39 protein-coding genes and 1 pseudogene are annotated in these 46,777 nt (G+C 46.8%); 13 read left to right on the top strand and 27 right to left on the bottom strand.

The genetic code is table 11. The features are described 5' to 3' along the window. A pseudogene (locus V6C93_RS38105) lies at positions 1–301 on the bottom strand (reverse transcriptase domain-containing protein); the annotation flags it as partial. A gap of 429 nt (positions 302–730) precedes the next feature. On the opposite strand from V6C93_RS38105, the gene V6C93_RS06055 reads away from it, so the two are divergent. Continuing rightward, positions 731–3,016 carry an FdhF/YdeP family oxidoreductase gene (locus tag V6C93_RS06055; RefSeq protein ID WP_333475755.1) on the top strand — a complete coding sequence of 762 codons (2,286 nt, stop codon included), beginning with the start codon at positions 731–733 and terminating at the stop codon, positions 3,014–3,016. A 198-nt stretch (positions 3,017–3,214) separates the two neighbouring features. On the opposite strand, the gene nblB is transcribed toward V6C93_RS06055, so the two are convergent. Together nblB and V6C93_RS06045 are read right to left on the bottom strand one after the other, a co-directional pair. Continuing rightward, positions 3,215–3,880, bottom strand: a complete 666-nt coding sequence (gene nblB / locus V6C93_RS06050; RefSeq protein WP_333475754.1) for a phycobilisome degradation protein NblB — start codon at positions 3,878–3,880, stop codon at positions 3,215–3,217. 140 nt (positions 3,881–4,020) lie between these two features. Continuing rightward, positions 4,021–4,488 carry a CBS domain-containing protein gene (locus V6C93_RS06045; protein WP_333475753.1) on the bottom strand — a complete coding sequence of 156 codons (468 nt, stop codon included), beginning with the start codon at positions 4,486–4,488 and terminating at the stop codon, positions 4,021–4,023. A gap of 110 nt (positions 4,489–4,598) precedes the next feature. Here V6C93_RS06045 and V6C93_RS06040 point away from each other — a divergent pair, with 110 nt between their 5' ends. Beyond that, positions 4,599–4,973, top strand: coding sequence for a VOC family protein (locus V6C93_RS06040; RefSeq protein WP_349262625.1), 375 nt, complete (start codon positions 4,599–4,601; stop codon positions 4,971–4,973). 15 nt (positions 4,974–4,988) lie between these two features. On the opposite strand, the gene V6C93_RS06035 is transcribed toward V6C93_RS06040, so the two are convergent. Together V6C93_RS06035 and V6C93_RS06030 are read right to left on the bottom strand one after the other, a co-directional pair. Next, complete coding sequence (locus V6C93_RS06035; protein ID WP_333475751.1) at positions 4,989–5,297, bottom strand: hypothetical protein; 309 nt, start codon at positions 5,295–5,297, stop codon at positions 4,989–4,991. A gap of 83 nt (positions 5,298–5,380) precedes the next feature. After that, positions 5,381–6,118 carry a phosphoribosyltransferase gene (locus tag V6C93_RS06030; RefSeq protein WP_333475750.1) on the bottom strand — a complete coding sequence of 246 codons (738 nt, stop codon included), beginning with the start codon at positions 6,116–6,118 and terminating at the stop codon, positions 5,381–5,383. A 314-nt stretch (positions 6,119–6,432) separates the two neighbouring features. Here V6C93_RS06030 and V6C93_RS06025 point away from each other — a divergent pair, with 314 nt between their 5' ends. Continuing rightward, entirely contained in the window at positions 6,433–7,128 is a 696-nt protein-coding gene (locus V6C93_RS06025; RefSeq protein WP_333475749.1) for a uracil-DNA glycosylase, read from the top strand. Positions 7,129–7,315: 187 nt separating this feature from the next. Here V6C93_RS06025 and V6C93_RS06020 read toward each other — a convergent pair whose 3' ends face one another. The 3 genes from V6C93_RS06020 to V6C93_RS06010 all read right to left on the bottom strand — a co-directional run bounded on the left by V6C93_RS06020 (position 7,316) and on the right by V6C93_RS06010 (position 9,865). Beyond that, complete coding sequence (locus V6C93_RS06020) at positions 7,316–8,323, bottom strand: DnaJ C-terminal domain-containing protein (RefSeq protein ID WP_333475748.1); 1,008 nt, start codon at positions 8,321–8,323, stop codon at positions 7,316–7,318. Between the two features lie 473 nt (positions 8,324–8,796). Beyond that, the gene (locus V6C93_RS06015) at positions 8,797–9,639 is read right to left on the bottom strand and encodes a cobalt-precorrin-6A reductase (RefSeq protein WP_333475747.1); all 843 of its coding nucleotides are present in this window, start codon (positions 9,637–9,639) and stop codon (positions 8,797–8,799) included. A 34-nt stretch (positions 9,640–9,673) separates the two neighbouring features. Then, entirely contained in the window at positions 9,674–9,865 is a 192-nt protein-coding gene (locus V6C93_RS06010) for a hypothetical protein (RefSeq protein ID WP_333475746.1), read from the bottom strand. Between the two features lie 512 nt (positions 9,866–10,377). Here V6C93_RS06010 and V6C93_RS06005 point away from each other — a divergent pair. Together V6C93_RS06005 and V6C93_RS06000 are read left to right on the top strand one after the other, a co-directional pair. Further along, complete coding sequence (locus tag V6C93_RS06005) at positions 10,378–12,927, top strand: mannose-1-phosphate guanyltransferase (RefSeq protein WP_333475745.1); 2,550 nt, start codon at positions 10,378–10,380, stop codon at positions 12,925–12,927. 298 nt (positions 12,928–13,225) lie between these two features. Beyond that, a complete protein-coding gene (locus V6C93_RS06000) occupies positions 13,226–13,786 on the top strand; it encodes a single-stranded DNA-binding protein (RefSeq protein ID WP_333475744.1) in 561 nt (186 codons plus the stop codon). Between the two features lie 134 nt (positions 13,787–13,920). Here V6C93_RS06000 and V6C93_RS05995 read toward each other — a convergent pair whose 3' ends face one another. The 3 genes from V6C93_RS05995 to V6C93_RS05985 all read right to left on the bottom strand — a co-directional run bounded on the left by V6C93_RS05995 (position 13,921) and on the right by V6C93_RS05985 (position 17,458). Beyond that, positions 13,921–14,238, bottom strand: coding sequence for a hypothetical protein (locus V6C93_RS05995; protein WP_333475743.1), 318 nt, complete (start codon positions 14,236–14,238; stop codon positions 13,921–13,923). A 415-nt stretch (positions 14,239–14,653) separates the two neighbouring features. Next, positions 14,654–16,129: a serine/threonine-protein kinase gene (locus V6C93_RS05990; RefSeq protein ID WP_333475741.1), complete on the bottom strand. Its 1,476-nt coding sequence runs from the start codon at positions 16,127–16,129 to the stop codon at positions 14,654–14,656. Between the two features lie 309 nt (positions 16,130–16,438). After that, positions 16,439–17,458, bottom strand: coding sequence for an endonuclease/exonuclease/phosphatase family protein (locus V6C93_RS05985; RefSeq protein WP_333475740.1), 1,020 nt, complete (start codon positions 17,456–17,458; stop codon positions 16,439–16,441). A 27-nt stretch (positions 17,459–17,485) separates the two neighbouring features. Here V6C93_RS05985 and V6C93_RS05980 point away from each other — a divergent pair, with 27 nt between their 5' ends. Further along, positions 17,486–17,662 (top strand): hypothetical protein, encoded by a 177-nt coding sequence (locus tag V6C93_RS05980; RefSeq protein WP_333475739.1) that lies wholly within the window; start codon positions 17,486–17,488, stop codon positions 17,660–17,662. A 32-nt stretch (positions 17,663–17,694) separates the two neighbouring features. Here V6C93_RS05980 and V6C93_RS05975 read toward each other — a convergent pair whose 3' ends face one another. Both V6C93_RS05975 and V6C93_RS05970 read right to left on the bottom strand, forming a co-directional pair. Then, the gene (locus V6C93_RS05975; RefSeq protein WP_333475738.1) at positions 17,695–18,738 is read right to left on the bottom strand and encodes an N-acetylmuramoyl-L-alanine amidase; all 1,044 of its coding nucleotides are present in this window, start codon (positions 18,736–18,738) and stop codon (positions 17,695–17,697) included. 376 nt (positions 18,739–19,114) lie between these two features. Beyond that, on the bottom strand, positions 19,115–20,533 hold the full coding sequence (locus V6C93_RS05970) for an Ig-like domain-containing protein (protein ID WP_349262624.1): 1,419 nt from the start codon (positions 20,531–20,533) through the stop codon (positions 19,115–19,117). 209 nt (positions 20,534–20,742) lie between these two features. Between V6C93_RS05970 and V6C93_RS05965 the strand changes: the two genes are divergently transcribed. Together V6C93_RS05965 and V6C93_RS05960 are read left to right on the top strand one after the other, a co-directional pair. Next, positions 20,743–22,428: a WD40 repeat domain-containing protein gene (locus tag V6C93_RS05965; protein WP_333475736.1), complete on the top strand. Its 1,686-nt coding sequence runs from the start codon at positions 20,743–20,745 to the stop codon at positions 22,426–22,428. Between the two features lie 37 nt (positions 22,429–22,465). Continuing rightward, positions 22,466–22,912 (top strand): nitrogen fixation protein, encoded by a 447-nt coding sequence (locus tag V6C93_RS05960; RefSeq protein ID WP_349262623.1) that lies wholly within the window; start codon positions 22,466–22,468, stop codon positions 22,910–22,912. 70 nt (positions 22,913–22,982) lie between these two features. Here the strand turns inward: V6C93_RS05960 and V6C93_RS05955 are convergent, their stop codons facing one another. Together V6C93_RS05955 and mutL are read right to left on the bottom strand one after the other, a co-directional pair. Next, positions 22,983–23,807, bottom strand: a complete 825-nt coding sequence (locus V6C93_RS05955) for an ion transporter (protein ID WP_333475734.1) — start codon at positions 23,805–23,807, stop codon at positions 22,983–22,985. Then, positions 23,797–25,641, bottom strand: coding sequence for a DNA mismatch repair endonuclease MutL (gene mutL / locus V6C93_RS05950; RefSeq protein WP_333475733.1), 1,845 nt, complete (start codon positions 25,639–25,641; stop codon positions 23,797–23,799). Before mutL ends, V6C93_RS05955 begins: the two co-directional genes overlap by 11 nt. A gap of 592 nt (positions 25,642–26,233) precedes the next feature. On the opposite strand from mutL, the gene V6C93_RS05945 reads away from it, so the two are divergent. The 3 genes from V6C93_RS05945 to V6C93_RS05935 are packed head-to-tail and all read left to right on the top strand — an operon-like array spanning position 26,234 to position 27,410. Beyond that, positions 26,234–26,887 (top strand): Uma2 family endonuclease, encoded by a 654-nt coding sequence (locus V6C93_RS05945; protein ID WP_333475732.1) that lies wholly within the window; start codon positions 26,234–26,236, stop codon positions 26,885–26,887. An 11-nt stretch (positions 26,888–26,898) separates the two neighbouring features. Then, positions 26,899–27,036 carry a hypothetical protein gene (locus V6C93_RS05940; protein WP_333475731.1) on the top strand — a complete coding sequence of 46 codons (138 nt, stop codon included), beginning with the start codon at positions 26,899–26,901 and terminating at the stop codon, positions 27,034–27,036. Next, a complete protein-coding gene (locus V6C93_RS05935) occupies positions 27,033–27,410 on the top strand; it encodes a hypothetical protein (RefSeq protein WP_333475730.1) in 378 nt (125 codons plus the stop codon). Before V6C93_RS05940 ends, V6C93_RS05935 begins: the two co-directional genes overlap by 4 nt. 26 nt (positions 27,411–27,436) lie before the next feature. On the opposite strand, the gene V6C93_RS05930 is transcribed toward V6C93_RS05935, so the two are convergent. The 9 genes from V6C93_RS05930 to V6C93_RS05890 all read right to left on the bottom strand — a co-directional run bounded on the left by V6C93_RS05930 (position 27,437) and on the right by V6C93_RS05890 (position 37,660). After that, positions 27,437–28,504, bottom strand: a complete 1,068-nt coding sequence (locus tag V6C93_RS05930; RefSeq protein WP_333475729.1) for an NAD-dependent epimerase/dehydratase family protein — start codon at positions 28,502–28,504, stop codon at positions 27,437–27,439. A gap of 545 nt (positions 28,505–29,049) precedes the next feature. Further along, a complete protein-coding gene (locus V6C93_RS05925) occupies positions 29,050–30,582 on the bottom strand; it encodes a sensor histidine kinase (protein WP_333475728.1) in 1,533 nt (510 codons plus the stop codon). Continuing rightward, positions 30,579–31,088: a Rab family GTPase gene (locus V6C93_RS05920; RefSeq protein ID WP_333475727.1), complete on the bottom strand. Its 510-nt coding sequence runs from the start codon at positions 31,086–31,088 to the stop codon at positions 30,579–30,581. The genes V6C93_RS05925 and V6C93_RS05920 overlap by 4 nt, the downstream gene beginning before the upstream one ends. A 161-nt stretch (positions 31,089–31,249) precedes the next feature. Continuing rightward, a complete protein-coding gene (locus V6C93_RS05915; RefSeq protein WP_333475726.1) occupies positions 31,250–31,993 on the bottom strand; it encodes a Rab family GTPase in 744 nt (247 codons plus the stop codon). Between the two features lie 57 nt (positions 31,994–32,050). After that, entirely contained in the window at positions 32,051–34,660 is a 2,610-nt protein-coding gene (locus V6C93_RS05910; protein WP_333475725.1) for an OmpA family protein, read from the bottom strand. Between the two features lie 137 nt (positions 34,661–34,797). Further along, the gene (locus V6C93_RS05905; RefSeq protein ID WP_333475724.1) at positions 34,798–35,409 is read right to left on the bottom strand and encodes a hypothetical protein; all 612 of its coding nucleotides are present in this window, start codon (positions 35,407–35,409) and stop codon (positions 34,798–34,800) included. Positions 35,410–35,631: 222 nt separating this feature from the next. Continuing rightward, positions 35,632–36,762, bottom strand: coding sequence for an aldo/keto reductase (locus tag V6C93_RS05900; protein WP_333475723.1), 1,131 nt, complete (start codon positions 36,760–36,762; stop codon positions 35,632–35,634). Positions 36,763–36,986: 224 nt separating this feature from the next. Beyond that, on the bottom strand, positions 36,987–37,493 hold the full coding sequence (locus V6C93_RS05895; RefSeq protein ID WP_333475722.1) for a bifunctional nuclease family protein: 507 nt from the start codon (positions 37,491–37,493) through the stop codon (positions 36,987–36,989). Between the two features lie 11 nt (positions 37,494–37,504). Beyond that, complete coding sequence (locus V6C93_RS05890) at positions 37,505–37,660, bottom strand: hypothetical protein (RefSeq protein WP_333475721.1); 156 nt, start codon at positions 37,658–37,660, stop codon at positions 37,505–37,507. A 273-nt stretch (positions 37,661–37,933) separates the two neighbouring features. On the opposite strand from V6C93_RS05890, the gene V6C93_RS05885 reads away from it, so the two are divergent. After that, on the top strand, positions 37,934–38,623 hold the full coding sequence (locus V6C93_RS05885) for a riboflavin synthase (protein ID WP_333475720.1): 690 nt from the start codon (positions 37,934–37,936) through the stop codon (positions 38,621–38,623). Between the two features lie 164 nt (positions 38,624–38,787). On the opposite strand, the gene V6C93_RS05880 is transcribed toward V6C93_RS05885, so the two are convergent. From V6C93_RS05880 to V6C93_RS05870, 3 genes are all read right to left on the bottom strand, one after another. After that, on the bottom strand, positions 38,788–42,597 hold the full coding sequence (locus tag V6C93_RS05880; protein WP_333475719.1) for a PAS domain S-box protein: 3,810 nt from the start codon (positions 42,595–42,597) through the stop codon (positions 38,788–38,790). A gap of 554 nt (positions 42,598–43,151) precedes the next feature. Further along, positions 43,152–44,891: a M23 family metallopeptidase gene (locus V6C93_RS05875; protein ID WP_333475718.1), complete on the bottom strand. Its 1,740-nt coding sequence runs from the start codon at positions 44,889–44,891 to the stop codon at positions 43,152–43,154. A 110-nt stretch (positions 44,892–45,001) separates the two neighbouring features. Continuing rightward, entirely contained in the window at positions 45,002–45,832 is an 831-nt protein-coding gene (locus tag V6C93_RS05870) for a biotin--[acetyl-CoA-carboxylase] ligase (RefSeq protein WP_333475717.1), read from the bottom strand. Between the two features lie 131 nt (positions 45,833–45,963). Here V6C93_RS05870 and pgeF point away from each other — a divergent pair, with 131 nt between their 5' ends. Then, complete coding sequence (gene pgeF, locus V6C93_RS05865) at positions 45,964–46,770, top strand: peptidoglycan editing factor PgeF (protein ID WP_333475716.1); 807 nt, start codon at positions 45,964–45,966, stop codon at positions 46,768–46,770. The last annotated feature ends 7 nt before the right edge of the window (positions 46,771–46,777 follow it).

Here is a 46,777-nt window from a genome sequence, read left to right as displayed (position 1 = left end):
GCTTGTAATCCTCGTTGAGCGAAGAAATTACGGACCTTGTTGAGTACAGTCTCGGCATCATCTTCGGGTTTGAGTATAATTACCATGTCCTCCGCATAACGAACAGACTGGTCAATCTCCTATATCCCGTTGAGAGCAATGTTGGCTAGCAGGGGACTCACTACCCCACCTTGAGGAGTTCCTTGTTCGGGAAACTCCGGACTTACTCCAGCTTTAAGGCATCTCAAGATACCTAGCCTTATGCTCTGAGGAGCAATAAGCTCGTTCATTAGGCAGAGTGGTTAATCCTGTCAAAGCATTTGGGATTCGACCGTCCCTAAACCCAAACTGTGTTTTTATTCGTTCCCTCAACAGATTGTTTTGTCCTTTTAGGAGGAGCCAATTCAACACACTGGATTCCCTAGACTCTTGCCACTAACGATTTAAAATTGTGGCGGGAATGAACTTCTGAGTTTTGATTCGCGCCCTAACCCACCAGATAAGTGTTTTTCACCAAATATACATTTGGCCTCAAGGAGTCGGGAGAGCCATTATCACATGGCAGCGGAAACTGAAGAATAAGGGGAATGCCATTATGGCAAGTTAAATGTGGAACAGCTTAGCAGATTTTACCAATCAATCAGGTAGCTGACCGAAGTGCAGAAATACATTCATAATGCACATCAAACCCAAAGACAGATGCAGCTCAGTTACTCTCCTAGTATTGTTTCGGAACTATTGTGGCTCAACTATGGACGTAAACGCACAGCAGAACCTCCAACCCACACCGCCCTTTGACGAGAAGAACGCTGAAACTCCAGATATTGGTGGTGGTTTGCCCGTCATTCAATATTGGGCAGAGCATACGCTGTCGCCAGAAGGACCAAAACTTTGGCAAACGTTGCTCCATAAAAGCGCTTGCCCGTCTTGTTCTTGGGGAACTGGAGGACAGAAAGGCGGTTTCACAAACGAAGACGGGGAAAAACTCCAGCGCTGTATGAAGAGCGTAGAGGCGATTTCTGCCGAAATCAAGCCGGCCGTTCCCGCCTCTGTTTTTGAGCAGCAGAGCGTCGAGCAACTGCAACAGCTCACCTCAATGGAAGCCGATCGCTTAGGACGCTTAAGTTTCCCCATGATTGTGCGCAAAGGCTCGTCTCATTATGAGCGCATTTCCTGGGACGAGATCTATCAAATTGCTGAAGCTGCCTTTCGCAAACCGCCAGAACGAGTGGCATCTTACAGTTCGGGTCGGGCATCGAACGAAGCCGCCTATGTATTGCAGTTGATGATCCGATCGCTAGGTTCTAATAATCTGGCCGACTGCTCCGATCTGTGCCATGCTCCCTCAACTACCGGGTTAAACCAAATGTTTGGCACCCGCACCTCAGTGGTGAGCCTGGAAAACTTGCAGAAAGCCGACTGCGTGGTGCTGGCTGGCGGCAATCCGTCTTATAACCAACCCCGCTTCATGAACGAACTGATCAAACTGCGCGATCGCGGCGGTAAGGTAATTGTGATCAATCCGATCATGGAGATTGGGTTGGTCAAATTTGGTTCTCCTGCTTTTCCGATTAAGTCTTTGTTCACCGGCTCTGATATTGCTTCGCTGTATCTTCAACCGATTCCCGGCAGCGATACTGCTCTGTTTGTCGGCATTCAAAAGGCTTTGATTGAACAGAACTTCGTCCAAACTGATTATTTACAAGCCCACACCGAGGGCTGGGAACTAGTAATTGAACACGCCCAATCGACCGATTGGCAAACCATTACTACAACCTGTGGCGTTTCTCAAACCGAGATTGAAGCTACCGCAACCATTATCGGCACCTCTAAAAGGGTGGTTTTTGGTTGGGGAATGGGAATTACACAGCACAAGAACAGCGTAGATAACGTTTATGCCATTGCCAACACAGCTCTGCTCACGGGCAATGTGGGCAAAGAAGGGGCAGGCGTGATGCCGATTCGAGGACACTCGAATGTGCAGGGCTTTGGATCAATGGGCGTCACGGTTAAACTCAAGCAAGAAATTCAGCAAGCCTTAGAAGCGCTATTAGGACGACCACTCAGCCGAGTGCAGGGGTATCACACCCGCCACCTGATTGAAGCAGCAGATGCCGGGAAGGTCGATACGCTGATTTGTGTCGGGGGCAATTTGTATGGAGCAAATCCTGACTCAACACAAGCCAAACGCGCCTTGGGCAATATCGAAACGATCATTTATCTGGCAACCAAACCGAACCTGGGACATTTTCACGGATTGGCAAAGCACAACACGATCGTGATTCCGGTGCTGAATCGATTTGAGCAGCCCTATAAAATCACAACTGAGTCGGGCAACAATTTTGTGCGCTTGAGCGATGAAGGTAAAACTCATCTGAAAAACGCGGATTTGATTCCAGAGGTAGCGTTTTTGACGGAACTGGCTCACCGACTGCACGGCGACGCTCCTGTCAACTGGCGGCAACTGCAAAACCCAAGGTATATACGCCAACTGATTGCTCAGACTATTCCAGGCTTTGAGAAGATGGCGACAATCGATGAAACCAAAGAGGAGTTTACGATTGGTGGGCGAATCTTAACAAAGCCTAACTTCCCCACACCGTCCGGTAAAGCCTCGATGTTTGTTACGCCTCTGCCCAAACTCATGCTGCCAGAGCTTAAAGACTTCGGGATATCTGAGGAGACTCAGGGTGTAGTTGTAGCACTGATCACGGCACGCAGCTATTCCCAGCACAACACGGTTGTCTACAAAATCGGTGACCAGTATCGCGGTATGCCTCACCGCAACTGTATCTTAATGAACCGTGCTGATGCGGAAAGTGGGGGGTTGCGAGAACATCAAAGGGTCACTGTTCAAGCCGATGCGGGCAAGCTGGAGAACGTTGAGGTGATCTATGGTGCGGTGCGTCAGGGGGCAGCATTAATGTTTTATCCTGAAGTCAACGCGATTTTCAAGGCGCGGACTGAGACGCGATCGGGTACGCCAGCTTACAAACGAGTGTCGGCTTTGGTGTATGCAGAGTCTAACGAATACTGATTTACCAGCTGCTGTTACTGTACTTCACAAACCTGCAATCTGCTGTAACGAACAGCTTAGATCATGTCTGGTTGAATACCCATTGTTAGGACAGACAAGGGGACGCAGAGAAATTTTTATTAGGGCAATTAGCTGGACATGATATTAGTCGTAGAGACGTTCCGCCGGAACATCTCTACAAAGTGACAACGGGTTGCCTCAACTTGACTGTAAAGCCGCTCGTGCCTCCTTAGCGACTTCCTGGTTTTCATCCTTCGTCAAGGTTTCCAGTGTAGAGTGTGCATCTACACCGCCCAGCCTACTCAGTGCCTGTGCGACCCGAAAGCGAATCTGCCAATCTGAATCCGTTGCGAAGGGAATCAAAAGCGGTACAGCACGTACATCGCCTAACTCTCCCAAGGAACTAATCGCCGCCGTTTGTACAAGCGTCGTCTCAGAGTTAAGTGCTTCCTGCAATAACTCAAAAGAGCGTGGATCGCCCATTTCACCTAATGCAGCAATAATGCTGAACTGCACCAACCACTCAGAAGTCTGGTGATAAAGCTGCTGAATATCTTCATAGGCTTCTGTCAGCTTGAGTGCTCCCAAAGCATCAGCGGCTGCGGCTTGAACATCTGGTTCTTGATCATTGAGTAAGCGATCGCGCAATATCGTTAACGTGGTTTGTAAATCCTGACTCCCCAACGTATCCAGCTGACTCACCGCCGCATATCGGACACGAGTATTGGCATCAGTCACTACCGGTTGAATTAGCTCAAACGCTACAGCAGGTTCCAGCTGACGTAACTGGTTGACCCCACTTATACGCTGACCAAAGTCCTCAGAACTTAGCAGCTCTTGAACAGACTCACGAGTAACGCTCATTGGTATTTGTTTGTTATTGATAAATTAGTGATTGAACAGGGCAGCAGTCATGACTGGGTTGAAGCCCAACTTAACTGCTGCCCTTTTCATGCATTAAACCAGGAATCCTGTACCAAGTGTGAGGAGTGCCGAGTATCTACTTATTCATTAAACTCAGCAGCCATCGCCCGCATAATATCCCCAGGCGTGAGGATACCAATCACCTGCGCTTGCTCATCAGTCACCGTCAACCGTCGTATTGACTTTTCCTGCATCAGCTTCGCCGCTTTCCGCAAGGGTTGATCGGACTTGACAGTAACGGGATTCGTGCTCATCACTTCCCCAACCGTCTGCCCCAGCGCCTTGTGAAGTTCTTGCTCGTGACGAGCTGGATTTTCTAAAAAAATCACGCTATCCAGAAACATGATGTAGAGTGGAGGCTCAACACCCGTCTCCTGCCACAACAAATCTGTTTCAGAAATGACGCCCACCAAACTGCCTGCGTCATCCACCACCGGCAAACCACTGATGCGTTGTTCTGCAAGAATTTTGATTGCCTCTTTGATCGGCGTTTGCGGTTTAACCGTGATGGGGTCACGGCTCATGACATCGGCAACGGTTTTGGCCATACTCAGGCTGTTCGCTCTTTAAATAAGTCACACCTATCCATTGTAAAGAATTGCGGGTAGCATCGAGCTTCTTCTTTCCTCAGCGACTCTGGCGTAAGACACAACCCTCTATGATTTTTCACTACACCGATGCTTTTATCACCCTAGCGGCGGCTGATGCTGAGACTCTGGTTCAGTTTTATAGCCAACTGCTTGCTCAAGAACCCAAACCATACATTCCGAATGTCTATGCTGAGTTTCAGTTGACTGGGTTACGGTTGGGAATCTTTCAGCCGAAATCGAACCACTTGCAAGAATTTGAAAATTCTACCCAAAGTGGCATGAGCTTGTGTTTAGAAGTGGATGGCTTGGAAGATGCGATCGCTCATTTAACAAGCATGGGATACCCGCCTCCCGGAGAAATTACCACAGCTTCTCACGGTCGAGAAATTTACGCTTACGACCCAGTCGGTAATCGTTTAATTCTGCACCAGTCTATTTGCTGACAACTGATGACAGTCTCATTTATAGAATGCGTAATTCCTCGCTAGGTAAACAAAGCTAGAAACGCTATAGGCCAGTAACAGCAGCGTTGATGCTAGTACCATAGGCTTACGAGATGAAGGCATCATTAGCTCGCGTACCCACATTGATATGGCTGAGCCAATGACAAAGCTTGAGCTGAGTACTAGGTAAGGCCATTCCGGTGAGAAAAACCACTTCATGCCTAAACCTAGCGCAAATGACATCATCAAATACTCAACAAACCCAGGTGGATCGTACTGGATGGAAAAAATTAAAGAGCGCCACCACCAGTTCCAATATCTCATTGCTAATTAACAGTAGTTGTTAGATGTTAGTTACCCTATGTTTGCTCAAAACCAACACAGTTTGCCAAGGCTAGAGCTACTGGTTACAATAATTCAGCATCGCAGGTTTGGCTAGCCCTAGATGATGAAGATGTATCGTTCTCACTGAGCAGGAGCTGATTATGGGTTTGTAAATAACTCAAGGCTTCCTGCGTTTCCACCTGAGGAAATTGCTGATAAAAACGGCTAACGCTCAAGAATTGCTTGGGTGTCTCTAAAACAACAACGTGATCGCACCACTCTGGCAACCAATTCATCAGTCCAGCAGGCGCTACCGGCGCACAAATCCAAATCTGTGTCGGCTGTTTCGCTCTCAAGGCTTGTGTTGCCGCTGCTATCGTCATTCCTGTGGCAATTCCATCATCAATCAAAAGCGCCAAAGCACCTTGGGGATTTACGGAAGGACAACCCATAGAGAACTGCTTTAGCTGAGCTTGGGCTTTTTCCTGAGCTTGACGTAGAGCTGTTTGCAACAAGCGCTCATTTCGTTTGGTTATTCGCTTTTGCCGTAACCAAAGAACATGCCCTTCTGAGGTTACCGCACCAATGGCTAATTCTGGATTCTGGGGCATGGTAATTTTTTTAGCCACTACAATATCCAAAGGACAGTTCAGTTTACGTGCTACGGCGGCCCCTACGGGAAGACCGCCGCGAGGGAGTGCATACACAATGGGTGCAGCTGAAACGCCAGCTTCCCGAAGCTGGTTGATTTGAGTAAGAAGCGACCCCGCCAGCTGTTCTCCGGCATCGGCGCGATCGCTAAACAGCGGGGCAGACGACATGGTTTCCTCCGGCACTTATACCATTTTGGATTGTGGCTTGTGAATGCGAGGATTTTAGACCCTCGCCAGTTGCTTTTTTGTAAAATTAAACTCTAGAAGAAATAAAGCAAAACGGTATTCAAAGCACAGCTTGCTTGCCCCCATGATGACTGATTTAGCTTAAGCTGCCCTGCACTCAAGGGGTGATTCTTTACAAAAAATATTGCATTTTCATCATCATTCTGTTGCGGTCGTGAATTCCCTTTAGAATTTAGAAGGCTTCTTGCTCTCCTAAAAACTGTGTGCTTCTGCCCTGATACAACGCCTTGAGATTCATGTCCAGCGAAGAACAATTGAGCTTATTTGACGAGTCAGTATTTAATGAGTCAACGCCCGCTGACTCTCAATTCGAGCTAATCCCGACTAATGCCAAAATTCCGGTTCCTCCCGGCACCTACGACTCAATGGTGCCTTTGGCACAACATTGCAATGCTTGCCATCGATGTGACTTAGGATCCACCCGTACCCACGCTGTTGTTGGGCGAGGCAACCCTCAAGCGCCCATCATGATTATCGGAGAAGGACCGGGTCAAAACGAAGATGAAACTGGTTTGCCATTTGTCGGCAAAGCAGGGCATTTATTAGAGAAAATTCTAGAGTCTGTGAAGCTCGACAGTGAGCAGGATGTATATATTTGTAATGTCGTAAAATGCCGACCACCGGGTAACCGAGTTCCTACTCCGGATGAAATCGCAGCTTGTAAGCCTTATCTATTGGAACAAATTCGTTTAGTAGACCCAAAGATTATTTTGCTGACGGGTGCTACAGCCGTAAAAGGCTTAATTGGTGAAAAGCGCGGCATCACTAAAATTCGTGGCACTTGGATTGAGTGGGAAGGGCGTTTGTGTATGCCTATTCTCCATCCGGCTTACCTGCTGCGCAATCCTTCACGGGAGAAGGGAGCGCCAAAGTGGCTAATGTGGCAAGATATCCAGGTGGTACGTGCCAAATTGGATGAAATTCGCTTCTAGGGACTTGCAATACAAAAAATTACTCATTACTCAAGCTGCCAAGTCGGAGTTAGCTGCACGCCTTGGATAATTTATTTGGGGGAATACACGAATTTTGTAGGGACACGACATGTCGTGCCCCTAATCGGTGGTATTCAGGCATGATACCCAATCCGAGTTAAATAGCTCCTTTGAGTGGAGCTGTCTATTAAAGTCGAACCTGTGATAAATCCTGACGAGGATTGTGGCTGCGGTTGGCGCGGATTTTTTCATAGTAATCTCGCTCGATGGGTGTAAGGTCTTTCGGCGGTACAATCACAATCCTCACCAGTTGGTCACTACGTCCACCTTTGGGACGGGGCCATCCTTTCCCACGTAACCGCAAGGATTGACCCGAACGGATACCCGCAGGAACATTCACCTTCACTGTTCCATCGGGTGTTGGTACCTCAATGGACGCCCCCAACACGGCTTCATCTGGCGTCACAGGTACTTCGCAAATCAGATTATCTCCATCGAACTGGAAGAATGAGTGCGGTTTGAGTTCTACATCCAGGTACAAATCTCCGCGTTGCTGGTTATAGGAATTTACCTGACCTTTGCCTCGAACCCGAATGCGACTTCCAGGTTTGGCACCGGCGGGAATCCGAACATCAATGACTTCATGACCCAAGTTCAGACGCTTCTGCACACCTTGGAACGCCTCAGACCAGCTCAGAGCAATGCTTGCTTCGCGATCGCCACCCGCTCCGGTCGTGTTATTTTCAAAGCCTGAGTAGTCGCTAAAGTTACTAAAATCGTTAAACCCAGTAGAACCACCGCTATTCGTGCGATAGGTGTAAGTCCGACGGGTATTGCCTCCTGGAGCGGTGCCAAAGCGACCTAGCAACTCATTGATAAACTCGTCAAAACTGCCATACTGACTAAAGTCAAAGCTACTGACATCACTGCCGACTCCACCACCAGGCCATCCTTGTCCCGCTTGCTTCCAATACTGACCAAATTGATCGTATTTCTTGCGTTTGTCTGTGTCAGATAAGACCTCGTAAGCTTCGCTGACTTCTTTAAATCGAGCCTCTGCTTGTTTATCACCAGGGTTCATGTCCGGATGGTACTTCCGGGCTAGCCGTCGAAAGGACTTTTTTATTTCATCCGCACTAGCAGTTTTATTGATTCCGAGGATGGCGTAATAGTCTTTGAAATCGGTCGCAGCCATGAAGGGTTTCTCCTTTACTCTTACTCTTAAGTATTTAGTCTAAGTTTTCTCTTATGCTGACTCTAAGGACGCCGCAACCGTTTCCACATCCAAGCGTTGATTTCTAACTACACCTCCGTCTTGACCCCCTTAATCTCTCCTCGTCCAGGAGTAGGCAACTTCTCTCCCTATGAATCAGGGGTGGAATAGGGTGAGGTGAAACGTCTTGGCCTAACAGCTGAGCTTGACAGATAGATACTGGTTCCTGTTTTAAGTTAAGGCTTTTGTCTTTTCCGATCGCCATTGAGCGAAAGTGATACTCAGCAATAGTTTTTAGCCTTAGCAAGCGGGTTACTTCCTACACTAAGTCAGCCAATAGTCAGGAAAATATAATCTATTTACCTCAAAGCTAGGGTAACAAAGCCGCCAAGCGGGTTGAGTTCGGTTCTTTCTCATCCAAGCGATCGCAATTTCCACACCTTGCCGATAACTAACTAATCCGTGCTTTCAGCGTTATGTTGAACTGAGTTGATATGAGTTTGACAGAACTCCAATGCTACAGAAAAATCACTCGTTTGCTGAGGATAGTCAACGGTAGGACGAGCAATGACGATGATCGGGATACCTAACTCAGCGGCAACGGTTCGCTTCATCTCTTCTCCTCCAGCCGTACCAGACGCCTTTGTTACCACCCGTGAAATCTCCCAGTGACGCCAAAGTGCCTTTTCCAACTCAGCGCTCACGGGAGGACGAAGGGCAATAATCCGATCTGAAGTAAATCCAGCCGCTAGAGCAGCTTCAAGAGACGTAACACTCGGTAAAATCCGGGCAAATAGCGTTGACCTATCTTGCCAGCTGCAAAATAGTTGTAAGGCTTTATAACCCACGGTGAGCATGACTCGCTGCTTTAGGAGGTAGTCTCCTGCTAAAAGCGCCTCAAAGCTTTCTAGGCAGATTACCTGTAAATTGTCGTCTGGAGCATTAACAGCTGGGCGTTCAAAACGCAGGTACGGGATTTTCCGCTGAGTCGCCGCCCTTGTTGCCATTTTTGATACTTCCACCGCATAAGGATGGGAGGCATCGAGAATGGCAGTAATCTGTTGTTCTTGCAAAAATTGCTCTAGCTCATTGACCTTCAGATGCCCCACTTGAAGCCTGAGCATCGGGGTTTTAGGATAAAGAGCCTCAGCAGCAGATGTTGTCACAGTGACGGTACAGGGCAGAGTAAGAGAGGCGATCGCACGAGCTAAAGCCACACTCTCACTCGTACCGCCAATGAGCCACAAGCGCTTACCCAAAGGGAACCGCCTCAAGGAGCGATCGCTACTATCTAGCAAGTTCGTGCCAGGAGCAACAAACTACAGAGCATCCTTATCCCTTAAGAGATTTAGTAAAGTTTCTGCGATAAGACTTATTGGCAATAATTAAAGCTGGCCACAACAGTGACAACGTAATGCGATTGGGTAAACTGCGGCTGTAGTTTGTTCGTTCAAATCCTTTCCAGAACTTCCAGACGCCGTACCCGTAAATACCCAGCAAAATCAAAACTGATAATTGAATCATGCAATCAACCCCTATAACAACTGACTAAGGTTCACCGCGTCTAAGCTTTTCGACCTTCAAATTTCGCCTCCTTTCCAAGCTACCCTGCTGCAAGCGATTTCTATTGATTAACCCAGTGGAGGGAGCTACAGCTACCCACCAGAAATATCAAAGTAGCATTGATTCAGTTCTAGTCTATCTAGGCGAGAGTTGTGGCGTCACGCTTATCTCCCAAGTGCTGATAAACAGTATCCGTAGCTACAATTTTCTACCCAATTTGAGCAGCACTCCACCTTCCAGCCTTCAGATCAAGACAAGTATTGCTCACAGATGTATGGCTGATGAGACATCTATTATTTAGATACATTCACATGTATCATTAATTTGTCAAGAGTAAATATCACCATTTTATGTAGAATTGTATCTTGTGGGGGGGTACCCTAATTCCCAAGATATAGGAGACTATTAAAAATAGGTAACAAAACTTAAATCTCACGATATTACACCGTGAAGCGCCCAAATTAGGAGGACTTATGCGAGCAGTGCTGATGGCTGGCGGTTCAGGAACACGTCTAAGGCCGCTGACATGCGATCTTCCCAAGCCGATGGTCCCGATCCTAAATCGACCCATCGCTGAACACATTATCAACCTGCTCAAGCGACATCACATAACAGAGGTTGTAGCAACGCTGCACTATCTACCCGATGTCATGCGAGACTACTTCCAAGACGGCAGTGATTTTGGAGTACAAATGACCTACGCCGTTGAAGAAGACCAGCCTCTAGGTACGGCAGGTTGTGTCAAAAACATTGCCGAATTACTCGATGACACGTTTTTAGTCATCAGTGGTGACAGTATCACCGACTTCGATCTGAGCGCTGCGATTGAATTTCATAAGCGCAATAAATCAAAAGCCACTCTAGTTCTGACCCGCGTTCCCAATCCCGTTGAGTTTGGGGTCGTGATCACAGACGAACAAATGCGAATTCGGCGGTTTTTAGAAAAACCTTCCACAAGCGAAATTTTTTCGGATACCGTCAATACTGGGACATACATTCTAGAACCTTCTGTTCTAGATTATCTGCCGATTAATGAGGAATGTGACTTTTCAAAAGATCTGTTTCCCTTGCTCCTAGCTAAAGGTGAGCCCATGTACGGCTACATCGCAGAAGGCTACTGGTGCGATGTCGGTCACCTAGATGCCTACCGCGAAGCGCAGTATGACGGCCTATACCAAAAGGTAGACCTAGACTTTGCTTACCAAGAACGGAAACCAGGATTGTGGATTGGTCAGAACACATACATTGACCCAACTGCCAAGATTGAAACTCCAGCACTCATCGGTAGTAACTGCCGCATTGGTCCACGAGTGACGATCGAAGCTGGAACAGTGATTGGCGATAATGTGACCGTTGGCGCAGATGCTGACCTGAAGCGTCCCATTCTTTGGAATGGCGCGATCATTGGCGACGAAGCTCATCTACGCGCCTGTGTGATTTGCCGAGGCACGAGGGTAGACCGTCGCGCTCACGTATTGGAAGGTGCCGTAGTTGGACCCCTTTCCACGATCGGTGAAGAAGCGCTAGTCAGCCCAGGTGTGCGTGTCTGGCCTTGTAAGCGGATTGAATCGGGGGCAACTTTGAATATTAATTTGATTTGGGGGCAAACGGCTCAACGGAATCTGTTCGGTCAGCGCGGTGTTCAAGGATTGGCGAATATTGACATTACTCCGGAATTTGCCGTTAAGTTGGGAGCCGCTTATGGCTCGACCTTAAAACCGGGTTCCCAAGTCGCGATATCTCGCGATCAACGCAGTATCTCCCGCATGGTTTCGCGGGCTTTAATTGCTGGCTTGATGTCGGTGGGAGTCCATGTTCAGAATTTGGAACACACAGCCATTCCGATCGCTCGCTTAGTGATACCCACCCTTTCCGTGGTCGGAGGAATTCACGTTCGAGTTCACCCAGACCGCCCGGATTACATTCTCATCGAGATTTTCAATGCCCAGGGAATCAATATCTCGAAGGGGCAAGAGAAGAAAATCGAGGGGGCTTATTTCAAAGAAGACTTGCGGCGATCGCAAATTCATGAAATCGGCAATGTGGGCTACCCCAGTCAAGTAAACGATCTCTATAGTACTGGGTTTACCCGGCATCTGAACATTGAAGCGATTCGCAACAGTGGTTCCAAGGTTGTGATTGACTACGGTTACTCGGTTTCGGGGGCGGTACTTCCGCAATTGCTAGGAAAATTTGGTTGTGATGCGGTCGTTCTCAATGCCAGTTTGAACCAAATGGGACTCTCGACCCACGAACGGGAGGGATTGCTCGCGCAGTTGGGTCACGTTGTCGAAGCACTGAGAGCGAATTTTGGCGCACAGGTGTCGGCGAATGGAGAACAGCTGATTTTGGTGGATGAATCGGGAATCCCGATTCGGGGCGAGATGTTAACCGCACTGATGGTCAACGTCATGCTCACCGCCAATCCCAGAGGCACAGTGGTGGTACCCGTACAGGCATCAAGTGCCGTTGAACAAATTGCTCGACGCCATGATGGCAAAGTGATTCGCACCAAAGCGAATCCAACCGCGTTGATGGAGGCATCTCAAACCAATCCCAATGTCGTGTTGGGCGGTAGCGGAGAAATGGGCTTCATTTTCCCACATCTCCATCCCGGCTTTGATGCGATGTTCTGTATGGCTAAGTTAATTGAGATGCTAACCATACAGGAGCGATCGCTCGGTCAGATTCGTACCGATCTCCCCCGTGTTTGTCACAAGACCTATACAGTTCGCTGCCCTTGGACGGTGAAAGGTGCCCTCATGCGCCATCTTGTAGAAACTCATCCCAACGAGAACTTAGAACTAGTTGATGGTGTAAAAATTGTCGATTACCAAACAGACAGTTGGGTGTTGATTTTGCCAGATGCTGGCGAACCTCTGGTACACATCTTTGCCAACAGCGATGACCGAGATTGGGTCGATGAAAGCTTGCGCAAGTATCGTAACTACGTCCAAGACTTTGTTGAACAGCACGAGCAGGGTTTTGTAGAACCTCCCAAAGTGGAAGCGATGACATCATAGAACTGCCGCTTTTGAGAGTATCCTGTTGCCGTAATGGGGGCAGGATGCTTGACTAAGCCTTCAACCCAGCTCCCAACTAAATTAACGGCTTTGGTACGCTTGTTCTATTATGGATGAGGAGGACGCTGAAAAATTTCACGGACTCCTTTATCTTTTTTTTTACCTGCTACTCGTAAAGTAGAGGAGAGCCTGTCCGCCGCCTGCAACTGATCGCCCAATAGCAAGCGCGACTCGGAAACTAAGGCAAGGCTTCTCGCCTAGCAGGTCGATCACCAAAAGCGCCAAGGAGGATTTCATAATGAATAGCTGCATCTTGATGGCACAGATCATTCAAGATCCAGAACTTCGTTACACGGCTGATAACCAAACTCCCATTGCCCAGATGCTAGTGGAGTTTCCCAGCCAACGAGCTGAAGACCCACCGACCCGCTTAAGAGTAGTGGGTTGGGGGAATTTGGCTAATTCCATTAAAGAAAACTATTCAGCCGGCGATCGCGTGCTGATTGAAGGTCGTTTAGGTATGAATACCATTGAGCGACCGGAAGGGTTTAAGGAAAAGCGAGCGGAATTAACCGCTGCTCGCATTTACAAACTAGGGGCTGATACTCTATTTGAACCCCATGTCGCCGTACCAGCTACAACAAATGACGCTCCAGCATCGGTTTCTTCTCCAAAGTCTAATAATGTGGTTGTACCCTTAAGGTCGCCTCGGCAATCAGCACCCATGTCTAATACCAGCGAACTAGATAGAGACTACGCCTCTTCAGCGACTGATCAATCTTATGAAACTCCGAGCATTCGCACCACAACCACTACAGCTCCAGATAGTCAACAAGATTTAGATGATATTCCCTTCTAGCCAAATTACGGTGAAACAAGCCAGGGTGTGTTTGCTAAGTCTAAATCTAGCGTTATCACCCATTAAATTCTCTCAAGAGTAGCACCCAATTAAGTGTCGCTCTTGAGTTGGCAAACAGACCCTGGTTAGCTCTGCTATAGGGCTAGGCTTTTCTCAGAGTAAGTCAAGTCGGAAGTCACTAAACTTGTGCAATAACCAGGGAAGATGGCACAGCGATCATCTAATAGAGCCTCGTCTTCAAAAATGGCTCCCACAAAACCCAATCTGAGACAAGTTTCATCGCGATTGTGGTACTGCATGTCGGGATGTTCGGCATCGTATTCTACCCTCCAAACCTCTTGACCTAATTCCTCTTCTAGTTCCCAGTCACGAACAGGTGTTTCTATCAGCCAATTAATTTCTGCTAAATCAAACATTGGGATTTGGTTACAGTAAAAAATTTCGATACCCATACTCAACCTTCCTGTATAAATAGATGCAACCCATTAGTCATCATCAAGTCTCCTCCCCATGAAAGGTGCTTTAATTCCAAGTTGCAGTCAAAGACGTAATGTAAGAAATTTTCACTCCCTACTCCCTACTCCCCACTCCCTTTATCAAGGTTACGGATTAGAACGCAACTTGGTATAATTTGTTGTCTCGCTTTTAGCCTAGCGCCGTTGAAAAAAGTAATTCCTTAACTTTTTCTTTATATTATCGCAAAAATTATCTACAATCTTCTCTTCGGTACTGTTAAAACTCAGGTCTTGCATCGTTGTCAACAGAAATTTTGGATGTAGGTTAATACCAAATCCGTTTTACTGATTTGAAATTTTTGGATTTTGAAGAACTAGAAAAATTGAAATCGATAGTTAGGGTTGTTTGACGCTAATTGATATCGTAGAGCCTGACTTCTATTGTGTAATCAGACTCAGTAATTCCCTCATTCTTATTTACATATACCTCAAAAGTGTAGTCTCCAGGTCCGAGGAGAACATTGTTCAATCTTGTAATTCCCTCTGTCATCGGTTCTTGATTGGGTTGATACAACGTCATCAAAACTCTCCCTTCCTTTACAAGAGCGTTCATTCGCTGCCCTGATTGGACTTCAATATAGTGGCGGATGGGTTGTTTGACTACTCTCCCCTGTAGAGTTACAATTCTGGAATTTGTCGGTGTCTGTAGCGGTGGCAGCGTCACTATCAGTTTTTCTGGTATGTCTACCAGTATGGATAGCGGTGTCAATTCTGGAAAGACTGGCTTCTCTCGCAAAACTAGTGTAAATAATAGAATTAACCCCGCACCGATAGCCACTATAGACTTCTCCAAAGGAGAAGCTGAAACTATTTGTTTACCTAGGATTAAAATTAGTTCCTGGAGAAATCGAAGAATCGATGGGTTATTAATAATATCTCCCGATCCGTTAGGTGGTGTTGGAGGTCGAGGCTGAGAGCCTTTAGGGTCTTTTGGTGGCGTGGGTGGCGTGGGTGGATCAGAAATTAAACCCTGCAATGAACGCAGAGCTTGGAGAAGTTCTGTCGCTGATTGATAACGACAAGAGGGGATAGGATCGATCATCCGATTTAAAACCGTAGCAAACAAACGGCTGACGGATGGAACATCCTCTTGCCAACCTCTACTCCTGAGAAATTTATCGAAGAAATCCTGCGGTTTGCGTCCAGTCATTAACACAATAACTGTTATGCCTAAAGCGTAGAGGTCACTGTTGGGAGAAACCTCACCTTTTAGAAGTTGTTCCTCAGGAGCATAGCCCACTTTACCGACAATTGTTTCTGGAGGAATATCCTCAGGTGATTTCGACGAAAATACCATGTGCTTAACTGTGCCAAAATCAATCAGCACTGGCATTTGATCGCTCTGCCGACAAATAAGATTTTCGGGTGAAATATCTCGATGAATAATTCCTTCATTCTTTTTAGGGGAAATGTTATGAATATAGTTTAGAACGGGTAATATTTGGAACAAAAATTGCACCATTTCCTTTTCGGAAAAAGTCTGCCCTTTCTTGTGACGCTCATTGAGCAGTGTGCGATAGGTCTTACCCGCAATGTAGTCTTGCATTAAAAATAAACGCTCATTTTCTTTAAAAAAGGCTCTAAATTGGGGAATTTGGGGATGCTGAATTTGATACAAAGTTTTAGCTTCCCGGTTGAACAGTTCCTGAGACTTATCTAAAACATAAATTCCCGTATGCTTTGGAGTGTATTCTTTCAAAACACACAATTCGTTGAAGCGTGCTTGGTCTTCAACTAAATATGTGCGACCAAATCCCCCTTGACCTAAAACTTGAAGCAAGCAGTATCGATTTTGTAGGATAGTGCCTGGTAAAAGTGGTAGTTGCATGTTAGAGTCAAACCCTTTCAGATAATACCAACGAGTCAACCCTCATCAAAGTTGAAAGGGTTGAAACTAAGCTTTCGTAAGTACACTTGAGGAGTCACTGTACAACAGCTATTTTTACTTGTATAGGCTGAGTAGAGTGAATATGATGATACCATCACGATTGACAGTAGTATATCAATGTGGCTGCGGCTGAATGATAGGCGATCGCATTAGCCAAGCCCTCTTTAAGCATCGGGTTAACGTCTTATTTTGAAAAATTAGTTATTAAAACTTAGCAGTCAGAACATTTTTGGGGTTTCAGTCGTGACTCTAAAAACCTCGTCGCAATTCCACATAAAGCGGCAAATGATCTGAACCAATATTGGCACCTGTAGCACGGCTAACCGTTTTAATCGACTGACTATGCAAACAATGATCGATCGCAATCATTAGGGGTGAGGGTAAAGCGGCGTGCCATGTTGGTTGCAAGCCAAACCCGCGCAGCGAATTACGCAGATTACTATCTTGTAAGAACTTCTCGTACCGACCTGACCACGGGGTACTATTAAAGTCACCCATAACAACAACTTCCCGCTTCTCCTGTCTCTGCTGACGGAGGCTCCACTCTGCTGCTGCATCAAACTCCACCTGTTGAAATGCTGAAGAGTCTCGATTACGGGGGCGGGCTATACTCAAGCCGAGGATTACCACTTCTCTACTGTCCCATCGCAGCGTAGTTTCGATCAGGGGGGCTCCTGAGTTAGGCGGCAATTCTAAAATTTGCGTCGCTACTATCTCAACTGACTTGGATGGGGTAGTGGGTACAAGCATGGCTACACCCGTGGAATTCTCTCGTGGTAAAGACGTAGCCACTTGGTATCGTGAGAGATTGGATTGCAGCGTACTCAGCCATCTGGATGTGACCTCTTGCAATAGAACTACATCGACGTTTTGTGATTCTATATACTGTATAGCTGGACTTGTATCCTGATTGTGATGATCGAGGTTAACGAGCAGAAGACGCAACGTACTGCCAGGGATGAGGTTAGCGGGTTGTAAGTAAGAGCTTTGAGCAGATGGGAGAAAGAGGGGAACGATCAGTGCCAGGTTGAGCAATAAGGGCAAACACCAAGCAAAGCTCCATGCTTGACGCGAAATGCCACCAACCACGATCGCAACTATCAGGATTAAACAGTATTGGGGTCTGGGGTGCTCAAAAAGCTGGAAAACCCACCACAGACTCCCGGCAAAACCGACAACGGTAGCGATTGTGGCACCCCCTGCGGCAAGATGCACTAAAAATTTAGCTAAACTGACCGCTTGGTTTAACGTCACTTTTGATTGAGACATCTATCTGGGGGCGGATTGACTAATTCGATGGGTCAGTCCAAGTTAACACAGGGCAATCGTGGGATTGGTTTTGAGAGTAGCGAAGCGATCGCTGATTTACAGTCGTTTGTAGTCAGGGCTGAATCCCCGGCTTTATATAAATTAGAAGGGATTGGGGCACGATCTTATCGTGCCCCTAAAAAAACCTGTGTTCAATCGGACTAACAATTTCGTGGCTCCCCCTCACCCGCTCACGTTTAATGCAACCCCCCGACATACTGATTTTGCTGAATGTACTGAAGGATGCCATTTGCGATCGCTTGTGCCATTTGATCCTCGTAATTGGCTGTTGAGAGTCTCGGTGCATCTTCCACACCCGTAACAAAACCCACTTCTACTAAAACGGCTGGCATCGGATTATTTCTAAGCACGTAAAATCTTGCTCTTCGTACCCCGCGATCTTTAATATCAAGGCTTTGCAATATGCTGTTGTGGATGGTTTGAGCAAGACGATTGCCGCTATCAAAATAGTAAGTTTCCAAGCCATTGACATCTGGGCGGTTATCGATGGAATTGGCATGGATACTGACAAACAAGTCAGCATGATCCTGTTTCGCCATTTGCACTCGTGGAGCCAAATCTACAAAATAATCACTGGTTCGCGTCAGAATAGCGTGGATACCCTGTCGCTCCAAAATCGCTGCTACCCGTTGTGAGATCGGCAGAATAATATCTTTCTCTTGTAGTCCACCAATCCCAACCGCTCCAGAGTCTTTCCCACCATGCCCCGGATCGATCATCACCACCAAGCGCCCCTTCGGAACTTGGGGGTAGCTCACGGATGGATTACTTTTCGCAGGCGCAGGTACAGGAATCTCTAGGGATGGAGAGACTGAATTGGGCAACTGGGCCACCCGTTCCGGCATGGGTAATTGCACGATCCATTGATTAGAGGCAATGCCTCGGAATTGCACACGTTGGGGGTTGAGGGTATAACCAGGATTTAATTCAACGACTAAGCGTGTCGTATTGTCATCAACCTGTCCCACTCGTACCGAGCGAATAGCTCCCCCTACTAGCTGATCGACGGTTGAGCGTTCCAGCATAATACCCGGCAAATCAATGACCAAACGCGTGGGGTTGCCAATTAGCAGTGCCTTGGGTTGAACTCCCTCGTCTGTCATAAACATCAGTCGGTTCTGATTCGCTTCAAAACGCCAATTTAATAGTTGACGTGCATAAGCAGGAGAGGAGAGCAGAAAAAATCCCAAAAAACTGGGTAATAGCCAGTGAAGTTTCACAATTAGAGTGCCTCAGAGCAGTGTGTGTTAAGGAACCGGTCAACCAATGCAATAATTTTGGATTGCCGAATTAGGATTTTCCCACATAACTAAGAGGTGGGAAGAGCGGGTTGCCGGTCATGGAATTGCCGATTTGTACCAGAATTCCATAATGACGATTTGCAATTGTTCTACGACTGAAGCATTTGGGCTGGAATTGATGTCCAATCATCCAAAACCTAAAATCCTTGGCTGTGCGATTGCCTTGTCCGTAGAAAGTGCCCTTGTCAGGTCAAGCACCCAGTATTGTTTTTCTTCAATATAAACGTAGCCGAATCTGGTAGAATAAAAGGTTCGTTCTACTCAGTTTCAAGAGCAGCACATAAATCCTTCCCACTCAGGGTAACCAGTGCGGGTGGAAGCCCGGTACAGGTATTTCTTGATGTGGCACAGGGCTGTTACTGGATGCCGATGTGCTGTTGACCAGAGGCAGTAAAAAGAGACGACTGGTCGCGATCGCAGACCCGACATCCGTAGTCAAATCCTCTTGTGAGGGTAGCGTTTCCTTTTTGACGACCCGATCAATCAGCAGTGCCAAACCGTCGGGTGATAAACTCATTTCAATCTCCGACTGATTGGGCAGTACTAACAACGGCTTGACTTTAAACGTCTGAAGCTCAATTCCTAAAATCGATAATTGTTGAGAGGATTCGTTCCCCTGTACCAGCTGAGTCATTAAACAGTATAGGTTTTTTGCACTGGCGTCAAACTGACAGTTGAGCCATTCGCCGTTAGTCTTCAGGAGTTCTTTCTGAACTCCCTGGTTCGTGACCAAAAATAGTGATTGTGTATAATCGCTATTTAATTTGACCATCGCCGCTCGGATGCCATCACTGGAGAAACTGAGTACCTTGTCAAACTTTGGGAGAAAATCCAGGGGCTTCGCCTGTGACGTTAGTGATAATATAGCGACGCCCTCGCCTTGGGTATTGGCGATCGCAGCGCTGTCCGGCGTAATCAAAAAATCTCCTCCTGGCTGTTTGAGCAGGAGTTGCCAAGGCGCATCGGGTCGCAGTACCCAGAGTCCAGAATCTTCGATGTGATGCCGATTCACTCGAAAAGCTACAATAACTTGCCCATCAGAGGACAAGTCAAACTTCATATTTTGGTAGTCCAAATTGTCTAAAATCAGCTTGATGCTACCCGCTTTTTGGGTCGATTGGGGTTGGGTTGCAGACATCCCAGACAACCCGGTGGTGACGGTATACAGCTGTTGTTCAAACAAACCGGGGCCATAATTCGACCAGTCGCTAGCGGCAAATAAAATGCGATCGCCAGTTGGGTAGGGCTTAAAATCTGTGACGACCCAGTTTTTGGGGGTAAGAAGCGTTTTTTGGTGATGGGTGAGGTTGTAGAGAATTAACCGTCCCTTCTCGTCTCCCTCGACACCCAAGTAGGCAAAAACGCGATCGCGAGTGCGAAATTCACCGACAAATGGCTGCATCGGATTCCCCGCTTTCCCCATACTCTGCCGCGCCTTCTGTAATTCGACTTTATAGGTTGCGCCATAGGGAGCGGGGTTCGTTAGAGTATAGACCAACCGCCGCCCAGCCCAGCTGCCTTTACCGGGTAGGGGTGGCTCAATATGCAAGTTGGCTTCCACGCTGGCATGATCCATCGGGCGCGAAAAGGTGAGGACGAAGAAGGTATCCGCCGCCCCAACTTGTTTGTTTTGCCAACTAAACTCTCGCACATAAGGTCGAGTGCGATCGCCACCCCCCAACACTAAGCCAATCAACAAACTCAGCACTAACATAAGGGTGATTGCAGTGCGATCAATTGGCTCCAAGAATTTCGAGGGTTGAGTTGGGCTGGACACTCTCACACTTCAGTACACAGTCAACTGACTATGCTACATCAAACGCTTCACGCGCTTTGGGCATTAGTAATTGATGGCTTTATAGCCGTTTGCTCAGACCTTGTGATATCACTGGGATAAATGATGACGGCTTAAAGCAGAGTGCTATGGAAGAACCAACTCAACAGCCAAGCGACAACTCCATCCGTCAAGCTAACTCAATTGAGACCGAAGCAGAATTAGATGCAGCTATTTTAGCCGCCATTGAAAGAGCGAATGAGACTCATACTGTAGAATCGTCTGATAACGCTTCAGATAGCTACATTGATGCGGGTTTTGACATAGTCCTTATCGATCCGTCAGAGGTAATAGAGTCGCCCGATGATGAGCATGAAGCTTTATCTGGGCCAGTCCCGATTTCTCCGTCAGTAGAAGACGAAATGTTGTCTCAGTTTAGTGCTGACGACAGTCCTTCTATGTTGATGGGCATGATGATATCTTCTCCGTCACTAGCAGAGGAAATGCTGTGTCCGTTTGGTGCTGACGACAGTCCTTCTATGTTGCTGGGCATGATGATATCTCCGTCCTATCAAGAGTATGAGGCTGAAGATCTGTCTCCGCAAATCCCGATCGCTCCACCCGTAGAAGAAGTCAAGTTGCCTCAGCCTCAATCCGACGATGCAGTTCTGGGAGGTCAAAACCCAACATTGGCAAGTAGTCTGGTTTTGGGAGGACTCGAAGGTGTGAAGCGGCGATTGGCAAGTACTGCGGTTGAGCCAAAAATAGCCGCTCTCAAAGAAGCTTTGAAGTATGGTCAAGCAGGCTTAGACTTGGTGATTCAAGCTCTGAAAAACGAGTCGAAATCCATAGCTAAAGCCGTCTATTGGGAACTTCGTGGTTCTTCAGAACCGTTAGCGCAGAAGGCATTAAAACAATATAATCCTTATCAATTTTTGGAGTGTATTTTCTCTGGAGATTTAGCGAACAATGGGACGAATGCTATTGCGATTAGCCCGGATAGTCAAACTTTAGTCTGTGGCTGTAATAAAGACATCGTAATCTGGAACCTGCACACTGGAAAATGGCTGCGTACCCTTAAGGGGCACTTCAGCTTAGTTTATTGCGTTACCATCAGTCCGGATGGTCAAACCTTAGCGAGTAGCAGTCAAGATCGCACTATCAAACTGTGGAATCTGCACACAGGAAAACAGCTGCACACATTGAAAGGGCATTCAATAGAGGTCACTTCTGTCGCCATTAGCCCAGATGGTCTGACCTTGGTTAGTGGCAGTCTGGACGGAACCATTAAACGCTGGAATCTGTCCACAGGCCAAGAGCTGCAAACCCTGAAGGGACATTCAAGCGAGGTTAATTTCCTTGCCATCAGCCCAGATAATGTTACTTTAGTGAGTCAAGGTACAGATCGGATGGATAGTGCTGGTAGAACTAGAACCATAAAACTTTGGAATCTGCATACTGGCAAAGAGAGAAGTACCCTTAAAATGCCTTTAAGCCGTTGCGCCGCCATCAGCCCGGATCATCTTACCTGGGTTACTGGCAGTCGGGACGGAGGCATCAAACTTTGGAATCCGCACACCCGCACAGAGAGAAACACCCTCCAGGCGTTTGCAGGGCAGTCAGAGTTTGTGAGTGCCCTTGCAATCAGCCCAGATGGTCAAACCTTGTTTACTGGTAGTTATTTCGGAACCATTAAGCTCTGGAATATGGTCAGTGGGAAACAACTGCACACCATTGAGGGACACTCAAGCGATGTCAGTTCTATGGCTGTCAGCCCGGATGGTCAAACCTTAGTGAGTACGAGTGATGACGGAACTATCAAAGTATGGAGATAGCGGTAGTAGTTTCGCCAATCAGAATCATGTGGAAAGTATGAAACCGATTATCCCGACGAATGCCTCGCCACTCTGCCCCAGCACGACTCACCCCGAACAGAGAGAAAGCGTTGTATTTGGAGTGGTGGGCGGCACTGTAGAGTCACCACGGCTTGCCTATCTCCGGGAACCTCAACCCGTGACGGATGAGCTTTTGGCTGTATCCGGTTCAGTTGCCCCCACGGAGGTTTTTCGGTTTGCTGCCCCTTGTGCTGGTAGTGGCTGCAAGCATTTTGATGGTACTGATTGCCGTCTCATCCAGCGGATTGTGAACGTGCTGCCAACGGTTGTAGATGTACTGCCAGCTTGTCAACTACGCTCTAGCTGTCGATGGTGGCAACAAGAAGGGAAAGCTGCCTGTCTGCGCTGTCCGCAAGTTGTGACTAAAACTTATAACCCGTCTGACACACTGCGGCAAGTGGCGAGTCCGAGTAACAATGGTTAGAAGATGAAGCTAGAGCGCGTCTATACCGGGACTCATAATCGTCACTGCAACTCCCAAGCTACTTCCCTACTCAGCGAGGCTCAATCATGCAAACCTCTGCTAATTTTGTCCCGCAAATTTTGCAGAACTGAGCATCTTTATCATGGGACGGCAAGCCACAACCTGAACACAATTTCTCGACTTGGTTAGCTGTTTTGAGCAATTGCTTAATCAAATCCCCCAACTGCCAAGGAATCACAGCAATCCCCGTCAAAATCATTAAGACGGTTAGTAATCGACCACTTTCTGAAACGGGAGTAACATCCCCAAAGCCAACGGTTGTCATTGTTACAACAGAAAAATAGAACGCATCTAAAAACGTTCTGAATGCCTGAGAATTTGCTCCATGCTCGACTTGATAAATCAGTCCAGAATAAATAAAAAGAATCGTAAATAAAGTAAATAATATTCTGGCAAAAATTACACCATCTTCAGAGCTAATTCGTAAAAAATAAACTTTAAAATTGATAAAGCGAATTAATCGCAAAATTCGGAGCCATCTGAACATCCTAATAAATTGGATGTTTGTCAGCCTTAAAATAAAGGGTGTTATGGCAACTAAATCAAGCAGAGAAAAGGGTTTAAAAAAGAATTTTATTTTATCCTCAGCACACAAAAAACGGACTAAATACTCTGTAACAAAAATGATTCCAATTAACCTATCTAGGGTATCAACAATATTACGAACCGATGCAGGCAGAGGGTATGTTTGTGCTACAAAAATTGCAGAAGACAGCAAAATGAGCGCCAGAATGAACAAATTAACAGCTCTACCGATTGGCGTTTCAATGTCTTCTAGGTAATAAGCAACCCTGCGTCGCAGCGGTATCTTGGAAAACTTTACATCAGATTCCATGACTCTTACCAATCACCCAATGACGGCGGAAGAAGCGGGCAAGCGATGACTCTTCTAAAGATAAATAAATGGGGCGTCCGTGGGGACAGGTGCGAGGATTACGGGTACGTGTCCATTGGTCTAATAACGTCTGCATTTCGTCTAAGCTCAATTGAGTGCCATTGCGAATCGCACTGCGGCAAGCCGTTGCGACCTGAGCCGTTTGCAAGTCCCCACCTAAACTCAGTTCTAACAGAGCTGCTGCACAATCCTCTCGTTTTGTCAATAATGCTGGGGCATTGCGTACTGCCCACAGTTGTTCGCCAAAAGGCTCTACATCCAATCCTAATCGCTGAAGTTGCTCGACTTGAGCGGGTGTCAAATGGTTGAGAATCACTGGGGGTTCTAAAGGCACGATCTGCCAGCGATCGCATAATTGCTCGTACAAAACTCGTTCATGGGCAATATGCTGCTCTACCAACCACATCCCCGTCGGATGCTCTGCCAGGATATACATTTTGTGAACCTGAGCCACTGCCCGTAGTTCAATGATGCCAATTTCACGAGATTTATTAGTCTTTTCCTCGTCCTCTGGTGTGGGTTGAACTGAGCGACTTACGTTATAACCTGCTTTTTCTTCGGACACCTTGAGCAATGTTGTCACCCTCTGCAATTGGGTAGCTTCTGGGAGATTGGTTGGACTAATGCGTAAAGCTTGCTCGATCGCACGGGAGATTTGTTCCTGCCAGTAGGAGAGGGAATGTAAGTAAATTTCTGCTTTAGCTGGATGACGATTCCAGTCAATTAGACTGGGGCCAATCTGGAGGTGAACAAAGCAAATCGGGTAGCGCTCACGTGGGCAAGTGCGCGCCGTCGCGGCTAGGATTGTCTGCTCAAGTTCAGGCGATCGCACTAGGCGTCCGTTCGTCGCCACCCTTACCCAATCCGGGCGTCGCCGATGGCACCGATCCGGTAGCCCCAAAACGAGCTGGATTAAAGAATTTTGGATTTGAGATTTTGGATTTTGGATTTTAGGTTGAGAAGACAAGAGAGAAGGGGAGTTAGAAACCGAAGCTTCAGTGATAGCGTAGCGGGACGAAGCACCCAGGGAAGTGATTTCGCTACCTTGCACCTCTTGTCCCAATTCCCCATTGTCCGTAGGTGTGGGTACTTCTAGTGTGAGTTGTTGTAAGTCAGTTTGCCGTACCTGCCGTAAGATTTGGGGTAGGATTTGTTGGGCTGTCGTACCGGCACTGATGCTAAACCACGGACGATCATTTTGCTGCACTTGCCAGGTAATACGAGGATGGCACAGAGCAATTTGCTGAATTGTCGTTTGTACTGCTCGCAGTTGCTGTGGTATTGAGGGTAATCCCTTGCGGCGCACTGGCCAATTCCCAAATATATTAGAGACAATGACCACTGTACCCGGAGCGATCGCAACAGCTTCCTCTTGCCTGGGTTCACCTTGGGAGTTATATGTCACTCGCCAACCCTCAACATTCGGAGTCAGTCGGCTTAAAATCTCCAAATTGGCTAAAGCGGCTAAACTATGCAGCGCTTCTCCGCGAAATCCCAAACTGGTAATCTTCCATAAGTCATCACAGGTACGGATTTTGCTCGTGCTATGAGCAGTGGCGGCTTGTTGCAAATTCCTCAAGTCCATGCCACTTCCATTGTCTGCCACCCGTACTCGCCACTGGTCAGACCACACTGAAACAGCAATCCGCGTTGCACCCGCATCGAGGGCATTTTCCACCAACTCTCGCACCACGGCGGCTAAAGAGTCAATCACCTCACCAGCGGCAATGAGATTCACTACCTCCTTAGGTAAGGTTTGGATGCCAATGACCATAAGTTCCTAATTTAGTGGAGGCGCTTAATAGGCTACCCTTTTCGAGCTTAGCTCAAAAGTAACTTATATGCTCTTTTCATTGGTATCCAGTCTCAATCGAGATGGCTTGTCAGCAACAGTCAAGGAACGAAGCTACACCGAGTTAAAATCGCACGGTTCTATACTTGAGCGGTTGCTCTTAGACTCGAGCAATTGAGCAGAAAATATTTGGTTGAAATCGTTACCAGACTCCTCATCCTCAAATCCTCTGAGAGTGGATGGAGTGAGGGGCTTGCCTTCTGGGGCAGAAGTAGCGACCTCAAGCTCAAAGCAATACGACTTACCAAAATAAGAATCTTTCTAATTGAAAGTTTAGGATGACTTTATTATATTTGGCTTTCAAAAAAAACTCAATTTTGATAAATTTAATTGGAAATATAACTTATTAGAGAGAAAAAAATATCACTTTAGTCGTAAGAATTTACAGAATAAAATGGTGTTTTTTCAAGCCTGTAACTGACCCATTAGCACAGCATTGTCTGACTACACGACCCAAACCGCTATAATGCGAGTACTTCAGAAACAGAAGTACTATTCGCCAGAGGGCTAACCCATGACCGCTGCGATCGCCACACCCATCAATCACATTAAGTTGGCTCCTGGTAGTGCCATGATCATTTCTGGGCTAACCTGGAAGACCTATGAAGCATTGCTGCAAGACTTGGGAGATAATCGCCCGACTCGCATTGCCTATGATCAGGGAGTATTGGAGATCAGGATGCCAGGAGAACCGCACGAAATCGTCAATCGGCTGCTGGCAAAAATCATTACCATGCTAGCAATGGAGTTGGGGATAGAGGCCAATGATTTTGGTTCGACTACGCTGAATCGTGAAACCATTGATCGTGGGATTGAGCCAGATACCTGTTTCTACATCCAAAATGCTACACCAGGGCAAGGGATGGAAACGAAGGCATCAGAAAGTCTTCCCCCCGATTTGGCGTTGGAGGTAGATATTGCCAGCTCTTCAGCCAGCAAAATGTCGATCTATCGGGCAATGGAAGTTCCAGAAATCTGGTTGTATAGACGGCAGGTATTGAGCATTCAATGGCTTCAGGATGGGCAGTACACAGATGTAGTTAACAGCCGTGCTTTTCCTATGGTGAGTGTTGACCAGTTGAATCAGTGGATTGAACTGCGAAAAACGGAAACGGATCTGACTGTGTTGCGACAAGTGCAACGGTTTGGTCGGGAATGCATTAGGTAGAGTGGTGGCGATTGCATGATTGCACTGGTGAAGTCAATCTGGATTATAAACGCTGGGATGAACAGCTAGTGCAGGACATTGCAAATAGTAAATTAAAAGAGTTAGCCCAGGAGGTTATCGGTAAGGCAGTAGTGAGAGTTGATCGGTGAGTTCGAGAACGATCAGGGGGGGCGATCGGTGCGTCGCTCAGCTAATACCTCATCGGAGTGGACTTGGTAGTCATTTCAGTACTGCACCACTGCACCGATTATTACCACAAGCTAGCAACGTCGCAGAAAAAGTTGGCAGCGTCGCAACAAAGACGCCCCTTTTCAAGGATGAAAGAGTTGGTAGATTTGCCAATGATTTTAAGGAGATTGAAGATATTTTAGAGGAGGCTGTAAGAAAAGTTGATCCATCGAAAGTGAGTTCTGAGGTCTTTCACAACATCAACTTTTGCGATCGCAAAGGAATGATGCCAAAAGATTTATGCGATTCATTGCATAAAGTTAGACAAATCAGGGCTCTCCCGGACGAGAGTTGATTATTTATTCTTCAATCCCTTAATCTTTAGCAGGCTTCGAGCAACCTCATCTTATTTTCATAGAGTCCATTAACAATTGGAGTTAAACACATCTTCTCTCTCATCACTTGGTCAAATCTAAATAGCCCCTCTTTGAAGCTAACTTTCGGAGTCCAGCCATAAATTTCAAAAGCGCGTTGGTTGGACAGAATACTAACGCTCACATCGCTAGAACGAGCCGGAATAAATTCTTTCAGAATGATTCGACCAGAAACTTCTTCTATTGTTTCAACGATGTCCCTAACACTGTACCCCATGCCTGAAGAAATATTAACAATTGAAGACCCAGGGTTTTGAGCAACTAGTATCAGAGCTTCACTTACATCATCTATATATAGATAGTCTCTGATTGCCTCACCGTTACCATAGAGCTTGAGGACTCGGCTTGAGTAAGCACAATTCAAAGCCACAGCAATAATTCCTTGAGCTTTTGCAGGATTTTGTCCTGGCCCAAACGGGTTAGAGATTCGTAATATATTGATGTCTAGTGTCATTAAGCGGGCATGGAAATTCAGATAATTCTCAATGCTTAGCTTACTCTGACCATAGACTGACTTAGGGAGAAGAGGATGATATTCAGGGATAGGGGTTATTTTCGGTTCGCCATAAATCGTACCTCCGGAGGAGGCATAAACAATCTTTTTTACTCCATTAGCAAGGCTGTTTTCTACGAGTCGAACAGTTGACGAAAAATCGGATACGACATCATCATAACTGGTTGCCAGAATTGAACTCGGATAAGTGGTTGAGATCAGATGATAGATTACATCAATACCTTTTGTGGCTCGACACAAAGCCGCATTATCGTGAAAATCACCGTAGACAATTTCGATTCGATCTAAAATATCTTCCAAAAAAGAAAGAGAAGAAGTTGTACGAATAAAAATCCTCGGAAATTCACCTCTAGCCACTAAAGAACGCACGAGATTACCACCAATAAAACCAGTTGCCCCTAAAATTAGACTTCTCTGCATTTTTGCTTCTCTCTTCTCTGATTTAGCTGGTCGATCTACGCCTTGAAATCTATTATTAAGGGATTTCCTAAAAGTTTCCAACGTAAAATCACTGAATTCTGATTTACAGCTTTTCAGTATTACTACGGATGGGTACCATTTGCACAATGCTATCTACAGCATTTTTAAATGCTTCGTCAGCAACAAAATTGCTAATAGCCTTATTTGACAAGCATTTTTACTTTACATGTCAAATTAAAGTATTCTATAAATGCATAACAGACATTTCTAATCTGTTTGAATTGATACTGATTCTCTGTGAAGATGCGCTTGGTACAGTATGACTAACCTAATCTCACTAAGGTTCCCATTAAGGTTGAGTGACAATTCTTACTCTTAAGAACCTTTTGAATCCAAAACAAGATAATAAAATATGCGTCTTGTAAAGGTTAGGATATAGATGTTTGTTGAGGCGAAACTTATGGACTTACTGCCAGCTTGACAACTGTTTCGATGAGTTGAGCCGGATTTATGAGACTTGTGTAAAATTTCTCATTAGATTTTTAAATCTCGTATAAATTGTTCTCTCCCAGGCAAATATTTTTTGAAACACTCCAGGTAGTACAGCCCTTGCTTGAAGATAGGCCTTAGGAGAGGCATTCTGCCGGAATATCTCTAATGTTGCTATTCAACGGTAGGGTTACACGAAAGGTTGTACCAACTCCCACTTCACTACTCAGTATAATCCTGCCACCGTGTAATTCGACTGACTTTTGCACGATGGCTAAACCTAGACCTGTTCCAGGAATATCTCCTACATTTTTCGCCCGATGGAAGGACGCAAACAGTCGCTTTTGGTCTTCTGGGGGTATGCCAATTCCTTCATCTTTAACTTCAAAGATTACCTGTTTTTGCTCCGTGTAGCAGCTAAATAAAACGCTAGTATTGGAGGGTGAATATTTAATAGCATTTGATAATAAATTCGTCAAAATGTGTAGCAGAAGTTTTTCATCTATGCAACAAGGCTTGTAGGGTCCTGAGTAACTCAAGCTAATCTGATGCTTTTCACCGATTCCAAGTTGTAGTTCCTCAACTAAATTACTGCACAGGTTTTTCAGAACGATGGGTTTGGGATTGAACTCCAGTTTTCCGGCTTCAGCTTTGCTATATATCAACACATCATCTAACATTCCTGTCATCCGTTTGACAGCAGATTCAATCCGATGATAGTGTTTGAATTTCTTCTCTTCAGGCCAGATATCTCCGTAATGTTTCAGTAATTCACTAGAAGAAAAGATCGCCGTTAGGGGAGTACGGAACTCATGGCTTGCCATCGAAACAAAGTCAGATTTTAGTTCTCGGAGTTCTCTTTCCCGCTCGAGCGCCTTCATCATTTGGGCTTCTACGCGTTTGCGATCGCTAATATCTCGACCAATATAAACAAAGTTTTTTAAGCCTTCAATTTCTGTCGGAATCACTGAGCAGGAAAAGGCAATACAAATCTTTTCACCGGCTTTAGTTTCACAAAAAATCTCGACATCTTTGATAAATTGGCTCCAATTCGATGGCGATAAATTACGGGTTTCATGAAGAAAACATTCGTTATTAATTATCTTGGTGATTGGCTGATTAATTAGCTCTTCCTGACTATAACCAAATAAATCTTTAGCAAAGGGATTAACAGTTTTAATAATTCCTGCTTCTGTCGTTACTAACAGAGCATCTGCCATCGAAGTGATAATTTGATTAATATAATTTCTTGATGCCGTTAAATAACTAACTAAAAGATTAGCTTCATTGGTTCGCTGCGCCAAATCTTGCTCTAAAATCATTCTTTCCGTGGAATCTTCTATCAAGACAATTAACTGATTTTCTAAAGTCTCTTGATTGAGATAATTGTTGATGTATAAATCTAAGTAGAGAGAAGCTTTGGGGTCGGTTGAACGAGAAACTCCTTTTAACTCAAAATTAGTCTGCCGTCCTTCCAAAATCTCAATGAGAGTTTCTTCTATTCCTAGCAATTCCGGGAAGGAGGCGCGGACATCATTGCCCAGCTTCAGTGCCTCTGGGCAATCAGCGAAACGCTGTGCGCCATAGGATGCCTCTACAATTCTCAGGTTCTGATTCAGTGTGAGATATTCGTAACGTGGCGGTAAAATTTTTTTGAAAAGCACATTCATTTGGATTCTAGACTTTTTTCAGCTAATTGTTGAAACATCTGGTCAACGTATGCACCTGTCTTTGCTGAAGTTTGGTAGATTTCCACCACTTGCTCGCAATCCTTCACGGGAACCAATTCAGTGAGTTTGGCTAATTTCTCCTCATCCACTAAATCTGATTTATTTAAAGCAACAACAATCGCTCCTTTAGGATTAATGGATGAGAAGAGTTGAACATGCTCTGAAAGCCGCTCAATGGTTTCGAGGCGGCTGACATCGGCAACAACAACGGCTCCGCTGGCTCCCTGTAGGTAACTGGGGGTGATACCTTTAAACTTAGTGTGACCTTCCAAGTCCCAGATGAGCAACTGTAAATTCACGGATTCTACGAGTTTCCTGGAGATCTTGACTCCTACCGTGGAAAGATACTGGTCACTGAACTGGCGATCGACAAATCGGCGAATCAAGCTCGTCTTACCGACTCCGAAGTCACCCACCATGCAGATTTTCTTGGAGATAGTTGCCATGAAAATAGTTACTATTTGTTAATTTTTCAGTCTACAGCTCTCTTGTAACCTCCCGATGACTCTGATGCAAGAGGGAGGTCACTTGCAGATGAGCAGGAGATAGGAGCTTTATGGAAGGGATGAGGCGGTGATAGCGTTCACCAAGCATTCTTTTTAAGTGTCTAAACAGGACGCGCTAACGTCCAAGGCGTAGCGAGATCAAGTCCCAAGAGAAATTGACTCTGATTTTCTTCCCCCCTACCTTTGTGACTTTCCTTCGGGAGCGCCTTTGAGGAAGGCTCTGCGTCATTATTATTAAAACTCCGGTTCCCCTCCCCCCTTCTTGTACGGTTAGAGAAGTCATTGAGTTCAAGAGAGTTTTGATACAGGGAAAAGCCATTGCCGCAGGATTCTGAAATTTTGTAAGCGATGTGGAGAAAAATTTCATCAACGTATGAGCCAGTCTTGGCTGAAGTGAGATAGATTTTTGATACCTGCTCCCATTTATAAAGCTGAATTAGTGCTTCCCGTTGTTCCGGTTCAAGTAAATCACATTTATTCAAGGCGACGATGATAAACCCATTAGGATTGATGGCTAAAAATAGTTGAATATGCTCTGGAAGCCGTTCAATGGTTTCTGGGCGGGTGAGATCGGCAACGGCAATAGCTCCGATGCTTCCTTGTAAGTAAGTGGGAGCGATCGCCTTAAATCTAGGATGTCCTGTTATGCTCCAAATCAGTAACTGTAGATTCAGCTTGTACGGCGAGTTTACTCCTTGTAATTCTAGAGTTTTCCGGGAAATCTGTACCCCCAGGGTCGAAAGATATTCGTCACTGAACTGGCGGTCTACAAAGCGGCGAATCAGACTATTTTTGCCGACTTCAGATTCACCAATGATGCAGATTTTTTTAGAGATCAGTGACATGATAATAGATGCTTGTTACTCACCGCTGATTCCTCACTCACGCAGAACGGCTTAACCTTAAGGTGAAATTATCTCAAATTCTACACAACGACTTAATAGGGGGAGTTGCTCAGCACTTACACCAATGGGAGCATCTAGTGTCCCTTCAGTTTGCAGTCGTTTGGAATCAACGCCTTGAGCAACAAGAACGCCTTTTACCTTGTTTGCTCGTTCCAGTGCCAATTGCTGATTTTCAGTAGCCGTGCCTTTGGGGTCAGTATGGCCTATGATCTTGAGATGCTTGTTTGGGTACTGATCGAGAAATACCCTGATCTGAGCAATTTTTGAACGTTCTTCTGATTTGATCTCAGAGGAACCCTGGTCAAAGTAAAGGCGGGAAGCGATCGCTAGAGGCTGGAGTTGTACTGTGTTGCTGACGGACTTAACTCCAGGAATTTGCAAAAATGCTTTTGTGATTTTTTTCGCATCTTCCTGTTGAAGCACAGCTCCCTTTACGGTGACTGCCCCCTCAGTGTAATCAGCCCAAATCACAGCACCCTGGAGCTGATTTAGGAGATTAGCGACTCGCTTTACCTCAGCAGCCGCTAATACCGGATCGGGAGGCACTTCGACGGGGATGATGGTATTGTGGATTTTCAGTTTAGGTTCGACTTCCTGAGCAATTTTTGCGGCTTTTGAGCGGAGATATTGATTGGGCAACTTTCCGCTAAGCTTGATGGTTCCGAGATTGGCGTCTACCCCAACACGATAAAGGGCTAGCTCTGGATCGGATGCCAAGGCTAAGCTAACGTCTTCTTCTCGGCGGCGATCCGTTGAACTGAGATTGTGATAAATTCCTAGAGGTAGGGCAATTGCGCTGAACACCACAACACCGATTAGGATCAGAGCAACAGGGGGTTTAGCGTTGTGAGCCTCGGAAGCTGTCTCAGGTCGTTTTGTTAAATTTTCAAGGAACTGGTGTACCTCTTCAGGGACATTATCAGGGTCGCCATCAAATAATTCGATGGGTTTACCCTGTTTTTGCACAAGAGTACCCAGGGTACTGCGCATCTTCTGAATAAATGACTTGGGAGGTTCCCCTTTAGTCACCGCTGCTAGGTAACAGTATCCCGCCACTTCCAGAATAATTTTCGAGTCGCCATAGTCAATTTGATCGATCTCAGAAACACTTCCAGTCTGGGCGATCACATCATTCACAAAACTGCGAATTGCGGTGAGCATTCCTGCCACCATTTCCGACTCTAGGCGCTGGCTATCTGAGGGTTGCACTTCAGCAATCACCAATCCAGAGCTTTTGTGAATTAAAAACATCGCTTGGATGGTAAAAGGCATTGCCTCCCTGAAGATGAGTTCTGCCTCGGAAATGCCCTGCATCTTGGCACGAATTTTGCGAGAAAATCCCTCTATGCTGAAGGCATTCTCGACTTTTTCATTAATTGATTGAATGGCTTCCGCCATGTATTTAGAAATGGTACTGCCAATGACGGGATAGAGAGCATCCACCATTGCATCCCGCTCTAACATAATCTGTTCTTTGATCGCAGTTCCCATTTCGGGCCCCAGTGCCTTGGCTAAGGCTCCAGGAGAGTTGAGGACTTGTTTGGCAACGGCTTCTGGTATTACAGGAGCCAACGCTGTACTAATGGCGACGATATCCTGTTGAGCTCGACGCTGAATCATCTCATCAACAACAGGAGCGATCGCACGAGCAACGTCTTCCCTGGCATCGGTAACTTTTAGAGTCAAGATTTCGGCAATTAAAGGCAGAAGTAAATTAATTAATTCTGCGGGTTCATAAATCTGATGCTCAAGAGCCTCTACTTTCTTTTTAAATTCTGCGATCGCCTGACGAGAATCCATTACTTCTTGAGTCAGGAGCAGGCGTTGCCAGCGCTCAAATAGGGTGATGGAATTCTCTACATCTTGATTAGCCGTTGCGCCAATGGAGTGAGTGCTATACTCGTTTCGTTGAGCTTTTTGCCAGTGAGATTCAAGCAACTGATTAAAAATTTGTTCGGGCGGCGTCTCTAAGATTTTGGACTGACTCAAATCCACTTCAGGGGGAGCGGGCTGGTTGTTAGACTCTTGCTCTTTTTGTTGCTGTTCTGGCTGATGAGGCTGAGATAGCCCGTTTGGCGAAAATTCAAGGGATTGAGATAAAAGGGATGAGTTTTTAGACTCTTCTTGTTGCTGTTCTGGCTGATGAGACTGAGATCGTCTGTTTTGTAAATATTCAACAACTAAAGATAGAAGGGATGGTTTTTTAGACTCTTCTTGTTGCTGTTCTGGCTGATGAGACTGAGAAAGTCTGTTGGCTTCTCCTTCCTCCACGCGGAGTGAGTCTTTTAGCACTAAAGAGTTATCGGCTAAATTCGTAGTCTCTTGAGGTGGCTCTTCCTTTAGCTCAGACTGAATTAGAGTGAGGCTCTCAGGCTCCCATGTAGGCGATCGCATTGCATGAAGCTCATCAGCCTTTGTTGGTGTATTCTGGTATTCCTCCACCGATAGAGAACCCTGAGATTCACCCTGGCTGCGTACATCTTTCTGAGCCAGAGTAGATTCCTCTTTAGGTTTTTGCGCTGAATTGAGAATTTGTAAATCAGCCAATAAATCCACCAATCCTTTTAGCTGGGAGCTACCCGATGGATTTTCTTTTGATGAAGCCATAGTCTAATCTGCTTCCCCTAAATCTTCACTTAGGCGGGTAGATGTCACCCGATGAAAATCTTACTGGAGCCAAAAATTTTAAACCCCAGAAATTTAATCAAGCAACTCTACCACTTAGGGCTAGTTGGTAGTTGAGTTCACTCTGAAACTTTGCTGGCTTCTATTAAGAGAACATCATTCGACTCATTGTTGTTACTCACTTCTTTAAGCTCTTTAGCCAAGTCAGTGCCTTTTAGCCTTAAGCCCAGCTCAAATAGAATGTCTGCCATATCATTTCGGGAAACCTTGGCGCTAGTAAGTAGTGAGAACCGCTTTTCCAGTTCATCAAGAATTAGAGACTTGAGATTTCGAGTATCGTCTTGAAGCTTTTCTCTAGTTTCCAAGAGTTCTTTACGAATCGATGTTGTCTGGCTGACGAGTGTTTTATCAATTGATTCTAGACTGCCAGAAAAATTTTGGTAACTGCGATCGATGAGTTGCCGAATATCAGCGTTATCTTTCTGAAAGGTCAGGTTGAGAGACTTGATTCTTTGCTCTAAAGAGTCAACAGATGAGCGGAGTTCCGTCAAGCAGTCAGTTTTGACATGCTCAATGCGATCGTGCATTTCTTTCTCTAGCAAAGATAAGTGAGATTCTAACTTATCGATCCGACTGTCATATTCTTGAAGTTTAGGGCCAAATATTATATCACGAATTAGGTCTATATTCCCCATTCGTTCTCGCATTTCTTCTTGACTAATGTCCCTCATGTTTTTCCCTCTCATGGGTAGTCGTTATTGTGTACGAAGGTCGTATTTGAGGCTATGCCATTACTCGATAACAACCCAGCCTCTTGATTTTCTCTTAAAAGCAGCGCTTTCCCGACGATTGCCATCACTATAACAAAGATCGCTGTTTGCTTAGGAATGCAAGTCTTGTGGAAGCGTTCCACACAAAGTTAAAAAACAACAGCAGTATAGCGACCAATGGTACTATTGCCAAAGCCGACGCCGAGGTAGTCCGTTAAGACGTTGATGGGTGTCCGAGAGCAGCGCTGGTATATCAAGTTCACAGGGGCATCGAGGTAGGCAGTCACCACAACTGGTGCAACGATTACCCTTGACTCCGGGAAACCAGTGACCGGCGTTTTCAAACATTTGATAGCGATATTGACTGAAGTCAGTCATGTCGTAAGCTACAGCAAGGTTCCGCAACCTTAAAATTTCTGGAATGTGGATGTTTTCTGGGCAAGGGAGGCAAGCGTAACACTGGCTACAGCGATCCGTTTCCAAGGCATTCTCCGCTTGAGTTTCCAGACGCCGAAGTGCTTCAACTTCCATCGGTGTTAGAGACTCATCTTGGTGAGCAACCCTCAGCGGAGCCCTTAGTTCATCGGGGTTAGCCGGACCCACACTAAGGGTGGTAATGCGGCGATCGCTCAGGCAAAATCGATAATTCAGCTCCAAGGGCGAGAAGGGATGACAGAGTTGTTCTAGCTTGGGCGGTGGAGTGTACAGGCGTCCTCCCTTGTCGGCTGGGGAGATGATGAAGATGCCCATATCTCGGCGATGGGCTAACTCAACTGCTGCTGTATGGCGCTGGAAGAAGTAATAGTAATGGAGATTAACGAATTCAAATAAATCAGTATTAATTGCCGCTAAAATAACCTCTAGTGGAGCATGAGTGGAGAAGCCGACATGCCGTACCCGCCCCTGTGCCACCGCTTCTCGTACCGCCTGCATACAACCCTTTGGGGACTCCACCCAAGCGAGATGCTCCCAGGTATTGATGCCATGAATGGCTAAACAATCTAAATAGTCAAGTTGGAGGCGTTCTAGGGACTCATCGAGCCATTGACGCATCAAGTCCGCATCCGGCGTTGGTGGCAGCTTTGTGGTGATGTGTAGCTGCTCTCGCGGCACATTGAGTTCTGTTCTCAGGATGTTGCCCAGATACTGTTCGCTCTTACCGTAACCCCTAGCGGTTTCCAGGTGGTTAATCCCTTGAGCGATCGCGTGTTGTACAGTTTGAAAAGCCTCTAACTCAGAGGCTAAACAGCGCATGGTTCCTAGGGAAAAGACCGAAAGAAGCAGATTCGTTTTCCCAAACCGTCGATAACGCATTTTAAGCTCTCAGCATCCAGCTATCAGCCTTCAGCTTACTGATTTCCACCCACTTTCTTCAAGGTGACCGAGAAGGGGATGGGGTTGAACGTTGGGAAGTTGCAGGTTTCAGGTTAGCCGATTAACCTTCTAACATTCAACCTTCCTACACATTCAACCTTCTAACATTCAACCTTCTAACATTTAACCCAGTTCCCTCGCTGACCGAACAATTGAAGGCCAAGCTAGGAGTCTGGGCCAGTTTTATATCCCCGGCGCTGGGTAAAATCTTCGGGTCGAATGTTGGCGACAAAGTCCCGAAAGGCACGTCTTTCTTCTTCATCAGCGTCTCGGTCTACTGGAATAGAAGCATCGGCAACCACCTCTTCCATAACCCAGATGGGGCTACCCGTCCGCAGAGCGATCGCGATCGCGTCACTGGGACGAGCATCAATCTCTTTCTTGGCTTCCCCCTGACGCACACTTAGGATGGCGTAGAAGGTATTATCCTGAAGCGAGTGAATGATAATCTTCTCCAGCTTCATGTTCCATCCTTCCAGCAGATTGACGATGAGGTCATGGGTGAGAGGCCGGGGAGGTGCTTGTTTTTCCAAAGCGCTGATAATTGCCTTTGCTTGATCTTGCCCGATATAAATGGGCAAGGCTCGTCTGTCCGAGGAATCCTTGAGCATTACAATCGGACTCTTGGTAATAGCATCTATTGCAATTCCAGCAACTCTCATTTCAATCATCGGCTTAGCCTCTATAACACGGTCAGCATCACGGGCATCAAAGCAGAGCGGTAAAATAGTACTCTACGGCAAGCGACTCGAACATACACGGCTAGTTTTGTTCTCATCACTTGACCGAGCAACCGTAATATCAGCCCTTGAGAACCTAATTTAATCGGGATCAACAAGGTGGTATTCTCCAAGTATGCCCCAGTCTCAGGACGATTGCTTTGGGACTTCACGAAAAAAACATACAGGGTGATGGAGACTTAACCCAGACAGGGATTGGGGACGGCGAAGACTTGGGGGAGTCTCCGAGGTCAAGCGGATGGCGATGGGTAGATGGACGGACAATGGAAATTTTTCAGAGAGTCTATGCCACTCCCTCCTTGTCTCTTTGCCCCCTCGCTAACTTATAGTCGCGACATCGCCACTCATTAGGAGGAATTAAACAAGAAACGGTGTTTACAGGATTAATACAAGCCCTTGGAACCCTTCGATCGCTCGGTGGCGATCACTTCGATGTGTCCTGTCGCACTGACGCCTCGGAGCTAATCTTACAGGATTTAGCGATTGGTGACAGCGTCGCTGTCGATGGAATTTGTCTAACTGTAGAGAAGATTTTATCTCATGGTTTTGTGGCAACGGCTTCAGATGAAACCCTGTACCGCACAACTCTGGGGCAACGACAGTATGCAGCTCCTTATGTCAATTTAGAAACGTCAATGCGAGTCGGGGGCAAGTTAGGTGGGCACTTTGTCACAGGCCATATTGACGGAGTGGGTTGTTTGCAGGAGTCGGTACAAACACCTAATTCCTGGGAGATGTGTTTCACGGCCCCGGCATCCTTAACCAACCAGTGGCACTGCCAAATTGCCCGCTATCTCATTCCGAAAGGTAGCATCGCGGTTAACGGCGTGAGTTTGACGATTGCTGATTGTGACCCCCAAGGTAGCTGGTTCAAAGCAGCGGTGATTCCTCATACCTATGCCCAAACAAATCTGTGCTACCTACAGATTGGCGGCTGGGTCAATCTAGAAAGTGATATCCTCGGCAAGTATGTCAACAAGCTGCTCGGTCACCGCGTATCTCCATCTGAGCAGCTAGAGGACATTACACCTGCCTTTCTGGCAGAACATGGGTATCTTTAAGGTTGAAAGTTGAAAGTTTCCAAGTTGAAAGTTTCTAAGGCAACCTTCAATCTCCCTTCAAAAGTAAGAATAATTCAGTTAAAATCTCCCTTTTTAAGGAAAATTTAAGGTGAGATAAAATAGTGTTATACAAGTTGCATTCAAATGTATATGTAGCATCAAATTTAGCTCTCACGTTGCCATAGTGGTATCTGAATTACAAACTCCGTACCCTGCTCCAGCACGCTTTCGCAGTGTAGCTGACCGCCATGTTTTTCGACTACAATTTGATAGCTAATGGACAATCCCAGACCTGTACCAGCCCCTACAGCTTTGGTGGTATAGAAGGGGTCGAATATTCTCCCTTTTACTTGTTCCGTCATACCTAGCCCGTTGTCTGCAATCCGGATTGCTACCTCGCCATTGCTGAGTACCTCGGTACTAATCCGAAGACAAGGGGTTGAAGGTTGCAGGTTGGAGAGGGTTAAAGGTTGCAGGTTAGAAGGTTGAAAGTTAGAAGACTGTTTTGAATTTTCAACATTCAACTCTTGAGAACCTACTCCTGTCGGGCGTTGCCCGCCCACTGACGCTCCTTCGTCGCTATCGCTTCGCGTAACGCTAACGGGGAACGCTGACGCTCGTTCGCCCTTCGCGCCGTCCCTTGGGCGAAGACTCGCTAACGCTGACGCTCGTAGCTCGCTATCGCTTTGCGTCACGCTATCGTGACCAACATTCAACTCTTCCAAGGCATTGTTAGCGTAGTGGGATGCGCTAGCATCCCAGCGATACGCGATAGCATCTATTGCATTGCTGATTAAATTCATAAACACCTGATTCAGGTGTCCCACGTAGCACTCAACTAGAGGCAGGTTGCCGTACTCTTTAATCACCTGAATTTCAAGATGCTTTCCTTGAGCCTTCAGGCGATTTTGCAAAATCATCAGCGTACTATCAAGCCCTTCGTGAATATCGACGGCTTTAATCTCTGCTTCGGCGTGGCGGGAGAAGTTACGCAGCGCACCGATAATCTCACAAATTCGCTCTGCCCCAACCTTCATTGAACCCAACAGTTTTGGTAAATCTTCAATCAGGAACTTTAGATCGATCTCTTCAATTTTTGAGGAGATTTCTGGAGTAGGATTGGGGTATTGCTCCTGATATAGCTGTATTAACCCTAAGAGGTCTTGGGTGTAGCTTTCAGCATGAGAAAGATTGCCAGAAATAAAGGTAACGGGGTTGTTAATTTCGTGAGCTACCCCAGCAACTAACTGTCCCAAGCTGGACATTTTTTCACTTTGCACCAACTGAGCTTGTGTTTTTTGGAGTTCACTTAAAGTTTGTTCTAGCTGCTGTGCTTGGGTAAGGGCTGTCTGTGTTGCCATGCGGCTTTGCTGATAGAGTTGGGCTTGTTGGAGTGCGATCGCTACCTGGGTGGAAAGTAATTTAAGCAAATCGATTTCAAAGTGCTGCCACTGCCGTGGACTGCTACAGTGATAGGCAACCAGCAGTCCCCACAACTGTTCCCCTTGGATGATGGGTACGACTAATTTAGCTCTAACCTGAAACTGAGCTAGTAAATCAATGTGACATGGGCTTAGTCCTCCTGCGTAGATATCCTCTAGAACTTGGATACGACCCTCTTGGTAAGGTCGAACATAATCTATCTCAAAGCAATGATCATAGAATTTAGCGCCCAAGATCGGAGTCCACCCCTCATCTACAGATTCCACTGCCACAACTCCACTCCAATCTGGCTCGAAGCGGAAAATGATCGTTCGATCGCAGGCAAGAAATTGCCGAACTTCAGCGACTGTCGTGTTGAGAATCTCTTCTAGGTTAAGGGACTGGCGAATACGCTGGGCGCTTTGGGCAATTAATCGCTCTTTGAGAAATTGCTGCTGGAGTGCTGCTTCTGCCTGCTGGCGTTGCGCGATATCTGCTTGTGAGTGTGCGTAAAGTTCAGATTTCTGAATTGCGATCGCAGCCTGAGTAGCTAATGATTTGAGTAAATCAATCTCCGACGGCTGCCATTGCCGTGTCTCACTACACTGCTGTGCCACCAGGAGTCCCCACAACTGTTCCTCTTGCACAATCGGCACCACCAAGTTGGCTCTAACTTGAAAGCGAGCCAGTAGATCGACGTGACAGGGGGTGAGATTTGCTGTGTAGATATCCTCTAGAGCTTGGATTCGTCCCTGTTGGTAAAGCTGGAAATATTTTTCTGCAAAGTAGCAATCGTTGATAATTGTTCCCGAAATGCTTCTCCAATCAGAGCCTACCGATTCTACAACGACAACCCCGCTCTGGTGGGATTCTAAGCGATAAATAATCACGCGATCGCACTCAATAAATTGCCGCACTTCGGCGACTGTTGTCTTGAGAATCTCCTCCAAGTTCAAAGAATGGTGGATGCGTTGCGTCATGCGAGCAATCAGTTGCTCCCTCTTGACCTGTTGTCGCAGTGCTGCCTCTGCCTGCTTGCGCTCACTAATGTCCCGCGAGGCACATTGAATTTCTAGGATTGCACCGGTCTGTGGGTCTCGTATGGTACGGCAGGTTGTTTCCAGCCAGATGTAATGTCCGTCTTTACAATGGTGACGATAGGCAACGGTATAAGTCACTGGCAATTCCAGGATGGTCGCATGACTTTTTCTGATTTGGGCTAAATCATCTGGATGGAAAAATTCATAAGCCGAGTGCCCGACTAGATCTTCAGGATCATAGCCCAGAAGCGTCTGGCAGGCCGGTGAAGCATAGAGAAAAATTCCCTCCTCTGGCGTATGGCGCGAGATCATATCAGTAGAGTTCTCTGCTATCAGTCGGAATCGTGCCTCACTCTCTCGTAGCGCCTCTTCTGCTTGCTTGCGCTCGCTGATATCCTCCGAGACACCAACAAAGCTTTCGAGTTGCCCTGCCTGATTGCGAACTGGAAAGCCGCGTTCCCCTATCCAACGCACTGACCCATCAGGCTGTGTAATCCGATATTCGTGGGAAAACCCACTTTGCCTGTGTTGTTCAAAGGCGGCAAGGACTCGCTCCCGATCATCGGGATGAATCGCCTCGATAAACGATCTGGGTTGAGCGTACAGACTCGCGCAAGTGCGCCCCCAGATTGACTCGTATGCAGGACTAACGTACAACATTTGAGTGAGTTCTGGGTTGGCCATCCAGAAGACCTCATGGATATTCTCCGCCATTTGCCGGAAACGTTCTTCGCTCTGGCGCAGTGCCTCTTCAGCTTGCTTGCGTTGTGTGATATCCAATGAGATACCCGCTACTGCCTCTATTTGTCCCAAAGCATCCTTGATGGGAAACTTGACAGTGTGGAAGTAGTGCCGCCCATCGGCAACATCAATGAATTCCTCAGCGATGACAGAAGCCCCCGTATCAAGAACCTGTTGATTCACCTGCTTGAACTGCTGCGTTACGGTTGGCGGGAACAGTCGCTCGATCAAGTAACCGATCGCCTCCTCTCGCTGGATGCCGATCAATTCTTCCCAGGCACGGTTGACCAAGCGCAAGCGCTGCTCGTCAGCCGTAACAATGTAAATGGGTGCTGGTGTATAGTCCAATAATTTGACTAGAAACTCCTGCGTCGAGCGCAGCCTTTCCTCTGTCTGTTTGTATTGGGTGATATCCGTAATGGTGCCAATGTAGCCTATTAAAGTTCCGGTTTCGTCTTTTTCGGCGACGGCTTGACCTAGAACCCAAGTAGTCTTACCATCGGGATGTTGAACCCGATACTCACAGTGAAATGGTATCTTTTCTTGTGCTGAGCGATACCATTCAGCAAAGACACGTTCTTTGTCTTCTGGATACAGGACTTGCGCCCAACCGCTTCCCTCAGCCTCTGCTGCCGTAATTCCAGCAATCTCACACCAGTACTCATTGACAAATGAATAATGTCCTGCGATATCTGTGCGAAATATTGCTACAGGTAATACGGATACTAAGGTGCCGTCATGGAGTTTACACTCCGATGTGCCTGTCTCCATCGCGTTAAATATTTCCGTATAACGATTTAATTAAAAAATACAAAATCGCAGAACTGTTGCAGCTTTTTTTTTGTGCGATTTTATACTTGCCTATTATTTAGGATGTCATTCTTGGAGATAATGGTTCATCTTTATTACTAAAATGCAACATTATGAACATCTACTGTTGGGTAGACATTGATATTTTATTAATCACTGGACTTAGCTTTCTTTGAGCCTTGAGCTGGTGCGATGGCCTTCTCTTTCCTTCGGAACGCCTAGGGCGAACGAGACGCTACGCGAACGGCACCAGTGAAGCTGATTGCTTGTCTCAATATCAGCTATAGCAAAAGGCGGAAGGCACCGCAGCAAAGCGTGAGGAGGCAGAAGGCAGAAGACAGAAGGAATGCCTTCGTCCAATGCCTGCGACTGAAAGGAGCAAGGGTTTCAATCGCCCACCATATCTTTGATTTAGTGGCTGCCAATGGGGATAGGTCAAAATCTCCTTCCATTTGGTTACCTTCTGCCTTCCTTCTTCTGCCTTCTTCAGCTCACCCCCTACCTCACGCTCGCTTCTAAAAACCTCGTTGCGGAACTGACTCGGGTGTAGCCTGCGCGACTTGTAGCGATTTCATGAATTGTCCTAGAGCATACTCAATATTGGCTCCGGCATCCAACGCCACCCAGCCGTTGGGAGTTTGATGCCGCCATTCAAAGTGTAAGTGGGGACCCGTAGAAAGACCGGTGGTGCCAACCCGTCCAATGACATTTCCCTGTTCCACCTGATCACCGGGTTGGACAAAGATTTCTGAAAGGTGACCGTAGAGGGTTAAGTCCTTGCCATCTGGACGTTGTACAACTACGGTTAGACCGTAGCCGCCCATAAAATCAGCCGTAATCACCTGCCCTGCAACAGCGGCGAGTACGGGAGTCCCTTCCGCTGCCCCTATATCAGTACCAGCGTGAAAACGGTAATCTCCCGTAATAGGATGAATCCGCCAACCAAATAGTGAGCTGACGGCGCTAGGGATTGCCAGAGGAAACATGAAATTAGCATTACCGACATTGGGACGCCCTTCTGGTCGGCTGGTCAGATTGTAGTAAGCCTGACCCCCTGATGAGGTCGAACCCTCTGGGAAAGAGAAGGATGCAGCGGGTAATAAATCGACGGGTCGGGGAGAATACGCAGAGTATGTCTTTTGCCGAGGTTGGTGAATGCCCCTGAGCCTCAATCTGGCTGAACCGAGCTTAACAGACCCAGTAGAGGCAACTAATTGTGTCGGTAGTCTTTTTACTCCAGCTAGCTGCGGTTCCTGAGTGGTTACTTTATCCAGTTGGAGCACCTGTGTTGTTACTTTAGCCAGTTGGAGTGCCTGAGTGGTTACTTTAGCCAGCCGAGGTTCTTGAACGGTACGACTGAAGTTATCCGTTGGTTGACTTGCTGTGAGTCGGTTTGCTAGTTCTGGGTTGATAGTGTTTTTGTTCGCGATGTCTCTTGTGGTCGTTTGTCGCGTTGCTGTTTGTTGACTAGGCGCGGCGACACCACAGATTCCACTCAAAAGTTGCCCATTTTGCGATACAGTTCTACAACCTGTTGAGCGATCGCTCAGGACAACAGAAGCAGGTTTCTCCTTGCTATCAGTTGATCCAATACTGTAGTCAGTGCGGTCAATGTACTGATTAGTGGGTGCATCGGGAGCTTTGGCACTCTCTTCAGGGGTTTGGCTAGGGTTGAGATAGCTCTTAGGAGGCTGGGCTACAGTTTCGGTGTCGGCTATAGACAAGTCAGGCGCAGCCAATGTGGGTTTGTTTGAGACAGAAATGACGGGGCCTAGTGCCTCAGCTGTGCGTCTGAGGGTAGGAGGTTTCTTGAAGGCGACCTCTGGTGATGGTTTTGGGGTAGAGGGTTTCCTGAGCGCCGTTTCTGGTTTGCGTCGTGAAGCAGACGGTTTCCTGGAGGCTGTCTCTGCTGTTCGTGATGGGGAAGGTTTTTTCGCCGCGATGGGGGCGGGGGGTGGGGCTGGAGCTACGTGTTCACGATTGGCTCTGGGTGCTGAATTCACGGGCACAATAATCGTGGTCACTACTGGCTTGCGTCTGGCTGGAGGTTCCGGTGCCGGTGCCGATGCCGCTTTGACCGTAGTGGCAGGGGGTGCACTTGCCTGATCTACAAAGGAATCCGTTTGCGCGATCACAAGACTGCTGCTGAGTATACTGAAACCACCCACTAAACTCAATCCTGCCATCAGCTTAGGAGACCGATAGAAGAGGCTTAAAGGGGTGTAATCAGACCCAGATTTGGCTTTTTTTGTCATTTCCGACTCATTCCTCATCACGTAAGTAAGTTATTAGAAAGAATAAAGAGTTTCGGTCAATCAATGTGCTGAACAATACAAACTTGCTTTGGTAATTCACCCTTTAATAATTACCCGTGATAACCAAGACTGATTGTACCGGGCTTGAGGCAAATTTCTGTAGGGGCTGCCGCCGAGTTTAAGCAGATTCTTAGCTCTCCACTGGGGGTGACGCCCGTGATCATGCCGGGGTTGCCATCAACAATAACTTGGCGTCCAAGACTATCCAGTAACTCTAGATAAGACAGTAACAAGCTGTCTATTCCCTGCTCTGACCAGCGTTGGTATCCGAATTTGATGCCTTGTATCACGATTGCCGCTAACTGCTCCAAGGACGTAACCCTTGAACGTGGACTTAACTGTTCTTCACAAAAGGATTGCAGGGCTATGCCCGTTTCCGGGACAGCATTGCTCCAGTTAATGCCGACACCCACGACGGCTTTGGTAATTTGACCCTGATGCACGCGGGTTTCGGTTAGAATACCCCCTAGTTTGCGCCCCAACAGCAGTAAGTCATTAGGCCACTTGAGGAAGACTGGTATATCGTAACTCCTCAAGGCTGTGGCAATACCCCATGCACTACACAGGGTTAGCTGAGCGCTATTAGATGCCTGAAGATTGGGAGCTAAAGCGAGAGATAAGTAGAGTCCACCCAGTGTCGATTGCCATTGACGCCCCCACTGGCCCCGTCCGGCTGTCTGTTGTTGGGCAATGATAACAGTTCCACTTGCCGCCCCTTGGTTGAGTAATTCCCAGAGGGTTTGGTTGGTAGAAGGAAGCGTTTCAAATACCTGGAGAGACATCCCTTGAGGTTGCCCGATTTCTGGGAGGTTGTCGTGTACAGATAGCTGCTCTCTCACGTCCTGGAGAGCGACCTTAAACTGTTGCTGATTAAATCCCATTATTACGGGAGCGAAGTAAATCGTTGCCTACGTTAGCATAGATCAACTAAGATTTCACAAATCCGGGACTTAAGGGCAGCTGTTCTACAAGGTCATAGAGCGTGATTGAAACAATTATTCAAAATACTGTAATGCATACTTGGCACTGGCAGACCTGGGAAGAATTGCCTTATCTGACCTGTAGCCTTCTCCAAGACTGGGAACACGGCTTTTTCACGTCAGCGTTTTCGCCCCGTGTACCGTCGGAAATTGTGGGCGTACTCCAGCCTGAGGCTCAGGTTTATCGCGTTAAACAAGTACACGGCAACACAGTACTGACCCCTTCGGAGATAGAAAACGCCATCCCTGTGCACCAAGAAGGGCAAGAGGAGGTAGAAAGACCCTCAGCTGATGGTATCCTGACGGAGCAACCTCAGCAGGCGGTGTGGGTTTGTACCGCAGACTGTACGCCTGTACTCATTGCAGATGAAAAAACGGGTCAAGTGGCAGCAGTACATGCGGGTTGGCGGGGCACTGCTACTCGAATCGTACCGAATGCGATCGCACGATTGATTAACTCCGGTAGTCGGTTGGAAGATTTGCGGATTGCGATGGGGCCTGCGATCGCTGGTGAGGTGTATCAGGTATCCGAGGCGGTCGCGTCTGAAGTAGGGGCGAGCATTATACCACAAGATAAAGCAGAATCGCTAGAGGCTATTCTGGATTTCTTGCAGCAGCTACCCGACTCCCCCATACTCGAAGACGCGCATCCGGGACGAGTGCGCTTAGATGTGCGGCGGGTGAATGCGATACAGTTGGAACAACTGGGTATCAGTGCTGAGCAAGTTGCGATCGCGCCTTACTGCACTTACCAAAAACCCGAGCATTTCTTCTCTTATCGCCGGGATAAGCTCAAAAAAGTCCAGTGGTCGGGGATTGTGAGTAAGACACGCAACTAAAAGTGTG

It is taken from the genome of Allocoleopsis sp., from assembly GCF_036703385.1.
GTDB lineage: Bacteria > Cyanobacteriota > Cyanobacteriia > Cyanobacteriales > Coleofasciculaceae > Allocoleopsis.
This window is presented reverse-complemented; position numbering and strand designations above follow the sequence as displayed.

Coding starts and splice junctions, on each gene's coding strand:
- V6C93_RS06055 (WP_333475755.1), top strand. CDS start 731: ATGGACGTAAACGCACAGCAGAACCTCCAACCCACACCGCCCTTTGAC.
- nblB (WP_333475754.1), bottom strand. CDS start 3,880: ATGAGCGTTACTCGTGAGTCTGTTCAAGAGCTGCTAAGTTCTGAGGAC.
- V6C93_RS06045 (WP_333475753.1), bottom strand. CDS start 4,488: ATGGCCAAAACCGTTGCCGATGTCATGAGCCGTGACCCCATCACGGTT.
- V6C93_RS06040 (WP_349262625.1), top strand. CDS start 4,599: ATGATTTTTCACTACACCGATGCTTTTATCACCCTAGCGGCGGCTGAT.
- V6C93_RS06035 (WP_333475751.1), bottom strand. CDS start 5,297: ATGAGATATTGGAACTGGTGGTGGCGCTCTTTAATTTTTTCCATCCAG.
- V6C93_RS06030 (WP_333475750.1), bottom strand. CDS start 6,118: ATGTCGTCTGCCCCGCTGTTTAGCGATCGCGCCGATGCCGGAGAACAG.
- V6C93_RS06025 (WP_333475749.1), top strand. CDS start 6,433: ATGTCCAGCGAAGAACAATTGAGCTTATTTGACGAGTCAGTATTTAAT.
- V6C93_RS06020 (WP_333475748.1), bottom strand. CDS start 8,323: ATGGCTGCGACCGATTTCAAAGACTATTACGCCATCCTCGGAATCAAT.
- V6C93_RS06010 (WP_333475746.1), bottom strand. CDS start 9,865: ATGATTCAATTATCAGTTTTGATTTTGCTGGGTATTTACGGGTACGGC.
- V6C93_RS06005 (WP_333475745.1), top strand. CDS start 10,378: ATGCGAGCAGTGCTGATGGCTGGCGGTTCAGGAACACGTCTAAGGCCG.
- V6C93_RS06000 (WP_333475744.1), top strand. CDS start 13,226: ATGAATAGCTGCATCTTGATGGCACAGATCATTCAAGATCCAGAACTT.
- V6C93_RS05995 (WP_333475743.1), bottom strand. CDS start 14,238: ATGGGTATCGAAATTTTTTACTGTAACCAAATCCCAATGTTTGATTTA.
- V6C93_RS05990 (WP_333475741.1), bottom strand. CDS start 16,129: ATGCAACTACCACTTTTACCAGGCACTATCCTACAAAATCGATACTGC.
- V6C93_RS05985 (WP_333475740.1), bottom strand. CDS start 17,458: ATGTCTCAATCAAAAGTGACGTTAAACCAAGCGGTCAGTTTAGCTAAA.
- V6C93_RS05980 (WP_333475739.1), top strand. CDS start 17,486: ATGGGTCAGTCCAAGTTAACACAGGGCAATCGTGGGATTGGTTTTGAG.
- V6C93_RS05970 (WP_349262624.1), bottom strand. CDS start 20,533: ATGTTAGTGCTGAGTTTGTTGATTGGCTTAGTGTTGGGGGGTGGCGAT.
- V6C93_RS05965 (WP_333475736.1), top strand. CDS start 20,743: ATGGAAGAACCAACTCAACAGCCAAGCGACAACTCCATCCGTCAAGCT.
- V6C93_RS05960 (WP_349262623.1), top strand. CDS start 22,466: ATGAAACCGATTATCCCGACGAATGCCTCGCCACTCTGCCCCAGCACG.
- V6C93_RS05955 (WP_333475734.1), bottom strand. CDS start 23,807: ATGGAATCTGATGTAAAGTTTTCCAAGATACCGCTGCGACGCAGGGTT.
- mutL (WP_333475733.1), bottom strand. CDS start 25,641: ATGGTCATTGGCATCCAAACCTTACCTAAGGAGGTAGTGAATCTCATT.
- V6C93_RS05945 (WP_333475732.1), top strand. CDS start 26,234: ATGACCGCTGCGATCGCCACACCCATCAATCACATTAAGTTGGCTCCT.
- V6C93_RS05925 (WP_333475728.1), bottom strand. CDS start 30,582: ATGAATGTGCTTTTCAAAAAAATTTTACCGCCACGTTACGAATATCTC.
- V6C93_RS05920 (WP_333475727.1), bottom strand. CDS start 31,088: ATGGCAACTATCTCCAAGAAAATCTGCATGGTGGGTGACTTCGGAGTC.
- V6C93_RS05915 (WP_333475726.1), bottom strand. CDS start 31,993: ATGTCACTGATCTCTAAAAAAATCTGCATCATTGGTGAATCTGAAGTC.
- V6C93_RS05910 (WP_333475725.1), bottom strand. CDS start 34,660: ATGGCTTCATCAAAAGAAAATCCATCGGGTAGCTCCCAGCTAAAAGGA.
- V6C93_RS05905 (WP_333475724.1), bottom strand. CDS start 35,409: ATGAGGGACATTAGTCAAGAAGAAATGCGAGAACGAATGGGGAATATA.
- V6C93_RS05900 (WP_333475723.1), bottom strand. CDS start 36,762: ATGCGTTATCGACGGTTTGGGAAAACGAATCTGCTTCTTTCGGTCTTT.
- V6C93_RS05895 (WP_333475722.1), bottom strand. CDS start 37,493: ATGATTGAAATGAGAGTTGCTGGAATTGCAATAGATGCTATTACCAAG.
- V6C93_RS05880 (WP_333475719.1), bottom strand. CDS start 42,597: ATGGAGACAGGCACATCGGAGTGTAAACTCCATGACGGCACCTTAGTA.
- V6C93_RS05875 (WP_333475718.1), bottom strand. CDS start 44,891: ATGACAAAAAAAGCCAAATCTGGGTCTGATTACACCCCTTTAAGCCTC.
- V6C93_RS05870 (WP_333475717.1), bottom strand. CDS start 45,832: ATGGGATTTAATCAGCAACAGTTTAAGGTCGCTCTCCAGGACGTGAGA.
- pgeF (WP_333475716.1), top strand. CDS start 45,964: ATGCATACTTGGCACTGGCAGACCTGGGAAGAATTGCCTTATCTGACC.